This window comes from Paenibacillus sp. TC-CSREp1 (assembly GCF_050171015.1).
GTDB classification, from domain to species: domain Bacteria; phylum Bacillota; class Bacilli; order Paenibacillales; family Paenibacillaceae; genus Paenibacillus; species Paenibacillus silvae.
On record NZ_JBNOKM010000014.1, the window covers coordinates 1 to 57,671 of the forward strand.

Consider the following 57,671-nt stretch of genomic DNA (forward strand, 5'->3'; position numbering starts at 1 on the left):
TTCGAAGCTTTTTTGTAAGTTGCTTGCCGCACCGTGTAAACTGTGTTTTCTTGGCCGGAATTAGAATATACCATGTATAGAATATGAATGCAAGTGTTATTTTTAAAATTAATCGATTACCTGACGCTGGAGAGCAATATATGATCTCATTATATCTCTTTACTAAAGAATAACGTGACAAACATAAAACCTCCCCGTCTCTGAGGAGGCCTACAACCATTTCAACACTCGTTAGTTGCTAACCGAGCACTTCCTGTATATATAACTGTCTCTGCTGCATAAGATTAATGATCGTTCCCTCCACAGATACCATAGGACGAGTCGGATGGTCACGATCGGAGAAAATAATCTCCCCAATCTGATTATTACTCAGTTTCACTCGAATGCCATTATGAATCTGGGTGGAACGCTGTACAAAAGTATTCACAATTGAAGGGTCCAGTTTACCGAAAGCCTCGCTTTGAATCTGATCCAGTACCAGATACGGGGACTGTGCCTTACGATAGATTCGTTCCAGTGTCATTGCATGGAAAATGTCCGCGATAGCTACAATTTTCGCATAGATATGAATCTGTGTGCCGGTAAGGTGCAGCGGATAACCTGATCCATCTACCTTTTCATGATGCTGTAATGCTGCCAGTCTGGCTCCCTCGTTAATTGCTTTAGCTTGTTTGAGTATCTGATAACCATACTTGGTGTGCTGTCTGATCTCTTCCTGCTCCTCCACAGTCAGAGAAGAGGGTTTATGCAGAATCTGCGGATCAACTTTGTTATTGCCGATATCATGAAACAATCCTGCAAAGGCAACCTGCATCCAATCTTTCGAAGGAAGGTCTACCCATTGAGCCAGCTGATAAGAAGTAATGGCACTCAAAACAGCATGATGGTAGATATAATCATGTTCTTTCATCACACGAGGGCTGAAGGTAAGCACATTATACTGCTTGAGGTGTAAAAAGAGCGTCTCCAGCTGTGTTCTTAGCTCATAAACAGGCAGTTCGGCAGCCAGGGAAGAGAGGAAAGCTTTTTTGGTCAAGGTAACCATCTTCTCGTATTCATCCTGCAGTGTACTCACGGGTGCTGAGACAAGTGTGCCATTGCGTTCCCCACTCTTCTCTGCAACAGCTGCTGTCCCCGATGCTCCAGCCACCCCTTTTGAAGAACTGTTGCTGCCAGCCGCTACCTTCTCCTGTTCAATATCAATTTGATGAATCATAAAGGCTCTGAGCACTTCCACATCTTTGGGTAAAATGATTTTCCCCTTTTGCAGCAGCACATTGCCGCGTAATGTCTGCACATCACTTCCCAGTTTCAACCCCGGTTTCACTTCGGACAGGGTAATTAATCCCATACTGATTCCCCTCACTCATCGTTCTTCTTAAAGATGATGACAATACAAGACCATAGTCCCGGTTTCTCATGTTATTTCCCATTATATTACTCAGGAAACAGGCTGTACATCCTAGATTTTGGAGCCTGCCTTCATTTCGTTTCTCCATACTAAAAAGGCTCCCCAAAGGGAGCCCTTCCATATCTTGTTTTCAATCTTCTTCACAATTTAGGACAAGATAATTATATTATTCTTCTGAACCTGAATCCTCACCTTGAACATCGGCCTCTGCTTCGGACGTCAACCCTTCTTCCAGCCCTGACTCTGAATCAGAGGATACTCCAGCTTCCGCTGCTTCAACGTTATCTTCATCTGGTTCTTCTTCATTTTTATCAATTCGGCTAACGGTGGCAACAGCATCTTCCTCACGGATATGAATCAGCTTCACACCCTGTGTATAACGACCCATCGTCGAGATGCCGTCCATGCTCATACGAATCAACGTACCGCTGGACGTAATGATCATGAGATCCTCTTCCGTTTTAACCATTTTGAGGCTAACCACAGCACCGTTTTTCTCGGTAACATTGATCGTTTTGATCCCTTTACCGCCACGAGTCTGCATCCGATAGTCACTGACTGGTGTACGTTTACCGTATCCTTTGGCCGTAACGATCAATACATCCAGTTCAGCATCGACAACATCCATTCCGATAACTGCATCTTGATCATCTAGCGTGATACCTTTAACCCCGGTAGCACTACGTCCCATGGAACGAACATTGCCTTCCGAGAAACGAATGGACATCCCGTGAGCTGTACCCATGATAATCTCCTGCTGGCCATCTGTCAGCTTCACATCGATCAGACTGTCATCATCACGCAAGGAAATACCAATCAGACCACCCTTACGGATGTTTGTGTAATCCTCAAGTGGTGTTTTCTTCACTACACCTTGACGTGTCGCAAAGAACAGATACTTGTCACTCTCGAATTCCTGAACCGGAATAACCGCATTGACGGACTCTCCCTGTTCAATCTGAATCAGATTGATAATCGGTGTTCCGCGTGCTGTACGTCCAAGTTCTGGAATCTCGTAAGCTTTCAAGCGATATACCTTACCTTTATCCGTAAAGAACATCAGGTAGTTGTGAGAATTGGTTACAAATAGATGCTCGACAAAGTCGGTATCCTTCGTATCCATCCCTACTACACCTCGCCCTCCACGTTTCTGGCTGCGGTATGTCGATGCCGGCAAACGTTTCACGTAACCCGAGTGTGTAATCGTAATGATAACCTCTTCACGTGGAATCAGGTCCTCATCCAGAATGCTTTCTTCACCCACCGTGATCTCGGTACGGCGATCGTCACCAAAACGCTCACGAATCTCTTGAAGCTCTGTACTGATAATCTCAAGCACAAGATGTTCATTAGCCAAAATTTCACGATATTCGCGAATTTTGACCATCAATTCGTTGTATTCATTCTCGATCCGTTCGCGCTCCAAGCCTGTCAGACGTTGCAGACGCATATCCAGAATGGCCTGAGCCTGATCGTGGCTGAGAGAGAAGCGCTCAATCAAACCTTCTCTAGCGGCATCTGTATTGCTGGATGAACGAATCAAAGCAATGATCTCGTCGATATGATCCAGTGCAATACGCAAGCCTTCCAGAATATGAGCACGAGCCTCTGCTTTTTTCAGTTCAAACTGGGTACGTCTGCGAATAACCTCGATCTGGTGCTGAAGGTAGTGATACAATACTTCACGCAGATTCAGAATCTTCGGTTCTTTGTTCACAATCGCCAGCATGTTAATACCGAACGTGGACTGCATCGATGTATGCTTGTACAAGTTGTTCAGCACCACGCCAGGATTGACGTCCCGACGAAGCTCGATCACAATCCGCATACCGTTACGGTCAGATTCATCACGCAGATCCGTAATTCCGTCGATTTTTTTGTCACGTACCAGCTCAGCAATTTTCTCAACAAGTCTTGCCTTGTTCACCTGATACGGAAGCTCAGTAACGACGATGCGAGCTTTATTGTTGTTCTCTTCAATATTCGTTCTGGCACGCATCGTTACCGATCCGCGTCCAGTCTGGTAAGCCTGGCGAATGCCTGAACGTCCCAGAATATAACCCGATGTAGGGAAGTCCGGTCCTTGAATATAGTCCATCAGTTCCATGGATGTAATATCCGGATTTTTGATCATCGCTTGTACGCCGTCAATAACCTCTCCCAGATTATGAGGAGGAATATTGGTAGCCATACCTACAGCGATACCGCCGACACCGTTAACAAGCAAGTTAGGAAAACGAGACGGCAGAACTACCGGTTCATTTTCTTCACCATCATAGTTCGGTTGGAAATCAATTGTATCCTTGTTGATATCCCTGAGCATTTCCATTGCGATTTTGGATAAACGCGCCTCGGTATAACGCATCGCTGCAGCCATGTCGCCATCAACTGAACCGAAGTTACCGTGTCCATCCACATGCATATAACGCAGGGAGAAATCTTGAGCCATCCGTACCATCGTCTCGTATACCGCAGAGTCACCGTGAGGGTGATACTTACCGATAACTTCGCCGACGATTCTGGCCGATTTTTTATGAGGTTTATCAGGTGTCATACCGAGTTCCGACATTGCATACAGAATGCGCCGATGAACCGGCTTCAATCCGTCACGCACATCAGGCAAGGCACGGCTCACAATGATGCTCATCGCATAATCCATAAACGATTCACGCATCTCGACGCCAATATCCCGATCTTTAATCTGCGAGTTCATTTCTTCCGCCATGCTGGACCTCCTTCTTGTCCTTTAACCAACGTTCCAAATCAATCATTTCGAAAAAAATAATATATGTGAAAAGCCTAACAAGGCTACAACCGCGCAAGAACGCTACTCTTTATTATATTACTTTCACAAAAGTTACACAATTAAACGTCTGCTGGGCAATAGCCTTTCTTCCGGGAACTTATGTGAGTCTGGGGATTAGCCCTGCCTTCCTCTCCAAAACCACATACAATGCTAGAAAAGCGGCATATGCACTGTCTAATTTAAGGCTGGAGCCGTTCCCAGCTGGCAAACAAACTACAAGTTTAGCAGCCCACAGCACAAAACGCCATATTCCTCTATTATACCACTGAAATCGTCTCTTGTCCTTTGATTTTCTGCATGCAGCCTCTCAGACGAGCCGATCAAAACAAGAAAGGACTGATGCACATTGAGTATCCAGCGCGTCTCCAGCAAATGGGTCAAAACAACTGTCCTTCAGCGCAGTCGTCATGTAAATGAATATATACCCGTGACCCGAAAATACAGCCGGCAAGCACTGGAACGGATGACCGAGCTGTTCCCGGCCAACTATATCAAACCGGACCGCGGAACGTATGGCAACGGCGTAATGCGTGTGAAGACAACACGGGTCACTCTCGCAGCTTCTGCACCTGAAGAAACGGCAAACGAGACAAACGATGCTGAACTGTCTGAAGAATCCGAAGCTACAGAAACTACAGAAACTACAGAAACTACAGAAGCTAAACATTCCACCACTGCTGAACCATCCGAACCAAGCAAGCTTGAGCTTCTCACCTATCATCTCCAGCATGGAACAGAGGAGCAGGTCTTTCATTCTCTTGATGAACTGGAACAAGCAATAAACAAACGCATCCAGCAGCGTGACTATATCATTCAGCAGGGCATTCCTTTGATGAAACATGAAGATTTGCCTTTTGATCTGCGTGTATTAACTCAGAAAAACCTGCAGCATAACTGGGAAACGACAGGTATTCTGGGCCGAATCGCTGCACCAGGGAAAATCATCACAAACATTCACGGGGGAGGCAGGCTCGCCACGTTTGAAGAATTGGTACTCCCTCAGCTCAAAAAGGATCAATTTCAAAAGCTGCAGCATGAATTGTATCGGCTCGGGATTCATACCGCAGTTCAGCTGCAGAGCACCTTTCCAAGACTTAAGGAGATCGGCATTGATATTGCACTTGATGATCAAGGCCGCCCCTGGATTCTGGAGGTCAATACGCTGCCTGGCATCTACGCTTTTGGTCTGTTGCCTGACAAAGAGGCCTATCGCAAGATCAAACGTTATGCGATTGCTTATGGACGTCTGCCCGCTTCCAAGAAGAGTAAAACAAAAAAGAAAACTTCCAAAGTTTCAAAAGCGCAGGCTTCTGCCCTTAAACGACGGACTGCCAGATAAATAAGCGCATACCACTCATAATATAAAAAAGGCGCCCTCACAGGCGCCTCTTCGCAAATCCATTAAATATCGAGGTTTTTCACGTATTTTGCATTTTCCTGAATGAAATCACGACGAGGTTCAACGTTATCCCCCATCAATGTATCAAACATGGCATCTGCCAGCATCGCATCGCTGATGGATACTTGCAGCATCGTGCGGCTTTCCGGGTCCATCGTTGTTTCCCACAGCTGTCCGGCATTCATCTCGCCCAGACCTTTGTAACGCTGGATGTTGTACTTGGCGTTCTCTCCCAGGGAAGCGATAATCTCGTCACGCTCTTTCTCCGAGCCCGCATAACGAATCACCTTGTTGCGCTCAATCTTGAAAAGCGGCGGCTGTGCGATATATACATATCCAGCCTCAATGATTTTGCGCATGTACCGATACAGGAAGGTCAGCAGCAGTGTTCGGATGTGAGCACCATCGACGTCGGCATCGGTCATCAGAATGATTTTGTGATAACGTGCTTTGGAGATATCGAAATCATCTCCGATCCCTGTTCCCATGGCAGTGATAATTGCACGAATCTCAGCGTTGCCGAGAATACGATCCAGACGTGCCTTTTCCACGTTCAGAATCTTACCACGCAGTGGCAAAATAGCCTGGAAGTGACGGTCACGCCCCTGTTTGGCGGAACCGCCGGCAGAGTCTCCTTCGACGATGTACAACTCGCTGATGGACGCATCCTTGGATGAACAGTCCGCCAGTTTACCTGGCAGGGAGCTGACTTCCAGCGCACCTTTACGGCGTGTCAACTCACGAGCTTTACGCGCCGCTTCACGGGCGCGAGCTGCCTGCAAGCCTTTTTCCAAAATGCGACGGGATACGGAAGGATTCTCTTCCAGAAACTCCTGCAGCTTCTCTGCGAACAAAGATTCTACAATACCACGCACTTCACTGTTTCCGAGCTTGGTTTTGGTCTGTCCTTCGAATTGCGGTTCCGGAATTTTGACCGAGATAATGGCCGTCAGACCTTCCCGTACATCGTCACCAGACAAGTTGCCGGTGCTATCTTTAATTACACCCGACTTGCGGGCATAGTCATTAATAATCCGTGTGAGCGCACTCTTGAAGCCGGATTCATGCGTTCCACCCTCATGGGTGTTGATGTTGTTGGCAAAAGAATAAATATTCTCGGTGTAGTTGTCATTGTACTGCAGGGCAACTTCTACCTGAATGTTATCCCGCGCACCTTCAACGTAGATTGGATTCTCGTGCAGCACCTCGCGCTTCTGATTCAGGAAGGATACATATTCGATGATCCCGCCTTCGTACATGAAGGAATTGGTTGCACCTGTACGCTCATCTGTCAGAGTCAGGCCAATGCCTTTGTTCAGAAAAGCCAGCTCGCGGACACGTGTCAGCAGTGTGTCGTAATCGTATACAGTCGTTTCCGTAAAGATCTCCGGGTCAGGATGGAATGTTACCGTTGTTCCCGTCTCATCTGTCGTACCGATGACTTTAAGATCATACTGCGGAACACCACGGCGATATTCCTGCTGATGGATATGGCCATCACGCTTAACGGTAACTACCACTTTTTCGGACAGCGCGTTAACAACAGATACACCTACACCGTGCAAACCACCGGATACCTTGTACCCGCCGCCGCCAAATTTACCGCCCGCATGGAGAACAGTCATAACAACTTCGAGAGCTGGACGTTTCATTTTGGCATGTTCGCCAACCGGAATTCCCCGTCCATTATCCACAACGGTTACGCTGTTATCTTCGTGGATGTTGATCTCGATATGATCACAGTAACCCGCCAGCGCTTCATCGATACTGTTGTCCACTACTTCCCAGACCAGATGATGCAGACCTTTGGCACTGGTGGAACCGATGTACATCCCCGGACGTTTACGTACGGCTTCCAGTCCTTCAAGGACCTGAATTTCATTCGCATCATATGACGGTTGATTCATAGACATGCCTTTCACCTACTTCTATAGATTCAATATCTTGAATATGCGTTAACTTAAAAATATAAGCAGCACCGAAGTTCTCTCTTGCAATAAAACTAGAGATCAGGAAAATGGTGAGCACGCTTCTTGAGCGTAGCGGAGGAAATCGGTGAATAATACACGATATTTTTCGTCACTACAATGGACTTTGCTTCCTCTTCGCCGATATGCTCGACGGTTTTTTCCTGTTCGGCATGTGTAACGTACTGCTTCGATATTTTTGAAGATTTTTCGATGGATATATCAAAAATAGCTACCAGTTCGGAAGAACGGATGATTTTTTCTCCGCCCAGATGAATGTACATAAGCCCTCACTCCTTAGCGTTCCACCTGTCCGGCATGAACGTGATAAATACTGGCATCTTTAAGCTTGTCAACGTTCAGGCTCTCAATTCCCGTAGCGGTAATAAAGGTCTGTACCTTGCTTTGGAATGTTTCGATCAGTTGGGTTTGGCGAAAAGGATCGAGTTCGGATAACACATCATCCAGCAGAAGCACCGGATATTCTCCGATCTCTTCATGAATCAGTTCAATTTCCGCAAGCTTAAGAGACAACGCTGTAGTGCGCTGCTGCCCTTGAGAGCCATACGTTTGTACTTCCCGTTCGTTAATGAAAAAGGACAGGTCATCCCGATGCGGCCCACTTAGCGTTGTGCCTCGGCGAATCTCCTGCTCTTTCATTTGTGATAATTTTATCATAAATTGATCCATTAAGACAGCTTCATCTTCCTCAGCCGCTTCGCTGAAGGAGGGAAGGTAGGCCAGGCGCAGGACTTCACCGCCACCGGTAATGCCCTGATGTATCGTTTCAGCCCACTTTTGCAGTTTCTTTATGAATTGTTTCCTTTTTTTGACGATTTTAACACCATGCTCTGCCAGCTGCTCGTTCCAGATCTCCAGCATCGTCTGGGCAGATGCCCCTTGGCCCCACAGCTGCTTGAGCAGATTGTTCCGCTGCACCAGCACCTTTTGATACTGCTGCAGGTGGTACAGATAACCTGGAGCCACTTGCCCGATCTCCATGTCAAGGAACCGGCGGCGTACCCCCGGTGTGCCTTTGACGATCTCCAGATCCTCGGGAGCAAACATCACCACATTGAGTGACCCGACAAAATCACTTAATTTTCGCTGCTCCAGCCCGTTGATTTTTGCTTTTTTGCCTTGCTGCGACAAGGAAAGCTCCAGTTTGACTGCTCCGTATTTTTTGTCGACCTCAGCTGTAAGTCGTGAACGGTCCTCGCCAAATCGGATCAGTTCCTTATCTCGGGAGGTGCGATGGCTCTTGGTGAGTGCAAGCACAAAAATAGCCTCGGCCAGATTGGTCTTGCCTTGAGCATTTTGTCCAATCAACAGGTTGACGGGACCAAATGAATCCAGCTTCAGATGTTCATAATTGCGGAATTGCTGCAACTCTATGCTGTTCACAAACACGCGGTAACCTCCCTTTTTTCCCGTCCGTCAGGAGGCAGCCGGATTGCACCCTGGTTCTTCTATTCGGCAACCACTTCAAATGTGCCTTCTCCGTCCACCTCTACGATATCCCCAGGGTATAACTTCCGTCCACGACGTTCCTCAGGCTCTTTATTCACACGTACAAGCCCTTCCTGCAGTATCGCTTTGGCCATGCCTCCAGTGGGGATGCAATCTGCAAGTTTTAGAAATTGGTCAAGCTTGATGTATTCCGTACGGATGGATACTTGTTTCATCATGATCTTCCTTTCGTTAATTGGTCGTCCGGTAAGGCAGGATGACGTACAGGCTGTGACTGTCGTCCAGCGGTTTAAGGATGATCGGGCTCATGACACCGGTGAAGGCAATCATCAGCTGTTCACTTTCCACAACTTTCAGCACATCAAGCATATATTTGGAGTTAAACGAGATTTTGAGCGGATCACCCGTAAATTCAGCAGGCTCAATCTCTTCTCTTACTTTACCAAGCTCAGAGGAGCTGGAGGATATTTCAATCGTGCCGGAGTCCATCGTCTGCATGCGAACAATGTTTGTTTTTTCCTCACGCGACAGCAAATAAGCCCGGTCAATCGATTCACTTAATTTTTTTGTATCCAAAACAAGTTCTGTTTTGTAGGACGTTGGAATAATTCTAGAAGTATCCGGATATGTTCCGTCCAAAATGCGGGAATAGAACAATACGCGGTCAATTTTAAACAATACCTGATTGTCTGCAACAACGATATCCACAAGCGTATTCTGATCTGGCACAATTTTGCTCAGCTCGTTCAGCGTTTTACCCGAGATAACCACATTGTTGAAACGGATGCCCTCTGCATTATCCAGCATTGCCGAGCGTGTAGCAAGACGGTGACGGTCAGTTGCCACAAATTTCAACTCGTTATCCGCCAGGCTCCATAGTACCCCTGTCAGAATTGGTGTCGTTTCATGGGTAGAAATAGAGAATACCGTCTGCTTGATCATATTTTTCAGCAGATCGCCAGGAATGGATACCGTTTGATTCTCTTCAATGCTTGGCAGCACCGGGAACTCCTCCGGGTCCAGACCAACGAGCTGAATTTCGGTAGCGCCTGCGGAGATAAAGGTGTTGAAATTTTCTTTGACCTCCATATGGACTTCCTGCGAAGGCAGCTTTTTGATGATCTCAACGAAAAACTTGGCTGGCAGCACAACACTTCCTGGTTGCTCCACCTGAACCACACTTTTGTCTCCCTCTTCAAGCGGGATAAATGACTGAATGGATATATCCGTGTCACTTGCTGTCAACGTCACACCTTGGTGATTCACGTCGAATTTGATACCGCTCAGAATGGGGATCGTCGTACGACTGGAGATTGCTTTGGATACTTGCTGAATGGACTCGTTAAGATAGCTTTTCATTATGCTGATTTTCATGATTTCACTCCTAGCGGATTTTTTGGGTTGAGCCTGTTCTGGTTTGGTCTTGAAAAGGTGTTTATCGATAGGCCGAAGGCCGTGCTTTGCGACGGCTTTTTGGAGAAGATATCTTTAGATCTTTATAGTAATAATAGTAATAGGGGCACTGAATATGTGGATAAGTAGGGTTAAACCCATAAAATTAAGCCTATCCACATGTGTACACGTTGTGCATAGGCTTGGGACTTGTTCAGGTTGGATTCTTAATTTTTTCGGTTAAGTTGTTGATAACTTTATAGAGATCCTGATCGTTCTTGATCGCTTGAGAGATCTTTTCATGGGCGTGAATGACGGTGGTATGATCTCGTCCTCCGAAAGCTTCCCCGATTTTGGGCAGAGAAAAGTCAGTCAGTTCTCGAGAAAGATACATTGCAATCTGTCTCGGGAAAGCAACAGCTTTTGTCCGTTTCCGTGCTTTGAAGTCTTCAAGCTTGAGGCTGTAATACTCGCCGACCTTTTGTTGGATGTCTTGAATTGTGATCATTTTTGGACGGCTGGAAGGAATGATATCCTTCAAGGCTTCAGCGGCCAGATGGGAGCTTACGTCCTGATTGGTCAGTGAAGAGTATGCAACGACACGAATGAGCGCCCCTTCAAGCTCTCGAATGTTCGTATCGATCTGGTTCGCGATATACATCATCGCTTCATTCGGAATATCGAGATTCTCCGCACGCGCCTTTTTACGCAAAATGGCAATCCGTGTCTCCAGATCCGGAGGCTGGATATCCGTAATCAAACCCCACTCAAACCGGGAGCGCAGCCGCTCCTCCAGGGTTGGAATTTCCTTCGGTGGTCTGTCGCTGGAGATGATGATCTGCTTCCGTTCCTCATGCAGCGCATTAAACGTATGGAAAAATTCCTCTTGCGTTGATTCTTTTCCGGCCAGGAACTGAATATCATCAATAAGCAGAATATCTACGCTCCGGTATTTGTTGCGGAAGCTTTCCCCGCGATTGTCCCGGATCGAGTTAATGAATTCGTTCGTAAATTTCTCAGATGACAAATAAACCACCTTGCTGCTCGGATCATGCTCCAAAATATAATGTCCTATTGCGTGCATCAAGTGGGTCTTGCCAAGTCCAACTCCTCCATATAGGAAAAGAGGATTGTACGCTTTCGCGGGCGCCTCAGCGACCGCCAGCGATGCGGCATGGGCAAAACGGTTGCCCGGCCCGATGACAAAGGTATCAAACGTATATTTTGGATTCAGCATGCTGAGCACCGCTTCTTCCTGAACGACCGTTGGCGTAGGCGCAGGCAGCTGAGGGTCTGGCTCTACAGGTTTGTTCTCTTCGATGACAAATTTCACATCGACCTGTTTGCCAAGCAGCTCATAGACCGTCGAACCGACCAGTTTGGTATAACGGCTCTCCAGCCATTCGACGGCAAACGTGGTTGGGGCGGAGATCACGATCGTCTGATCATTCAGCTTGGTTGCTTTCGTTGCTTTGAACCAGGTGTCGAAGCTGGGTTTGCTGAGTTTGTTTTGTATAATTGATAAAATTTGCTGCCATAAATCAGAAGTATGGCTGTCCACAGACTGTCACTCCTTTTACATGTTCCAAGTGTGGCTTAAGCCATGATGCAGTGTCGAAATACGAGATATATTGCCGGAATTTATCCCCAAACCCCCGCAGGTCAAAAACAAAAAAAGAATGAACAACGGAAAATTGTTCACAACTTTATCCACAGGCTGTTGATAATATTATAGGTCAGATCACATATTCACATCCAAAAGTAATACAATCATAGCAAAAGAAGCCCCGCATTTCAACGTATCGCGAGATTTTATCCACAAATTCAATAACTTGTGTATAATTTTTAGTCACAACACAATATATTGTTTATAAATTGTTTAAGTTTCGACAGAATGACCCAATAGGACAAATTATTTTATACACAGGATATCCGTCGAAAGATGCGGGTTTGTGTGCAAAAGTGATCTGTGAATGTGAATAACCTCGTTGTGGATAAATTGAAGACTGTGATGAACTGGGCATATGTAAAATGAGCGAATGCATGGGATGTGCCTTTCACCATCATGAGGTGCCTACGAGTAGAAGTATGATGATTTCCATGGTTGTTTTTGTTCAAATAGCATCTATATTGATTGGTCGAGGGTCGGGTAAAGAGGACGTATTTTGAAAAAAGAGGTAGGCGGGCCTGGTGCCGGACACAGGTGTCTGCATTCGAGTGAGGTAGGGAAATGATCAAAAAGAGGAAGGCCCCGCAGCCGATTTTGGGCTGCGGGGCCTTCCTCTTTTTAGATATGAGGCATAGACATTTTGCGCTGGAAAGCTGCGATATCTGTATACTCCTCTTCCAGCTTGCGTGAAATACGAATATAGATCGGCAGCAGCTCCCGATAGATGGAGGCATGCTCTTTGATCGGTGTATGCCGGTGAGTTGTACCTACCATAGAGGAGACGGCGTGCAGGGACTTGATTCGACCTGTAGCGTAAAGGCCGAGCACGACAGCGCCGAGACAGGAGCTTTCGAAGCTCTCGGGCACAACGACCTCTTGATTAAAGATGTCGGACATCATCTGCCGCCATAACGGAGAGCGTGCGAACCCACCGGTAGCCTGTATCGAGGTTGGCTGTCCAATCTGCTCCTCCATTGCCAGCAGGACGGTATAGAGATTGAAAATTACGCCTTCTAGCACAGAACGAATCATATGCTGCTTCTGATGGTGAAGTGTCAGCCCAAAGAACGAGCCGCGGGCATCCGGGTTCCAGAGCGGGGCGCGTTCGCCAGAAAGGTACGGATGAAAGAGCAGTCCTTCGGAGCCTGGCGCGACACGCTCTGCAATTTTGGTCAGAACGTCATAGGAATCTATGCCAAGACGCTTGGCCGTTTCCACTTCGGATGCAGCGAACTCATCCCGTACCCAGCGGAACAGCATGCCACCGTTATTCACAGGTCCGCCTACAACCCACATATTTTCGGTCAGGGCGTAACAGAAGGTCCGGCCCTTTGGATCGGTTACAGGGCGATCAACGACGGTGCGAATCGCTCCGCTGGTACCAATTGTTGCAGCGACAACACCTGGTTCAATCGCGTTGACACCAAGGTTAGACAAAACCCCGTCACTTGCGCCGATGACAAAGGGCGTAGAGGGGGAGAGGGCCATTTTTTCAGCCGATTCGGGATGGATTCCCTCTATTGTATAGGTGGTTGGTACAAGCTTTGACAGATGATTGGCTGTAATGCCTGCAAGATCAAGAGCTTCCTTGTCCCAGTCCAGCTGCTCCAGATTAAGCAGCCCGGTGCAGGAGGCAATAGAATGATCGACAACATATTGCCCGAACAGGCGGAAGAACAAATACTCTTTAATAGAAATAAATTTTGCCGTGCGCTGGAATAATTCAGGCTCATCATGGCGCAGCCACATCAATTTGGTCAGGGGTGACATCGGATGAATGGGTGTGCCTGTACGCAGATAGATCTGATGGCCAACGCCATTCTCCTGCAGTTTAGTCGCCCAGGCTGCGCTGCGGTTATCTGCCCAGGTAATGCAGCGTGTCAGCGGCTGATGCTGCTGATCCATGGCAATGACGCTGTGCATGGCCGAGCTGCAGGATACAAAGAGAACCTGATCAGCCGAAATCTGGCTCTCGCTCATTACGCCGCGTACCGAGCGAATAGCTGCCTGCACGATCTCTTCGGGGTCCTGTTCGGCTACATCCGGTGCAGGGGTGTAGAGCGGATATTCCTGAGTGGAGGTCGTGATCACCTCGCCTTGCTCTGTGAATAACACGGATTTGGTACTGGTAGTGCCGATATCCATTCCAATCATATAGTTGGTCATAGAGAGATCCCTCTTTCTTTAAAGAACTGAGAACCTATTGTTGAAGATAAGACTGCAATTAAACAGATTTACACGTATATTTTAATTTTACACCACTGTGCTCAGCAGCAAAATAAAGAGCAGTCCAACAACGGAGAGTAGTGTTTCCATAACGGTCCACGTTTTGAGTGTTTGAGCAACGCTCATATTAAAGAATTCCTTGATCATCCAGAAGCCTGCATCATTGACATGGGACAGGACGAGAGAGCCTGCGCCCGTAGCAAGCACAACCAGCTCAATATTGGCTCCAGGTGTCAGCGTAAGCACGGGGGCTACAATACCTGCCGCTGTAGTCATAGCAACCGTAGCTGAACCGGTAGCAACGCGAATGAGGGCAGCTACAAGCCAGGCGAACAGAATGACATTGATGTTGGCATGTGTGGCGAATTCGGCAATGGCATTGCCCACGCCGCTATTGATCAGCACCTGCTTGAATGCGCCGCCGCCGCCGATGATGAGAATAATCGTTGCAGTGGGTGCCAGGCATTCGCTGGTGAAACGGGATATATCATGTTTGCTGAATCCGCGCGCAAAGCCGAGTGAAAAGAGGGCAAAGACAACAGCGATTAGCAAGGCAATAATTTCATTACCAATAAATTCACTGAAAACGGTAAAGCCGCTTGTTGCTTCAGGATCAACGATATTTGCGACAGAGCCGATGAGCATGAGAATGACGGGAAGCAAAATAGTGAACAGGGTAATTCCAAATCCGGGCAGATTGCTGTTCTTCTTGGCTGAGAACTGCTCAGCGAGCTCCGCTGGCGGTTCGGTATGAATTCTTTTACCGATAAATTTACCGAATACAGGTCCAGCAATAATCGCTGTAGGAATACCGACCAGCAGGGAGTAGAGAATCGTTTTCCCCAGATCAGCGTTATAGGCTTCGATTGCAATCATAGGGGCTGGATGCGGCGGAACAAGCCCGTGTACTGTTGAGAGACCAGCCAGAATAGGAATTCCGATCTGAAGCAGGGACATGTTCGTTTTGCGGGCCACGGTGAAAATGATCGGAATCATGAGAATGACGCCTACTTCAAAGAAGACGGGAATACCTACAATAAAACCAACAATCATCATCGCCCAGTGCACTCGTTTTACACCGAAACGGTCCACCAGGGTCGTAGCAATCTGCTCGGCTCCGCCGGATTCGGCCATCATCTTGCCGAGCATGGTGCCAAGTCCAATGACGATGGCAATCGTGCCTAATGTACCGCCAAGGCCTCCTGTAATGGAGGATATGACATCAGCTGGTTTCATTCCCGTTAATAAACCAAGCATCAATGCAGATAATAGAAGGGTAATGAACGGGTTCCATTTATATTTGGAGATCAACAGGATCAGGAAGATGATGGCGATCAACGTCCAGACCAGCAGTGTCGCATTATGGGATAGTCCGAAAATAGTGCTCATGATGAGATTACTCCTTTGTCTGAGTTATAAACAAACGCTTACAAATCGTCGTAACGACACATAACAGCTGTCTGCTTGCAGCAGTACGATTAAAAATCATGTAGAGATTATCATGCCCTAAAAAGTGAAAAAATCGCATTTTGTATACTTGTCGACAAGTTACTTGCAATCATTCACAGCGGATTGATTGCGAGTTCTTCTTATCAAAGCTGCTGGCTGAGAAGCTCCATTAAAATTCAAAGCTTTCGTGCAACGTTTGACCCGAGTCTTTGAAATAGGTGCGAACCCCGGCCTGAATCAGAAGTTTGTCGCCCGATTCAAGCGCTGCTGCAAGTGATCGATGCTTCTCGACTACAGCGCTTACTTTGCCCTCGCCTTGAGCAAATACCCGGCGTGTTGTCAGAAGCATGACCGTCATCACGACATATCTGATGCTGTTCCACAAATGCGAAATGCGGGTATGCCCAGCCGCTTCAATAATGGTCTCATGAAACGTAAGATCCTGATAGGCAAATTCGACAGCATCATGGTGTTTGCCGGCAAGCTGCATTTTGTCGATAATGTTGCGCAGCTTCGTGATTAATGATGGCGGTACATCGGCAGCCAGTCTCTGCTGCACAAAGCTTTCAATGAGAAAGCGAACATCGTACAGCTCCTCGACATCCTTCATATTCAAGCCCAGGATCACAACACCCATCCGTTCAAGGCGAATCAGACCTTCATTAGACAACGTTCTCAGCGCTTCGCGAACAGGCGACCGGCTGCTGTCGAAATCAGCAGCAATTCGATTTTCCGACAAAATTTCTCCAGGCCGAAGGGTTCCGCTAATAATTCTCAGCCTTAATTCGCATGCTATGGCCTCACCGCGAGATGCTCCTTGAAGCCAGGAAGATGGAAACTGCATATGGCTAACGCTCCTAAAATTAAGTAATCCGTACAGTTATTTATCATAACATACGGTGAGGCCGCCGCCGAAAAAAGCAATAAGTATACTTGTATACAAGATGTTTTTTTATCCTACACCTTTCTTGAAAACTTGTAAACCTCACCTTTAAAGCGGATACAAACCGAAACCAATTTAGCAGAGTTAAAACTAAATATTCTTTATCCACATGTGAATAACTTTAAACAGGGAGAAAAATAATGAGTGCTTCGCGAGAGGTGTGGATAACCTGAAAGGGGCTTAACACGGCGGTTTTCGGTTCTTGTTGGGGATAACTTTTGGTCTTGGTTTAGTCCAATGGATAGTTGGCAGAAGGGCTGGCTGGAAGAACACGAATCTCAAATGCTGGAAAGCGTATGAAAAAGAGGGAGCAGGGTGGTGCATTTCAGTTGACTTTTCCAATTGGACGTGGTTAAATATATAAAGGTGTTTTCTGTGAAGATGAAAATGATTCATCACATAAGTATTTCCTTGTAAGGAGGTGCAATACATTGAGACCTACATTCAAACCGAACGTTAGCAAACGTAAAAAAGTTCATGGTTTCCGGAAAAGAATGAGCACGAAAAACGGCCGTAAAGTTTTGGCTGCACGTCGCCTGAAAGGCCGTAAAGTCCTGAGTGCTTAATGCATGTGAAGACCACCGAGGTGGTCTTTTTTTTCTTAAATGAGAGTTTTACACCTGGATTTTGTTTCCCTTTGGTTGGAAACTTACCTTAATATATATTTGTCGCCTGGGCGGTTTACCGTCGTTCAAGAAAGCCTATACTAAATCAGTAATGAGGCCTCCGTCAATAACGTGGATGGGGGACAGCAAGGAGAAGCGCCGTGTATAAAAGATTGCGTCTGCGAAACCGGGCGGACTTTAGCCGCGTATATCGCTATGGAAAATCGTTTGCCAATCATCAGTTTGTGGTGTATGGATGTCGCCGTAAAGATACGGAGCAATTCCGGGTGGGCGTATCATGCAGCAAAAAAATCGGAAACGCTGTCGTGCGTAACCGGATGCGGCGCATGATCAAGGAAATTGTACGTCATCATGAGCAAGAGATTGTTACGCAGATGGACCTTATATTCATCGTCCGCAAAGGTGCACTTGATATGCCTTACAAGGAGATGGAAAAAAGTCTGCTCCATGTGCTGCGTAAAGCCTCTCTGCTGAAGTCGTGCAAGCGGTAAGCTTCGGTTTATTTGTCCTCCTAATTATGGTATGATTTACGGTGGAATGGAATGGTTAAGAGAGGGGTTATGAAGTGTCGCGATTGAAGACATCTAAGGGGAAGTGGATTCTCCTCATTGCAGTCATTGCAATGGTCACTGTACTCGCCGGTTGTACTCCGCAAGGTGCAGGGGTTACAACGGAAGATTTGAAGAATAGTGATTCATTCTGGCAAGCCAATGTAGTGTACTGGTTCTCACTGGCGCTGGATACATTCGCCAACTGGTTTAACGGTGAATATGGATTTGCCGTACTTGTAATGGTGCTAATTGTAAGGACATTGATACTGCCATTAACGTTGAAGCAGGTTCGCAGCTCCAAAGCGATGCAGGCTATTCAGCCGCAGCTGAAGGAGATTCAAGCCAAGTATAAAGATACACCTGAGAAAGTTCAGCAAGAAACGATGAAATTGTTTCAGGAGAACAAAGTCAATCCGATGGCGGGTTGTTTGCCACTTCTGATTCAGATGCCGATTTACATCGCACTTTATAACTCCATTTACGGAAACTCCAGTCTGAGAACCCACGACTTCCTGTGGCTTCAGCTTGGAGCGCCGGATCACCTGTTTATTTTGCCAGTGCTGGCTGCCATCACAACATTCATCCAAACGTGGATGATGATGCGCATGAATCCTACACAGCAAATTGGACCGATGCAGTTCATGCTGTGGGTGTATCCGATCCTGATTTTCGTGATGTCGTATCAGTTCCCGTCAGCGTTGCCGCTTTACTGGTTCTACAGTAATATCTACACCATCGTGCAAAACTATTTCCTTTACCGGAATAATGATAAAGTTGTGGCCGAGGTCAACGTGAAGCAGAACAGCTCTTCCAAAAGCGGAGCTAAACGCAAAAACGGCGGCAGAGCCACTGTCTCTGGGAAAGGGTCGAAAGGGGCCAAAAAATCGAAATGACCACAGTCATTACGTCAGGAAAAACCGTTGAAGATGCTGTAAACCAAGGATTGGCTGAGCTTGGCGTGAGCCGGGACAAGGTCGAGATACAAGTGTTAGAGCAGCCGTCAAAAGGATTCCTGGGTTTGTTCGGGGTAAAGGCTGCCAAGGTTGAAGTCAAACTGCTGCCTGTGCCCGAAGCTGTTTCGGAGCAGCCGATCAAACCAGCCACACCTGAACCCGAGATAGATGCATTACTTGAGGGTGTAGCAGTCCATAATCCCTATGAAGAAGCGGCTGCATTTTTGAAAGAGGTTGCGGCAGGTATGGGGCTGGATGTGGAAGTGCATATCAAAAAACAGCGTGATGGTCATATCTTTAATATATCCGGGGAAGACCTGGGTATGATTATCGGTAGACGTGGACAGACGCTGGATGCTCTTCAATATCTGACCAATATTGTAGCCAACCGTTACTCGGAAAGCTTCGTGCGCATCGTGCTCGATGCGGAAAACTTCCGCCAACGCCGGCGCAAAACGCTTGAGGATCTGGCTGAGCGATTAGCTGGACAAGCCATTCGAACTGGCAAGGAAGTTGTGCTTGAGCCGATGCCTCCGCTTGAACGGAAAGTAATTCATGCCAAACTGCAAAATCACCCGCAGATTAAGACATTAAGTAAGGGCGAGGAGCCTAATCGGCGTGTGGTTATTACGTTGAAATAACACGCAATTGAAGACGCAATGGCTTCCTGCCCGGTGCAGAAGCCATTGCTTTTTTCGTACCGAAGCATATGAGATAGGTAGTATACCAATGGAGTCGAATATATGTTGGCATTCTCCGGAATGGGCTGGATGACAACTTCAATATAGAGAGTAGGGAGAGATCACAATGATTAGCGATACGATTACTGCCATATCTACAGCGGTCGGTGAAGCGGGTATTGCTGTTATTCGCGTCAGCGGTCCGGATGCGGTGGCAGAGACGGAAAAGATTTTTCGCAGCAAAATTCCTTTGACCCAAGCAGAAAGCCATACGGTTCATTACGGACATATTATAGAGCCCGCAAGCGGGGAGAAAATCGAAGAGGTGCTGGTAACCGTGATGCGTGCGCCTCGTTCATTTACCACAGAGGATGTTGTCGAGATTAGTGCGCATGGTGGAGTCGTATCGGTTAAACGCGTGATGGACCTGCTCCTCCAGCTTAATATCCGACTCGCTGAACCAGGTGAATTTACGAAACGTGCATTCCTTAATGGACGGATCGACTTGTCTCAGGCAGAAGGGGTTATGGACCTTATTCGCTCGAAATCGGATCGAGCCTTCTCGGTAGCATTGAAGCAGGTTGAAGGCAAGCTGTCCTCCAAGCTGCGCGATCTGAGACATACATTGGTTGAGACGCTTGCACATATCGAAGTAAATATCGATTATCCAGAGCATGATGTGGAGTCATTAACGTCCGAATTTATTAAAGAAAAATCCAGCCAGGTTATGGGTGAGATTGATAAATTGCTCACCACGGCTGAGCAGGGCAAAATATTGCGTGAAGGCATTACTACAGCGATCGTTGGACGTCCTAACGTGGGTAAATCTTCATTAATGAATACACTGGCACAGGATAATCGGGCAATTGTCACGGATATTCCTGGCACGACACGCGATGTCATTGAAGAATTCATTACAATCAACAATATCCCGTTAAAGCTTCTTGATACAGCTGGTATTCGGGAGACGATGGACGTTGTTGAGAAGATTGGGGTGGAGCGTTCCCGTTCCGCGGTTAATGATGCAGATTTGATTTTGATGGTTGTTAATGCGGCAGAGCCCCTTCATCAGGATGAGATTGAACTGCTGGAACAAATCCGCGGTAGACAATCAATTATCATTATGAATAAAATGGACTTAACGCCACAGATTGACCGTGACGTGCTGCTCCGTTATATTCCTGAGGAGCGGCTTGTTCCGATGTCGGTGAAGGATGATCTGGGTGTCGATCGATTGGAGGATGCCATCTCTACGTTGTTCTTCAGTGGCAAGCTGGAATCTGCAGATTTGACCTATGTCAGCAATGTTCGTCACATTGCGCTGCTCAAAAAGGCAAAGCAATCGCTGGTGGATGCTTATGAGGCTGCAGATCAGTTTGTTCCTATTGATATGATCCAGATTGATGTTCGTCTGGCGTGGGAGCAGCTTGGAGAGATCGTGGGAGATACGGCACATGATGCCTTGATTGATCAGATTTTCTCCCAGTTCTGTCTAGGAAAGTAAATCATTATACCACCTATTCATTGAAAGGGTCGTGTATGATGGGAAGGTACAATCTCTGCCCGTTGTCAAAGGATGGAATGATGTTGTTGCCAGGAAGTGTTGGTTTCATATAGATAGCAGTGAAATAAGGAGGTAATTACACATGGCTTTTGATGGCGGCAGTTATGATGTCATTGTCGTTGGAGCAGGACATGCCGGGGTAGAATCAGCTCTTGCAGCAGCCCGCATGGGTTCCAAAACGCTGATGATTACGATCAACCTCGACATGGTGGCCTTCATGCCTTGTAACCCATCCATTGGGGGACCGGCTAAAGGACACGTCGTACGTGAGATTGATGCACTTGGTGGAGAAATGGGACGGAATATCGACAAAACCTTCATTCAGATGCGGATGCTGAATACGGGGAAAGGTCCTGCTGTTCATGCGCTGCGTGCACAAGCTGATAAATTTTCTTACCAGCATACGATGAAGGAAACGATGGAGAAAGAACCTAATCTGACCATGCGTCAGGGGATGGTGGACCGTCTGATCGTGGAAGATGGTCAGTGTGTCGGAGTGGTTACTCAAACAGGTACAGAATATCGCGCCAAAGCGGTAGTGCTGACTACAGGCACATATCTGCGCGGGAAAGTGATTATGGGAGAACTGATGTATGAGAGCGGACCAAACAATCAGCAGCCCTCCCTTAAATTGTCAGAGCATCTGCGTGAGCTGGGCTTCGAGCTTGTCCGTTTCAAAACAGGTACACCACCACGTGTGCATAAGGATACGATTGATTTTAGCAAAACCGAAATCCAGCCGGGTGATGATCAGCCGAAGTTCTTTTCCTATGAGACAAAATCTTCGGACAACGAGCAGCTGCCTTGCTGGCTGACATATACATCTGTAGAGACACATCAGATTATTAATGATAACTTGCATCGTGCTCCGATGTTCTCTGGTGTAATTGAAGGAACAGGGCCACGTTACTGCCCATCCATTGAGGATAAAATCGTACGTTTCAGCGATAAGCCCAAGCATCAGATTTTCCTTGAGCCAGAAGGTAAAAATACGTCCGAGTATTACGTTCAGGGCTTGTCTACAAGTCTGCCAGAGGATGTACAGCTCGCCGTTCTTCGTTCTATACCTGGTATGGAAAAAGTAGAAATGATGCGTAACGGTTACGCGATTGAATATGATGCGATGGTGCCAACCCAATTGTGGCCATCACTAGAAACGAAACGCCTTCCAGGTCTGTTCACTGCGGGTCAGATTAATGGTACATCCGGTTATGAAGAAGCAGCGGGGCAAGGAATTATGGCAGGTATTAATGCGGCACGGAAAGTGCAGGGCAAAGAAGCGATTGTGCTTGACCGCTCTCAAGGTTACATTGGCGTTCTCATTGATGATCTCGTTACCAAAGGAACAAATGAGCCGTACCGCTTGTTGACCTCTCGTGCCGAGTATCGTTTGCTGCTCCGTCATGACAATGCGGATATGCGTCTCACAGAAATCGGTCATGATATTGGATTGATTACGGAAGAGCGTTATGCAGCTTTCCTGGACAAAAAAGCGAAAGTGGAGCAGGAGATTAATCGTTTGAAAGAGGCCAAGGTCCGCCCTGTTGACGTCAATGCGAAGCTGGAAGAGATCGGTTCAACACCGATTCAGGATGGCAGCACACTGCTGAATCTGATGCGTCGTCCAGAGATTGGTTACGACTGGATTGAGCAAATTTCCCCTTCCGAGGTGGAACTGACGGCTGACATGAAGGAGCAGGTTGAGATTCAAATTAAATATGCCGGTTATATTGAGAAGCAATTGATCCACGTGGAACGTTTGCTGAAAATGGAGAAAAAGAAAATTCCAGAAACGATCGTATATGATGAGATTCATGGTCTGGCGATGGAAGCCAAGCAGAAGCTTGCGAAGATCCGTCCAATCTCCATTGGTCAGGCATCTCGTATTGCGGGCGTTACGCCTGCGGACATCTCCATCCTGCTTGTATATCTGGAGCATTATAACCGCGTTACCGCAGCAAGGGGACAATAATGGACGATATTCAACAGCAGCTGCAGCGGCGCTTGAAAAAGCATGGCTTGGAAATCGGAGAACTCCAGTTGGAACAGTTTGAATTATATTATAAAGAGCTTGTTGCCTGGAACGAAAAAATGAACCTGACTGGTATCACCGATCGTGAGCAGGTATACACAAAACATTTCTATGATTCAGTATCGCTGGCATTTTATACGGACATGACGAAGGTAAACAAGCTGGCTGATATTGGCTCGGGAGCAGGATTCCCCGGACTGCCGCTGAAAATATGTTTTCCTCATCTCCAGCTTACGATCATTGATTCATTAAATAAACGTATCGGCTTCTTGCAGCATGTGGTGGATACACTTGGTCTTGAACAAGTAGAGTTGATTCATGGCCGTGCCGAAGAGCTGGGCCGCAAGGAAGGGTACCGGGACAGCTATGATCTGGTTACGGCACGCGCCGTAGCCAAGCTGGCGGTACTGAATGAATTTTGTCTTCCTTTTGTGCGCAAGAGCGGTATGTTTGCCGCGATGAAGGGTGGAGACCCGCGCGATGAAATGAAGGAAGCAGAATTCAGCTTTAATCAGCTGAAAGGCCGGGTAAAGGCTGTGCATCCGTTTCAGTTGCCTGTAGAGGAATCGGAGCGTCATATCATTTTGATTCAGAAGTTTGATAAGACGCCGCATAAGTATCCTCGTAAACCAGGAACACCACTTAAAACGCCGCTGGTGTAAGCAAGTTTGAACACGATGTATTATAACTAGATGATGTTAAAAATAGAAGATGGTAAAGCAGGGAGGATGTTTCACGTGAAACATCCTCTTTTGTTTTATTTTTATCATAAAAGTAAGTATCAATTTTCCCATAATGATCAAAGTAAAGCAGGAAAATTTGCTGGCTTTAAAGAATAGGTAAACATAGGATTATGGAGAAAAAGATGATAGAATAGAAGTATCCGATCCTGCATGATCAGTGATCATAGAGTAGTTCATATAGATATATTGATAAGCAATTCATATTAGTAAGAGTAAGTGATAATAATGGCATAACTTATTTCAGGAAGTTGAATGTGAGTCCTCGCTTATGGAATAAGAAGCACCTGCTGTGCATGCGGGAGCTATTACGAAACTAGGTGGTAATCTACGGAATGAAAGAACAATTCTCGAAGTTGTTTGGTTTGGCGGATCGCAATAACGGAGATGAAGTTAAACAGGTCCCTGTTAATGAAATTGTGAGCAGTCCATATCAACCCCGTACTATTTTTGATGATGATAAAATTGATGAGCTGTTGCAAACGATCAAAACTCATGGCGTCATTCAACCGATTGTTGTGCGTGTTCGAAATGGCTCTTATGAGATCATCGCCGGAGAACGGCGCTGGCGTGCTGTTCGTAAGCTGGGCTTAGAGCATATCCCGGCTATTGTGCGTGAGTTTAATGATTCTCAGGCCGCATCCATTGCTTTGATCGAGAACTTGCAGCGTGAAGGTCTGACCTCCATTGAGGAAGCGGTTGCCTATCAGAAATTGATTGATCTGCATCATCTGACACAGGAGAGTCTGGCGCAACGTCTTGGTAAGAGCCAGTCTACGATCGCCAACAAAATTCGATTGCTGCAGCTTCCAGAAGGTGTAAAAACAGCCTTGATGGAGCGCAAAATTTCGGAACGACATGCTAGGGCGCTATTGTCCCTTGATACCGAAGAACTGCAGCTGAAATTACTGGGCGAGATTATCGACAAGGAATTGAATGTGAAGCAGACGGAGGCACGAGTTGCTTTTTACAAGGAAGCTTCCAAGATCAAAAAGTCCAAACGTATATCCTTTACCAAGGATGTAAGGCTGGCGCTCAATACGATTCGTCAATCGATTGACATGGTGACTGGTTCAGGTATGGATATCAAAACTAAAGAAGCTGATCATGAGGATCATTACGAGATCGTTATTCATATTCCAAAACGCAAATAATTGAAGCTTCTAAGGCGGCAATGGGCCGCTTTTTCTGTCTAAACAGTCAGATGGTGTATAACGTGAAGAGGAACAATCGTTTTGCTAAAACGGTAGTTGTTATTCGTGCGCACGATGGCCACCTGCTTATTGTTAACTGTAACTCACAACCTACTAGAAAAGACTCCTATTTTATTTGAGGTGAAGGTATTGTCTAAGATTATGGCCGTAGCAAATCAAAAGGGCGGTGTGGGGAAAACAACGACATCGGTTAACTTGGGTGCAGGACTTGCTTCACTAGGGAAGAAGGTACTGCTTGTGGACATAGACCCCCAAGGGAATACAACGAGCGGAGTCGGAATTAATAAAGCAGACGTGGCGAATTGTATATATGACGTTCTTATTAATGATGTGCCTACTCAGGAAGCGATCGCGGAGACACAAATTGATGGACTTCATATCATACCTGCAACGATCCAACTTGCCGGAGCCGAGATCGAACTGGTATCCACCATATCGCGAGAAGTTCGTTTGAAAAAGGCACTTGCACAAGTGAAAAGCAATTATGATTATATTTTGATTGATTGTCCGCCGTCGCTCGGTATGTTAACAATTAACTCCTTAACCGCCTCTGATTCAGTGATTATTCCTATTCAGTGTGAATACTATGCGTTGGAAGGACTGAGCCAGCTGCTTAACACGGTTCGCCTGGTGCAGAAACATCTGAATACCTCCCTTCAGATTGAGGGTGTGTTGTTGACGATGTTTGATGCTCGGACGAATCTCGGTATTCAGGTTATAGAAGAAGTGAAGAAGTATTTTCAGCAAAAAGTGTATCAGACGATTATTCCACGTAATGTACGGCTTAGTGAAGCACCGTCACACGGGCAGTCTATTATTACGTATGATCCCCGATCCCGGGGAGCAGAAGTGTATTTAGAGCTCGCAAAGGAAGTGATTTCTTATGAGTAAGCGGCTTGGAAAAGGTCTGGATGCCCTCATTCCTTCGCTTTCAATTAATGACGACGATAAAGTCGTAGAAATCCCGATTAGCCAACTGCGGGCTAACCCTTATCAGCCGCGTAAAGCATTTGATGAGGAAGCCATTCATGAACTGGCCGAATCCATTCGGCAGCATGGTGTGATTCAACCGATCATCGTTCGGCCTGTGCTTCGAGGATATGAGATTATAGCAGGCGAGCGCAGGTTCAGAGCATCACAGTATTGTGGCAATGCAACTGTTCCGGCTGTTGTTCGTACTTTTAATGATCAGCAGGTTATGGAGATTGCCCTGATTGAGAACCTGCAGCGAGAAAATCTGAATGCAATGGAAATAGCGGTAGCCTATCAAGGGCTGATGGATCAATTCTCGTTAACTCAAGAAGAGCTTTCTGTGAAGGTAGGCAAATCACGTTCTCATATTGCTAACTTTTTGCGTTTGCTGTCTTTACCGGAGGAAGTAAAGGAGCATGTTTCACGTGGAACATTATCGATGGGCCATGCACGTGCCATTGTAGGTGTAAAGGATGAAAGCCTGGTTAAGCAACTGGCGAAACAGTCAATTGACCAGCAGTGGAGTGTGCGTGAGCTTGAAGAGGCTGTACAGCAGCTGGATCGTTCTAAAACAGGTGAAGCAAAGAACAAGAACAAATTAAAAAAGAAAGATCCCTTTATTGATACCTTGGAAGAATCACTGCGTGAACGATTTAAAACGACGGTGAAAATAAAACATGGTCAAAAAGATAAAGGTAAAATAGAGCTCAACTACTACAGCAAGCAGGATCTCGAGCGGTTATTGGAATTGTTGCAATAACCGCTCGGGTGGTTCGTTACAACATGCAGAGCTACTCATGTCATGACATATCGACTCTGTGTTCTGGAGAAGCGATATGTCATTCTTTGTTTGCGTGAATTCAGCATGGCACCCTTATGAGCAGAGGTGGTTAGAAAATGGAGAAGATGATATATCTCGATCATGCAGCAACTTCTTGGCCCAAGCCACCTGCTGTGGGTGAGGCGATGATGCACGCGCTGGAGTTCGCCGGGGCGAACCCGGGAAGAGGGAGCCATCGCATGGCTGTGCAGGCCAGCAGAGTATTGTTTGAAACAAGGAAAGAAATCGCGAGACTGTTTGCTGTCAACAATCCGAATGATATTGCATTTGGCTCCAATACAACAGAGGCGCTTAATCTTGCCATTCAAGGTTCTCTTCGGCAAGGTGATCATGTGATTGCCACTATGGCAGAACATAATTCGGTTAGACGGCCGTTGGAGTTTTTGCGCATGCAAGGTAAAATAGAGGTTGATTATGTACCTGTTGACGCGTCAGGTGTAATGGATCTGAAAAAGATGGAACGTATGTTTCGGAAAAACACTCGTCTGGTGGTTTGTACACATAGCTCCAATCTTCTAGGCAGCATTTTGCCTGTTGGTGAGATTGCAGAGCTATGTCATAAACATCATTCTGTATTACTTGTTGATGCTGCTCAAAGTGCTGGAATACTTCCTATAGATGTGGGGCAGCTTGGCATTGATATGCTCGCTTTCCCCGGACATAAAGGACTGCTGGGACCGCAGGGGACAGGTGGTTTATACATTTCTCCTGAGCTGGATATACAGCCTTTGCTGCATGGGGGAACAGGTAGTCAGTCTGAAGCGCTGGAGCAGCCTAAAGTGCGTCCTGATCGATATGAGGCAGGTACTCCGAATACGGTAGGCGTTGCTGGATTAGGAGCAGGAGTGAAGCATGTACTCGCTATGACACCTGCAATGATTGTTCAGCATGAATGGGAGCTGACACAGCATATTATGGAAGGACTTGCTTCTATTAAAGGTATTCGGATGTTAGGCCCTGATATTGGACAACCGCGAACAGGATTAGTATCCTTTATAGTGGAAGGATATGATGCTGCTCAACTGGCATTCCGACTGGATCGGAACTATGGTATAGCGGTACGCTCAGGCTTCCACTGTACACCACTGGCACATGAATCTGCGGGTACAACGGGAACTGGAGCTGTTCGAGCCAGTGTGGGATACAATTCTACTCAGGATGAGGCGGATCAGCTGATTCGGGCGGTAATAGAGCTCACCAAGGGGAACTAAAAGGCAAAAAAATAGGAATGTTGATATATTTTATTTGGAAAAATATGATTAATTCCTTGGTTATCAGGTTGATCTATAATAAAAGCGAAGGCAAGCGGACAGACGTGAATCTGATCAAAAACATAGAGGGGTAGTTGCACTTACATGGCTGAATTAAATGAGCTGATTCTGGAACAGCTGTTATGGATTATTGGCGGATTGGCATTACTTACGTTGATTCTATTAATTGTAAGTATTGCTCAAGGGGCAAGGTTACGGAAATTCAAACGTAAATATGAAGCCATGATGGCTGGCAGTGGTGTGGAGGACTTGGAGTCCCTGCTGATTAATCTGAAAATCCAGATGGACAGCATCGAGGATGAACACAAGCTGCAGACGAATCAGCTGCAGGAAGCATTGCAGAAGCTGGCCCGCATACAGGGCAAGGTCGGCGTGAAAAGGTATAACGCGTACGGAGAGCGTGGCAGCGACCTGAGCTTCTCTATAGCCATGATTAATGACAGTCAGGATGGTATGATTCTCACGGGATTATTCAATCGTGACGGTTCATATGTATATGCAAAACCTCTAAAAGGGGGAGAGTCATCGTATACACTATCCCCAGAGGAGAAGGAAGCAATTATTCTGGCACAGCAAGCAGAGTAGACCGGGTATGCCATTCCCGAATGGCTGAATAGAGACTGCTGGATATAATTTCAGACATGCGCATAACGAGACTAAGCCGTGTATTCTGAAGCACAAAGTATTCCATAAAACCGCCGACGTTAACGATACCTGTCAGATGGATATCGCCGACCGGCGGTAATTCTTTATTTACTCCTGCGCCAGGCTTGAGAGGGCCGTCTACGACCTGAATACAACCTACACTGGAGGATTGACCCAGACAAGCATCAATGCCGATCACATATGGATTGTGATGGGTTTGATAAATCTTGTGGAGTGTATCCTGTAAATTAACCGCATGTACGGGTTCATCAAGCGTGCCATACAGATGAAACAGAGGGCTGTCCCATTTGGCGAGTGATGTGCCCACCAAGGGGCCAAGGCAGTCGCCGGTAGAGCGGTCTGTGCCGATACAGACGATGACTACATTTTGCAGAGAATGAGCTTTGTAGAGATGAAACATCAAACGATGTACAATAGCAGAATGCACGCCTGGATCGGTGTGGGGTATTTTCAAACTGGTCATATCTTGTGACGAAAAGGAACGAGAAGCAGGGTTCATAGGATCTATCCTTTCCCTTGGAATAGTAGTAACAGTATATGGAAAGGTAGAGTGTTTTATACTTCGCAAGGACAAGCTTTTTGCTTTTGGGCCGAGAACTGCCCGCAGCTTGAAAGGAGCAGAACATGGACGAATGGATCGATGATTGGATGCTGATTGCTTTTGACTCGACACAGCAGGCGCTGCGTGCAGAGATGCTGCTGGAGTTTGCCGAGATTGAGATTGACTTGTTTCCGACCCCTAAAGAGATTACCGCAGGTTGCGCTCTGTGTATTCAATTTCCCAAAGAGGACCTGTCACGGGTACAGAAGATTATTCGGGACGAGTTTGTGGAGATTCGCGGTCTCTATTTCAAGACGGAAGACAGCTATGATAACATACCGATGTAGAGGAGGGATCAGATGAGGTTACCTATTTACTTAGCTGCGAGCCCTGAAGAGAATTCTACCAATCAAGTTGTAAATAACGCCATTCGCTGGACGGATAAAGTGTGGGACAAAATTTCGGATGCGGATATGTGGCTTAACATCATGTTCAGCTCGATCCGTATCCTGATTATTTTTATTATTACGCGTATCGTGATTAAAGTGGTGTACCGGATTATTGATCGTTCCATGGCTCGTAAACAGGAAGGCAAAATTCGTGTGAATCCCCGCAGATTCGTAACCATTGGGGAGCTGTTAAAAAATGCGACCTCGATTACGTGTAATTTCATTATGATTCTGTTACTGTTATCAGAGATTAATGTTCAGGTTGGCCCGCTCCTGGCCAGTGCAGGTGTACTTGGGCTTGCCATTGGTTTCGGTGCTCAGGGTCTGGTGAAGGACGTTATCACCGGATTTTTCATTATATTAGAGGATCAATTTGCTGTAGGGGATGTTATCCAGACGGGATCGTATAAGGGTACGGTAGAGGTTATTGGACTAAGAACAACCAAACTTGTAAGCTGGCAGGGGGAAGTTCACATTATTCCGAACGGTACGATTGCAAGTGTGACCAATTATTCCATGTCCAACTCCTTGGCAGTGGTGGATATCCCGATGAAGGCTGATTTAACGCTGGATGAGTCTGTGCATCTGGTGAAGCAGTCGCTGGCTGGGATCGAGGAGCGTAATCTGAATATCGTGAAGGTTCCTGATGTGTTAGGTATACAGTCCATGTCAACGTCGGAATATGTTATCCGCATTGTATCTGAATGCATGCCCAATTCGAGAGCTTCGGTGGAACGGCAGATTCAGGGTGATGTGAAGAAAATTTTGGAGTATCATGAAAGAAGCAAGCAGGCAGCATTGGAGCAGGCTGCAGCGCTCGATAATGATGAGGGAGATGGTGCAGGTGGAGCGTAAAAGTTTCCAGCTTGGAGATATTGTAGAGATGAAAAAGCAGCACCCCTGTGGCAGCAATGAGATGGAGATCATTCGCATGGGCATGGATATACGGATCAAATGTGTGGGCTGCAAACACAGCGTGCTGATTCCCAGAGCCAAGTTTGAGAAAAATATGAAAAAGGTGCTTCGCGCTGCAGAAGAAAACGCGGAGTCTTGAGGTATGATTCGCAAGCGAATCATATTTTTAAATTCAAATTAGCAATATCTGCACACGTCATAAGTGGAAGTTGTAGACCCGGAAATAACGTTTACATACAGGTGTGGTGCAGGTATTGCTTTCCTCCTGCAAGCATGATATAATCAATTTTGCTGCGGAAAGGTACCCAAGAGGCCCAAGGGGGCTGACTCGAAATCAGCTAGGCGTGTCACAGCGTGCGTGGGTTCGAATCCCACCCTTTCCGCCACTTCACGTTTTTGTTTATCGAAACCGTAATGTAGTACATAAGCTCCACGAAATGGAGTTTTGAATTGAAAATGCAGAGGGCTTTCCATTCGGAAAGTCCTTTTTTTGAATCTTTTTGATGGAAGAAAAATAAAGAGCCCCGAAGGGCTCTCTATCCGGCGGTACATGTTTAGTCAGATCACAATCGGTCGTAACGACAGAAACGCTGGCTGTACTGCTTGCTGCAATACGCGTGCTTCAGACGAGGTCTTACACACCCATATGCTTCTTATATTACGTGATTCATCTCCAACAGCGAAAAATCGGCTTCGTTGTCCAACGGAACCACACCTCTCTTGTGTACCGCCTGATTGTATTATGTGCATATTGAGTTTTTATATACGTGAACATTACAAAATATTTTAGTGCACCCGAGCCTTGGTCAGCTTTTTCCACTTGCGGTTATGGTTGCTGGTTTCCGGGAAAGCTTCGCCTTTCTTCAACGTAACTCGCTTGGGATTGTTAATTTCCGTATGAAAACTTTTCTCTCCGACTTCCGTGTACTCTCCATCGTTCGGTGCTTTATCTCCCGGTTCAAATTCGGTTCGTTCACCCATATCAAGCAGCCTCCTCTACAGAATGAGATCATTGTTGCTTCTATAGTGTGTTCAAGTCATTACTTGATCATGTTGGTGATTATGTACCAATCTGTACAGGGAACGTTTGCTTGCATTTCGTCTGTGGATTTGTTATATTAATATAGTTCGAGTTTGTGCTCGTTCCTTGCTCTCAACCTGGATTGAGGGCCAGAGTCCATAAGGAGGTGAAAATTATGCGCAAATATGAAGTGATGTACATTATTCGTCCTGACGTTGAGCAAGAAGTTGTTCAAGCTACAGTCGATAAATTCCAAGGCATCATCTCCAACGGCGGTGGTGAGGTTACTGCTCACGACGTTATGGGTAAACGCCGTCTTGCGTATGAGATCAAGAAATTCCGTGATGGTGTTTATGTTCTGGTACACTTCACTGCTGAACCAGCAGTAGTTACTGAGCTTGAGCGTCTCATGAAAATTTCCGACGAAGTAATTCGTTATCTCATTACTAACGACGTTAAGTCTGCTTAAGACAGTAACTCGTGATTATCGCACCAATACGCTCAGAAGGAGGGGATTACATTGTTGAACCGTGTCATTCTGATCGGCCGGTTAACCCGGGACCCTGAGTTGCGTTATACTCCAGCAGGAGTAGCCGTGACACAATTTACTTTGGCCGTAGACAGACCGTTTACAAGTCAAGGGGGAGAGCGGGAAGCAGATTTTATTCCGGTCGTAACCTGGAGACAGCTTGCTGAGACCTGTGCAAACTATTTGCGTAAAGGTCGTCTGGCTGCAGTCGAAGGACGCATTCAAGTACGGAACTACGAAAATAACGAAGGTAAACGTGTATACGTAACCGAAGTCATTGCCGATAATGTTCGTTTCTTGGAGTCAGCTAACCGTGAAGGCGGTGGCGGCGGGGGACAACCTATGCGTGAAGAGCCTTCTTATGGAGGCGGCAGCGGACGTGCCAGCAACAATAATGCTGCGCGTAGCAACAATCAGGATCCTTTTTCCGATGACGGAAAACCGATTGATATATCGGATGATGATTTGCCATTTTAACGTGAGCCGATACTCATTACGAGATATGGGTTACATGATAGGAAAGGACTGAAAAGCATGGGCTTCAAGCAAAGAGAAGGCGGAGACGATAAAAGACCGGCACGTCGTGGTGGTCGTAACAAACGTCGTAAAGTGTGCTTCTTCACAGCGAACAAAATCACTCACATCGACTATAAAGATACGGACTTGCTTCGTAAATTTATCAGCGAACGTGGAAAAATTTTGCCACGCCGTGTAACAGGTACTAGCGCTAAATATCAACGCATGCTGACGATTGCAATCAAACGCTCCCGTCAAATCGCATTGCTGCCATACACAACTGAGTAGTCACTACTCAGTTTGCATACAAGAGCAGTCGGCTTATAGCCGGCTGCTTTTTTGTTGTGTGCATAAACATATACAGGAGAGAGAACACCTATGAAAAATGGAGAAAATGAAAACGTATAATCATGTATTTTTGCAAAAGAAGCTTTCAAAGGCGAGATGAATTATAATAGAGTTTAACTTGTATGGATGGGAACAAAGACCTTCGCTATATAGCCTGTGACTGGAGATTGAGTCAAAATAACATCGGGAGAGTATATGAATTCAATACAACGTAAGGAAAGAATACGAAGAAGGAAAAGCTTGAGAAACTGGATCATCGCAACGCTGTTTATATCTATTGTATTTGTATGGTTACAGCAAAAAGGAGACTTTGGTGAGTTATGGCCGGATCAGACGATACCCGAACCAATACCTATTACGGGATTACATCCAGTGGTGGCGGAGAACGAGGGTGTACTGGTTCGTATGGCTGCCAGACGTGGCATAAATGTTGTAATTACCCATGGATACAGAAGTGTGGCAGAACAGGATGCACTTTTTGCTCAGGGACGATCAGCATCAGGAAATATCGTTACCAATGCAAGAGGAGGGGAGTCATATCATAACTATGGACTTGCCATCGATTTTGCCTTGAGAACCCCCGAAGGAGACATCGTGTGGGACATGGAGCGTGATGATAACGGCAATGGCAAGGCAGACTGGATGGAAGTTGTAGATTTGGCCAAAGATATGGGTTTTACGTGGGGAGGGGACTGGACAGACTTCCCGGACTATCCTCATTTGCAGATGGACTTTGGTTTAAGCATTCGTGATTTGAAGCGCGGCAAAAGGCCTCCAGCTGAACCATAATAGATATATTATATATGCATCATTATGAATAATTATTATAAAAGTCCTGCTTATCGTAGGACTTTTTTCTTTCTTTTGTAAAATAAATGTTCAAAAGTGACAATTAACTCTTTACAGCAACAAATAAATAAAACTATACTAGAATAACTAGATTTTTACGTTTTTCTTGCAAATGTTGCATAGACACAATAATTCAGCGCTTTTCGGTTCCTTAAATATATTCTTCTCTTAATCGACAAAATCCTCCTATATATGACATGAAATTTACATCGTTTTTCTTTTTGGTGTGAAAATATCATGGAAATTACAATTTGACGTTATAGATATGTTATATATGGCCCGTGAAAATCTTGTAATACTTACCCCCCTTTTAATGAAGAAATGGTCCCACATAAACGATTAATCCTTATTAAACCCCGACGTATATACCTTTTAGTTAAAACTAATACCCAGAACTGTAGTAAAGAAAACATTTATTCCAAAAAACACAAAATAATGATTGACGTTAACTAAAATTACACGTATGATTACAGTAATTATTTGTAATTATAATTCCGCTAGGAATTATCAACATTAATTGACCAATGGTTTAAATTGAAACTTATGATCTTGATTCTGTTTAGGATAAGGTATTTTGTATACACTTTTGTTCATTTTATTGAAGAACATGGAAATATACAGTAGATGCATTCATTTACTCACGAATACAGTCTGCGGAATTTACGGGGTTAGGGTGATTGATTTGAATAATGAGCTATTGGAAGTCAGAGATCTTACAACATCATTCAGAATTGAAGATAACTATTATGCAGCAGTTGACCACGTTAACCTGAAAGTTAAGAAAAATGAAGTGCTCGCTATTGTAGGGGAATCCGGCTCGGGAAAAAGTGCTTTTGCATTCTCGCTGATGGGGCTGCATAACAAAGCTAAAATTGAAGGTCAAATTCTCTACAAAGGACAAGATATCGCTAATCTCCCTCCTAATCAGTTGAATAAACTGCGCGGGAAAGAAATGGCGATGATCTTTCAGGACCCATTATCCGCATTAAATCCTCTCATGATCATAGGTGAACAGATTGAAGAGATTCTTACGCTTCATCAACCTAAGCTGTCTTCGAAAGAAAAGAAAGATAAGGTTATTCACTTATTGAACCAAGTAGGGATTCCTCGTCCCGAACAAATATACAAGCAGTATCCCCATGAATTATCTGGTGGCATGAGACAGCGTATTGTCATCGCAATTGCGATTGCGAACAAACCGGAGCTGTTGATTGCTGATGAACCAACAACAGCGCTTGACGTTACGATTCAGCTGCAAATTCTTGAATTGATTCGCGAGCTCAAGAATGAGATTAATGCAGGCATTATACTTATCACCCATGATCTTGGTGTTGTAGCCGAGATGGCAGATCGGGTTGCTGTAATGTATGCAGGTGAGATCGTTGAAATTGCGGATATCGTAACACTTATGACCAACGCGAAGCATCCGTATACACGATCATTGCTGAACTCTATTCCTACAATTACCGAAGAGAAATCCAGGCTGCATGTCATTCAAGGTATTGTGCCTTCTCTCAAAAATCTCCCTCGACAAGGCTGCCGCTTCAAGGCGCGTATTCCTTGGATCAGCGAATCAGCTCACGAAGACAACCCGAAAATGCATGAAATTGCACCAGGTCACTTCGTAAGGTGTACCTGCTATCAGCATTTTCATTTCCCTGATCAAGCAGAGGAGGAATAACATAATGGCACTACTCGAAGTAGAAGGACTCAAAATACACTTTCCGATTCGCGGAGGATTACTTAAACGGGAGATTGGTAGCGTTAAGGCCGTTGACGATGTCAGTTTTTCCATCGAAGAGGGCCAGACCTACGGGCTTGTAGGCGAATCAGGCTCAGGCAAAACTACAACAGGCAGGGCTGTAATTGGTCTGAACCATGTAACGGCTGGCAAAATTTTATTTAATGGTAAGGACTTAACCAGAGAACGACGCAAAGATCGTCAGCTTCAGCGGGATGTGCAGATGATATTTCAGGATCCGTACTCTTCGCTTAACCCGAAGAAAAGAGTTCTAGACATCATTGCCGAGCCTCTCCGTAACTATGAGCGTCTGACGGCAGCTGAAGAGAAGAGACAGGTCGCTAATTTGCTGGAAAAGGTCGGGCTCAGCCCCGAATCCATTCACAAATACCCGCATGAGTTCTCAGGAGGACAGCGTCAACGGATTGGCATTGCTCGTGCTATCGCACTCAAGCCAAAACTAATTATTGCTGACGAGCCTGTATCGGCTCTTGATGTATCTGTACAGGCCCAGGTGCTTAATTTCATGCAGGAGATTCAGAAGGAACTAAATCTGACGTATCTGTTCATCAGTCATGATCTGGGCATTATACGCCATATGTGCAACCAGATTGGAATTATGTATAAAGGTCGATATGTGGAACAAGGGACAACAGATGATATTTTTGAAAATCCCCAGCATATTTACACCAAACGTCTTATCGCAGCCATTCCGGATATGGACCCGACCAAACGTGAGGAAATGAATGCTTTCCGACAACAGATCAAATCCGAGTATGAAAACTCATACCGCAATTTCTTCGATGAGGAAGGGCTTGCTTATTCGCTCCAATCCATTTCCGATACTCACCGGGTAGCTCTACCTCAGAAAGGTTGAAGGCCATATGTGGAAAACTATAGTTCGTCGAATATTTATTATGATTCCTCAAATATTTTTGCTTAGTATTCTTGTCTTCCTGATGGCCAAAGCCATGCCAGGGGATGCATTGACGGGCTTGCTCGACCCGAGCGTTGACCCGAAAGCGCTGGATGAACAGCGTGAACGACTGGGGCTGAACAACCCTTGGTATGTGCAGTATTGGGATTGGATCAGTCACGCTGCAATAGGCGATTTCGGACAATCCTTCCGTTTCAAAATGCCAGTAACCGACCTCATTGGTCAACGGATTGCCAACACGTTCTGGCTTGCTTTGGCAACGCTCATTCTCACGTATCTTATTGCGATCCCGCTCGGCATTATCAGCGGACGTTACAACGATACATGGTCTGACCGTTTGATTACAGGTTACACGTACCTGGGCTTTGCAGCACCGTTGTTTATCTTCGCTCTGGTTATGGTCTGGATCTTCGGCTTCCGTTTTGGCTGGTTCCCGACTGGAGGAAGTGTGGCACCGGGTCTCACACCAGGCACTTTCGAATATGTCATAAGCAAAATACACCATTTGCTTCTGCCCGCGCTATCCATGGCGTTAATCTCTACCGTATCAACGGTACAATATTTGCGCAGTGAGATCATTGATATCAAACACAAGGAATTCGTGCTTACGGCAAGAGCCAAGGGTGCTTCGGAATCCCGAATCTACAACAGACATATTTTGCGAAACTCCCTGCTGCCGATTGCTGCATTTTTCGGTTACGAGATCACGGGACTGATTGGCGGGACCATCTTTATCGAAAGTATATTCAGCTATCCGGGTATGGGGCAGTTGTTCCTGAATTCCATCTCATTACGGGATTTCAGTGTTGTTACAGCACTTGTATTGTTATATGGGGTTGCTACAATTCTAGGATCGTTGCTGTCTGATATTATTCTGGGGTTGGTCGATCCGCGTATTCGCATTAAGTAAGAACTTGAAGATTTCGGGGTGAAAACAGATGAGCAGTGCCAATGATGTTGTTATAACTTCACAGAAAACGGACAAAAGCCCCTCAAGCTGGAGGATATTATGGCGAGAGTTGGTTAGGGATAAAGTAGCCTTGGTTTCGCTCATTTTTCTAGGATTGGTTGTCGTCCTTGTATATGGAACTTCCATGATCCTGGATCAGGATGAGATTGTTAAAGTAGATCTATTTGCACTCTATGAGCCACCGTCAGCACAGTACTGGCTTGGAACAGATTATGGTGGCCGGGATGTATTTGGTCAACTTGTAATTGGGACAAGAAACTCTTTAACTATCGGGATTCTGGTTACGTTGATGACCGGATTCATCGGGATTCTGGTTGGTGTGCTTTCGGGATATTTCGGTGGCATGATTGATAATATGTTTATGCGTGTGGTGGACTTTTTCATGATTCTGCCGTTCCTGATGATGGTTATTGCTTTTGTAACGGCTGTACCAAAGTATAATATCGTTTCATTCTCACTAATTATGACCGCCTTCCTATGGATGGGGATTGCTAGGCTGATTCGATCCAAAGCACTTCAAGAGGGCGAGCTGGAGTATATTAAAGCCTCCAAAACATTGGGATCATCTCACTTTAAAATTATTGTATCTCAGCTTCTTCCCAACCTGAGTTCAATCATTATCGTTACGATGACGTTGAACCTGGCGTCCAATATTGGTCTTGAATCCGGGCTGTCTTTCCTGGGATTTGGTTTTCCAGAAAGCACACCCAGTCTGGGAACACTCGTAAGTTATGCACGTAATCCGCAAACGCTGGAATACAGATGGTGGATATGGCTACCTGCATCACTACTAATTCTGGTATTGATGTTGAGTATAAATAATGTCGGACAGGCGTTGAAGCGTGCGACGGATGCAAGACAAAGAAGAGGTTAAAAAAAGGGAGGAAAGGTTCATGAAAAAGGGATTATTTTCACGAGCACTATTTTTCACGATGATGCTGGTCTTTGTATTGGCGCTTGCGGCGTGCTCCGAAAAAGAGGCAGCAACACCTGCACCGGGTACAAAAACAGAAGAAGGAAAGACGGAGGAAAAACCTGCAAATGAAGAGGGTGTATACTCCATTGAAGATTTCAGCAATGTTAAAACAAATGAAGGTACAGCGATTGAAGGCGGATCACTGACTTTTGGTCTCGTATCCGATACAGCTTTTGAAGGTACATTGAACTTTAACTTCTATTCCGGTAACCCTGATGCACAGGTTTTGCAATGGTTTGATGAAGGTTTGCTAACTTGGGACAAAAACTATGTCTACACTAATGATGGTGCAGCAACATATGAGACTTCTGAGGATGGCAAAACCTTTACACTCACGATTCGTGACAATGTAAACTGGCATGATGGCAAGCCGGTAACGGCTGAAGACCTACAGTTTGCTTATGAAGTCATCGGTAGTAAGGGCTATGATGGTCCACGTTATGATTCTAAGTTTACAAGCGTTGTAGGTATGGATGAATTCCATGCTGGAAAAGCAAAAACAATCTCTGGTATTAAAGTGCTGAGCGACAAAAAAATCAGCATAACGTATAAAGAAGCAACACCATCCCTGCTGACAGGCGGCTTGTGGACATATCCACTCGCTAAACACATCTTCGGTAATATGGATGTTGCGAAAATGTCTTCTTCCAAAGAAGTACGTGAAAAGCCAATTGGCTTTGGTCCATTCAAAGTTGAGACCATCACCCCTGGTGAGTCTGTAACTTTCGTTAAGAACGAAGATTACTGGCGTGGAACTCCAAAACTGGACAAAGTGACATTGAAAGTAATCAACCCGACAACGGTTGTTCAAGAGCTGAAGTCTGGTGGTGTAGATCTGGTAGATGCTTTCCCGACAGATCAGTATAAAGATAATGCCAATATGTCCAATGTCGAATTCCTGGGTGCGGTGGATCGTGCATATACGTACATCGGCTTCAAACTGGGAACATGGGATGCGGAGAATGGTAAAGTTGTAACCAATCCAGACGCTAAAATGGCAGATAAAAATCTGCGTAAAGCGATGTGGTTGGCTGTAGATAATGACCAAGTAGGTAAACGTTTCTATAATGGTCTTCGCTGGAACGCAACAACACTAATTCCACCTTCTCACCCTGAATTCCATGATTCCAGCAATCCAGGTGTGAAATATGATCCGGAAGCTGCAAAAAAATTGCTTGACGAAGCAGGCTACAAAATGGACGGAGAATTCCGTACAAAACCTGATGGATCACCACTGGAAATCAACTTTATTTCCATGACTGGTGGCGACACGGCTGAGCCACTCGCACGTTACTATGTTCAATCTTGGGCAGCGATCGGTTTGAAAGTAAATCTGGAAATGATCGAGTTTAACAACTTCTATGATCGTGTAGGTAACACTGGTAAAGACGATCCGAATGTCGATGTGTATCAAGCGGCTTGGGGTGTTGGTATTGACGTAGACCCAGCGGGTCTCTATGGGCGTGATGCACTGTATAACTTCTCACGTTTCTCTAGCGAAGAAAATGATAAATTGCTGGCACGTGGTGTCTCTGCCGAAGCATTCGATGTAGAGAAACGTAAAGAAATCTATAATGAATGGCAACAATACATGGTGGATGAAGTTCCAGTATTCCCTACGTTGTATCGTGCCGTTGTAGCTCCAGTAAACAAACGTGTAATGAATTATGCGATTGGTGATGGAACAGGTATTTACCTGAATGACCTGGCTGTAAACGCAGATAAACCAGTCGTAGCTGAGTAATTGTAACTGTTGAAAAACATGGATTCCGACACTCTGGCATGGGGTGTTTGGGGTCCATGTTTTTTTTGTAACCAAAAAATAAAAAAAATTTAACTTTTTTTCAAAAAAGTGCAGACAAAATGCCTCTTTGCTTCGTCTATATAAGTAAGAGGTGATAATACGATGAAAAAATGGTGGAAACGGGCAGGAATGCTGTTCAGTTTACTCATTATTATATATTTGGGCGTAAAACCGGACATGCTGGTGGGCAAGCCTGGCATCAAGGCAGAATCTGCTGTCCTGATGGACATGAATTCAGAACAGATTCTGATGAACTACAACGGCTCCGAGGAGATTGCACCAGCTGGTGTCAGCAAGCTCATGACGGAGCTGCTTATTATGGAATCGGTGGCAAATGGAGATATTCGCTGGGATGATCCGGTGAATGTCAGCCGATACGCCAGTTCGGTTGGTGGTAATCAGCTTGCGCTGAAACAGGGAGATCGCTTCACCGTTCAGGAGCTGTTTCAGGTCGTTACCGTCTATTCTGCCAATGACGCAGCTGTTGCACTGGCAGAGCATATTAGCGGCTCAGAGCATCAGTTTGTACAGCGCATGAATCAGAGGGCCGCAGAGATCGGATTATCAGGAGATACTCACTTTACCAACTCCACCGGTTTAAGTGAAGCTATGCTGGGTCCCAATCGTCCGCAGGATGTACAGGGACAAACGTTAATGACTGCCATAGATGCTTGTAAGCTGGCAAAATATTTGCTTAATCATCATCCCGAGATTCTTAAAGTCTCCAGTCAAATGCAAGTATCCATGCATCAGAAAGGCATCTATATGAGCAATACCAACTGGATGTTATCTTCAATCGGCGGAGTGTATGCCTATGATGGTAATGATGGTTTGAAGACCGGTTACGATAAGGATAGTGGATATCATTTCGTAGGAACGGCTGAGCGGGATGGCAAGCGGCTAATATCAGTTGTTTTTGGAACTGATACACGGGAAGCGCGGTTTGTTGAGACGCGTAAGCTGCTAAATTACGGTTTCTCAAGTACAAAAGTCAACTAACGATGTTAGATGTTAAGGGAAGGAAACATTGTTATCAAATAGTTAAACATGGTAAAATTAGGTGTGATTTATTCCATGACAGTTATTGTATTTCAATTTTAAGGGGGTAATTATTTGAGCAAGATCAGTAAAAAAGTATATGCACTTACGCTGTCGATGGCGATGTCCATTGCTTTGATTCAGCCTGCGGTGCAGGCGGCAGAGGCTGTTAAGCCTACGGCAGCTGTCTCGGAATCTATCGTTTCCAAGGCAACACAGACTCTTCAACAACTGGGATACATAGATGGCACCACAGATGGAATGAAAGATAGTGCAGCACCTATTACTCGTGCAGAAGCAGCAATCATACTGCAGCGAGTACTTGAACTGGATGCGCCAACATCGCTTACAGGATTTGCAGATGTACAATCGAATGATGTGGCTGCTCCAGCTATTTATGCACTGAAGCAAGGTGGTCTAATTCAAGGTAAGGTGAAGGGATACGCACCGGACGCTCCGCTAACACGTGCACAGATGGCATCTTTGTTCACCAGGGCTTTTGAGCTGAAGGACAACGGTATACAGGTCGTCTACAGCGATGCAGATCAGATTCCGGCTGTGCATGCGACAGATGCCATTCGGATGAAGCAGCATTTTATTATCGAGGGTAGCACATTTAACGCCAAACAGGCTGTAACGCATGGCGAATTTGCGAATGCTCTGTATCTTGCGCTCGGACTTGATGTGAAGAAAGAAGGGCTCACACCTCTGGAGGACTTCTTCAAACAGCCAGCTCAGGCAGGTTTCCAAATGTCGCCTGATGGAAAAAATCTGGCTTACATGGAACCGTGGAACAATCGGATGAATATTGTCGTTAAAGGGAACGGACAGGATAAGCCTGTACGGATTACTAGTGAAACGGACCGCAGTATTGCCGGGTTTGCATGGGCAACCAATGAGAAGCTTCTTTATTTCAAAGATGCGGCTGGAGATGAGAACTATCACCTTTATGTGACGGATATTACTGGAAAAGAAAGCAAGGATCTGACGCCATATTCAAACACAAGAGCGGTGCTGATCGATTCTTTGGAGAATATACCTGATGAGATTTTGGTGGGTATGAACAAGCGTGATCCGAGAATTTTCGATGTATACCGGATTAATATTAATACAGGAGAAGCAGTGCTCGCTGCCGAGAATCCGGGCGATATTTCAGACTGGATGACGGATAATGAAGGCAAAATTCGTGTAGCCATATCGAGTGATGGCAATGTATCTTCCCTGATGTATCGTGAAACCGAGAACCAGCCGTTCCAGCCTCTGCTCACAACGAAGCTGGGAGATACCTTTGCTCCGTTCATGTTCACAAGCGACAATAAAAACCTGTATGCGGTATCCAATATCGATCAGGACAAGATGGCTATCGTGGAATATAGCCCGGCAACAAAAAAGGTGACCAAAACTCTTTATGAAAATAAAGATGTGGATGTGAGCAATATTATTCCTTCCAAGGAAAAAGGCAAGATTCTTGCAGCAGTATATGAGACGGACAAAATGAATTACGAGTTCTTTGATGATGGGTTCAAGTCATTAATGCAGGATATCAAGGCCAAGGTTCCAGGCAAAGAGGTTAGCATTTTAAACACCAGCAATGATGGACAGGTATTGTTCATCTCCTATAGTGACAAGGCGATGGGCACGTATTATTTTTATGATTCAAAGACAGGCAAGCTGGATAAACTGGCAGACACAGCTCCATGGATTAATGAATCGAAAATGGCAGATATGAAGCCTGTTACGTATAAATCTCGTGACGGTCTGGATCTCCATGGGTATCTCACGCTTCCACCGGGAGCACAGGCTTCTGAGCTTCCGCTCGTCGTTATCCCGCATGGAGGGCCTTGGGCTCGGGATTCATGGGGGTATAGTCCGCAGGTGCAGTTTCTGGCAAGTCGCGGGTATGCGGTGCTTCAGGTGAATTTCCGTGGCTCTACCGGATATGGCAAGAAGTTTTTGGAGGCAGGCAACAAACAGTGGGGTAAAGCGATGCAGGATGACCTCACGGATGGTGTAAACTGGCTGGTCAAAGAAGGCACGGTTGATCCGAAGCGAGTTGCGATCTACGGTGGATCGTACGGAGGTTACGCAGCACTGGCAGGCTTGGCATTTACCCCTGACGTCTATGCTGCCGGGATCAGTTATGTAGGTCCATCCAATATCTTTACACTGCTTGACTCGCTACCACCTTATTGGGAGTCGGGACGAAATTTGTTTTATGAGCGCGTAGGTGATCCGGTGAAAGATAAAGAGCTGCTCACAGCGATCTCGCCGCTATTCCATGTGGATCAGATGAAGGCGCCGCTATTTGTCGCTCAAGGTGCGAATGATCCGCGTGTCAAACAGGCTGAGTCCGATCAGATTGTGGAAGCGTTGCGCAAACGCGGGGTTGATGTGCCTTATATGTTAAAAACAAATGAAGGGCATGGCTTTGCTAATGTGGAGAATCAGCTTGATCTGTACCGTGCTATGGAGAAATTTCTGAACCGCCATCTAATGCAGTAGCCGGTAAAGGAAAGGTTTTATAAGTAAGTAAGTATGTATGACCCGGGTTTACTTCCCAATACAAAAGGTGAAACAAGGGTGAGGCTGTACTCTGATTCGATGTGAATCGGGGTGCAGCTTTTTTGTAAATATATCTCGCAACGATATTCATCAATTGACATAAGGATAAGGTTTATTTTAAAATGACCAGTGAGTCATTATTGTTTATTCCAGTTTATATATAAGTATTATTCGGTTGGTACGAAGGCAGAACAAAAGATTCAGAACGGGAGGTAACCAGGGATGCAAAAAGAGATGAAATGGCCATTGATTCTGTTTGCAGTGGGTGTATTTATGGCGGCACTCGATAACGGAATTATTACTTCGTCGCTGACTACGCTGAATGCTTCGTTTGGCGTATCGCCTACATGGGGAGCTTGGACGATTACACTTTACACACTAGGGCTTGCGATCAGCGTACCGATTGCAGGCAAGCTGTCGGATCGATTCGGGCGTAAGAAGCTGTTTCTGATTGAGGTTGCTTTATTCGGTATCGGATCACTTCTTGTCGCATTGAGCACTTCGTTTACCTTTTTCCTGATTGCCCGGGTTATTCAGGCACTCGGCGGCGGCGGGATATTCATCATTGCCAGCTCCTATGTGCTTAGCAAATTTCCGGCTCAGCGGCAAGGGACTGCACTTGGACTTCTCGGAGGTATGAACGGTATTGCAGCGATCCTCGGGCCGAACATCGGTGCATTTATTCTTGATGTAACCGGGAATTGGCACTGGTTGTTTCTCATTAATGTACCAATTGCGATATTGCTGTTCCTTGCTGGACTCAAATATATTCAGGAGGAGCAGGAGCTGAGCCGTGCAGCTGTCGATTGGATCGGTATTGCAGTCTTGAGCCTGGGCGTGTTGAGTCTGATGTACAGCTTCAGCAATCTGAATGGCGTGAACATGCTTCAAAGCATGGCTTCGCCAATGTTCTATGGCTTCTTTTTGGCTGGAGTGGCTGTATTGGTTGTTTTTTATTATATGGAAAAAAGGCTGGAGGGATCAGACCGTGAACCGGTCGTTTCCACACAACTGCTTGGCATTGCGTCCTTTCGCTGGACGCTGCTTATTGCTTTTTTCTCGGGAGCCATTCTGGCCTCGGTTATTTTCATTCCAGGTTTTGTAGAGCAATATCTGGGCGTATCCAGCACGGCCTCCGGGTACTGGTTTACCCCTCTTGCTCTGGCCTCGGGAATTGGAGCTGGAGGCGGCGGCTACCTTGTGGACCGCAAAGGCCCAATCTGGACGTTATCCGCAGCAGGATTACTCTCTGCGATCGGTTTTCTGTTGTTTCCGGTGTGGGTAGAGCATATATGGCAGTTTGTTATAGCGAGCACCCTTGTTGGCATTGGTTTCGGTATGATGCTGGGTGCGCCGGTCAATGTGCTTGTTACGGAGCAGGCGGGCGAAAACAACAAAGGCATCGCAGTGGCGACAAGCTCCCTGTTTCGCCAGATGGCCATGGCGATTGCGCCAACGATTTTTGCCGGATTTCTGGCACGTTCGTTCTCCAATCTCGGCTCCAATATTCAGGCTGGTCTTGCATCAAGAGGCATCGAGGTTCCACCAGCCATGCTGGAGCAGTATGCTTCAGGCGGCTCATCGGGAAATGACGTTTCCAGCCTGATGACGGGATTATCCAGGATTCCAGATGCCAACATACGGGAAGCACTGCTTCAGGCAGTTCATCAAACGACTGGCCAGGGGTACAACGGGCTATTCTGGTCTGCAGTTATTTTTAGCGTGCTTACCTCGGTTGTAGCTCTTGTTACCGGACGTCTTCGTCAGAAAGAGAAGCAGCAAGTGAAGAATGAGCCTTCGCACTCCGTGTAAATGAAGAGAAAGCTATGAAGCATAAAGAAGAACAGTTGAACCTTTTGTAACCGAAAAGGGGAGCGCTGTTCTTTTTAATTTAACCCGATTGTAACTTTTCATTGTGCAGGAATGATTACAATAGAACGAGCATCAGCGGTGCTCCGGGACGAAAGATAGAAAAGTTCGGAGAACTGCGTGTCACCAGACGTATTGAACGTTTAATGTGTAGTAATGATTTTCAATTTTGAGAGTGAAGAAGGAATCAATGAATGAAAAGCAGAACTAAAGAAAAGAAGAAGAAAAGTCGCAAAGGCCTATATATAACACTGATTTCACTTGTGGTTTTGCTCATTGGCGGTTATGTATTTCGTCAGCAGCTCGCTGTAGCCGCATTTGATCTGTTCCTCGCGGACACAGTAGAAGCACAACTGACTCATTCTTACGTGCCACAGGAGGGCAATAATACGCCTGATCCAACAGTCTATCGCAAAGAACCATTCTCTGTATTACTTCTGGGCTCGGATAAACGTGACTATGAGAAGTCCCGTGGACGTTCAGACGCAGTCATCTACGCCGTTGTACGGCCTAAGGAGTCTCGAGTGCTGCTGGTATCCATTCCGCGTGACACTTATGTTCAGATTGTTGGAAGGGATGCCGACAAGGACGGGACGGATGATTACGACAAAATCGCGCATGCTTATGCCTTCGGTGGGGAGAATATGTCCATCAATACGGTGGAAAAGTTCCTTGATGCCGATGTAGGTTACTATGCAACGATCAATTTTCAGGGAATCAAAAAGGTCGTCGATGCGCTCGGAGGTATTTCGCTGCCCATTGATCAGGATATCGTGAACAAAGATCCAAATCATGAGCAGTTCACAATTAAAGGCGGCAAACCGATCTATGACGGACAGGAAGCCCTTTATTATGTGAGATACCGTGAAGACAGTGACTTTAACCGTACGAATCGGCAGCAAATTTTCCTGAACGCCTTTGCAAACAAAATGCTGAATCTAAGTCAGATTGCTAAGATTCCTGAGCTGTTCCAGATCATGGGGGATAATTTCCAGACGGACATGCAGCCAACCTTTATTATTGATCTGGCGAAGCAGGTGCTGACCCAGGATAAACCGCAGGTTTCCAGCTTCACGATTTTGAGCGAAGGCATGCGTAAAAACGGCATTTATTACGGTCGTGCTGATGAGAAAGATGTTCAATATGCCAAAGAGCTGATTAAAAACTGGATGGATCAATCGACCCCAGCCGGTGAAGTCATGATTCCCGACAGGCAGAAGATTGAATAATGAATTCCATACAGAGGGTGTAATCTTGCACAGCAATCAGCAGTACGTTTAATGAGCGGGCTGCTGTTTTTTTTCTTTGTGTGGGGCGTTTCAATATGTTAGATTTCCATCCTTTTGGAACATCTATCGTTCTATAACGTATAATATAAGTTGAGCGAGCCAGTTGAACGAGAAATACACAAGGAGGATACGCAGGGGTATGAACATCGCATTTTTTTTGCTACCCAAACAAGAGGTTACATGTGTGACGTCGGACTCTACGCTGCGGCAAACGCTGGAACGGATGGAATATCATCGATTCACAGCAGTGCCTATTTTAAATAAGGAAGGCAAGTATATTGGTACGGTTACGGAAGGTGATCTTCTGTGGTATATGAAAAATGCCGAGGGAAAGATAACCTTTGAAAACGCTTCAAAGTTTTTGCTCAAAGACGTTCCGCTAAGGCTTGATATAAAGCCGGTGTCCATTGACGCAAATATGGAGGATCTGATTAACCTGGCCAAAGTACAGAACTTTGTGCCGGTCGTGGATGATATGGAGCGTTTTATCGGGATTGTGAGACGCAGTCAGATTATCGAATATTGTGAAGGTATTGTGGCCAAGGAGTCCGTTAAGGCTAAATAAGTTGGATTCTTTTCAAAAATAATGTGCCCTTAGGGATAATCAAAGCGATTATTACTAATATATATGAATAAGATGTACGGGGCTCCGCATCGTACCTGACATTGAGTTTTGGAGAATTTCTCCGCTTTTTGGGGTAATTTTGCGGGCCCCCTTTTTATGCTATAATCGAGAATAAAGCTTTTTCGGGGAGAGTGACTTTCGCCAAATGCCTAAAGAACTGGATGTAGCCAAAAGGGCTAAAGTGATTGAATGGCTAAAAACCGAAGTACTTGATCAGGTATCCCGATTATTCAAAGCATTGTGGGAAGGCAGCACGATTCGAATCGGAGATAGTCTTGCCAGCTTGATGATGAGCAGCTACATATTGGGCCGAAGGCTCGGTATTCCGTTCAAAGATCTGGATGCACTGCTTGTTGAGAAGTTGAAAAAGCATAAACAGGAAGGTCACCAGCTTGAAGACTGGTATCAGGATATTTCCGCGCTCGAAGATCATATGCGTAAGAGGTGAATTTGTTGAAATTTAGCTTTAAAACAGCTGTCTGGAGTGCAGCAATGTTGCTTTTGCTGCTATCGCTGCTTACTCCGTTATCGGTGCTCTCCATTTTCTTCATGATCATTCCAGGAGTTATTTTGTATGCTTCATTATCTGTAAAATCGTTTATATGGCATCTCCTGCCCGTTGCTGTTGTATTGGTAGTGGTGCATCCGATTTATCTGTTATTTATGGTCGTCTTTATACTTCCGGCAATCGCCATGGGCAATGCGTATAAGAAGCAAAAGTCAGCGCTGTTCACTTTAATGGCTGGTGGCGGTACGATGCTGGCAGAGTATCTGCTGTTGTTATTGATCGGCAGTCTCATATTCCAGTTCGACCTGTCTACGTACATTAAAGATGTGGTACAGCTCACGATTGAACCGCTTACGAATTCATCCAGTCAGATGATTAACGGATTTGTGTGGACACCTGAGATGACAGAAGATGTGGCCAAGCAAACACAGTTAATGATTCCATTTGCATTAGTGGTGACCTCGATGGTCATGGCCTTTATTACACATGTTATTGCGCGTCCTATTCTTAGCGTGATGGGCATGAATGTGCCCAAGCTTCCACCCGCAAGAGAGTGGCGTATGCCACGTTCGTTGATCTGGTATTACTTCCTGGCACTGATTATCGAGGTAATCTCCAGACAAAGTGATGGAACGTACTGGAAGATGATAGCGATGAATATGTCACCGCTCATCAACCTTGGCTTTATGATTCAGGCGATCGGCTTTTTCTTCTTCCTTTCACATCTGAAAAGATGGAACCCGGTTATTCCGTATCTTCTGGGAGCAGCGGTCTTCTTTATTGGTCCGCTTCGCATTGTCGGAATTATCGATCTGGCGTTCCCGCTCCGTGAGGCAATATCGAAATCAAAACGATAGGGTGATGAGTCATGCCTAAATTTCTAAAGAAACGCTGGCACGGCTATTATACCGTATGGGCGTTCATACTGCTGCTGCTGCTTGTGATGTTCGTTACGATCTATAACTGGACGCTTGGTTTGATTAGTCTGATACTGGCTTCGGTGCTGGGAATCGTCATGATTAAGGCAGAAATGGCATTCCGCCGGGAACTGAACGATTATATTAATGGCCTGACCATTCGTATTAAACGAATGGAGGGCGAGGCCGTTAGCATGCTTCCGTTCGGAATTGTGCTGTACAGCGAGGATCGTACGGTAGAGTGGCATAACCGCTTTGTTGCAGAGATGTTTCATGAGAAAACATTGGTGGGCAGCTCTATGCCTAATCTGTTTCCGAATCTCCCTCAACCGAAGGAGAAAAAGGAAGCATCAAAAGAGCCTTCATCCAAGGAGTTTCATGATGAATTCCAGCTGGATGATCGCTATTACGGTGTAATTCATAACCCGCAGGAGCGGTACGTGTATGTGTATGAGATTACAGAACTGGCTATCCTTCGGGATAAATATGAGAATGAACGTATTGCGCTGGGTATTCTTATTCTGGACAATCTGGACGAGGCTGCTCAGGGCATGGATGATCAGCAGCGTACAGCTCTCATTGCCAGAGTCACCAGCGAGATAACAGCTTGGGCGAAGCAGTATGAAGTGTATCTTCGCCGTCTTTCATCAGATCGTTATCTGATGATGCTCAATCATAAATCTCTGCAAGAGCTGGAGCAGAGCAGGTTTGTCATTCTGGATGAGGTTCGGGAGATGACAGCTGATCTGAAGGTGCCGATGACGCTCAGCGTTGGACTTGCATTTGGCTCGGACAGCATCAGTGAGCTGGGAGAGCTTGCGCAGTCCAGTCTGGATATGGCTCTTGGGCGAGGTGGCGATCAGGCCGCTGTGAAGGCGGGACAGCGTTTATCTTTTTACGGTGGAAAGTCAAATGCAGTGGAGAAACGTACCCGGGTCAGAGCGAGGGTAATTGCTCATGCGCTGCGTGACCTGATGCAGGAGAGTGACCGCGTGCTGATCATGGGGCACAAAATGCCGGATATGGACGCCATTGGCGCATCCATCGGGGTGTGGAAGGCTGCAAGTCTGTATAACGTTGAGGCCCGTATCGTGCTGGATGGCGTGAATCCATCCATTGAACGGCTGATGGAGCAGGTAAACAAGGATGAGAAGCTGTCCAAAGCACTTGTCTCACCGGAGCAGGCTACCCAGCTGATGACGGAGCACACGCTATTAGTGGTTGTAGATACCCATAAGGCCTCCATGACGATGGAGCCCAAACTGGTTCAGGCTGCAACGCGTGTGGTCGTGGTGGATCATCATCGCCGGGGTGAAGAGTTTATTAATGATGCGGTACTGATCTATCTGGAGCCATATGCTTCATCTGCGGCGGAACTTGTAACCGAGCTTCTTCAGTATATTCATGAGAAGGTGCAGTTTACTCCACTTGAAGCAACAGCCCTTCTGGCCGGTATAACGCTTGATACAAAGCATTTTGCACTGCACACAGGTTCCCGGACTTTTGAAGCCGCGGGTTTCCTTCGTCGCAGCGGTGCAGACACAATTATGGTGCAGAAGCTGATGAAAGAGGATCTGTCAGAATATATTGCTAAGGCAGAAATCATAAAGCATGCTAAAATGGTATATGGGAATATTGCACTTGCGGTCACTAGACCTGGCAACAAAATTTCACAGATGATGATCGCCCAGGTGGCGGACACATTGCTTAATATGAAGGACGTAGTCGCCTCATTTGTTATAAGTGAGCGTCCGGATGGACTGATTGGCATCAGTGCGAGGTCACTGGGCCGTATGAACGTTCAAGTGGTTATGGAACGGCTTGGCGGCGGCGGCCATTTGACCAATGCGGCTGTGCAGCTAGAAGGAACGCTGGGAGAAGCGGAGAAACGGCTGATGAACGTCCTGGCTGAAATCGAAAAGGAAGAGGGGTTGTTCGAATGAAAGTCATTTTTATAAAAGATATGAAGGGTCAAGGCAAGAAAGGGCAAGTGAAGGAAGTATCTGAAGGATACGCACAGAATTTCCTGCTACCACGGGGAATTGTACGTCTGGCTACTGAAGGTAACATGAAAACACTGGATAACCAGAATGCTGCGGAAGAAAGACGCAAACAGGAAGAAAAAGCCGAAGCAGAGGTTCTGGCGAAGAAGCTGGAAGCAGAAGTGACAGAGCTAAAAGCAAAAGCTGGTGAGGGTGGTCGTCTGTTCGGCGCAATTACGAGCAAACAGATCGCAGAAGCTTTATCCAAAAAAGGCCTAAAAGTGGATAAACGTAAAATTGAGCTGGAAGAGCCGATTCGTACGCTTGGTGTAACACAAGTGACCGTTAAGGTTCATCCTGAAGTGAAGGCAACCTTAAAGGTTCAGGTAACGGAGGAGTAAAATGGGCGGCGAAATGTTATTCGACCGGATTCCCCCGCAGAACCTGGAGGCCGAACAGGCTGTGCTGGGTGCAATCCTGCTTCAGGGCGAAGCTCTGATTACAGCGATGGAACGGGTGCAAACCGAGGATTTCTACGACAAGCCCCATCAATTGATCTATGAAGCGATGATTCAGCTGGGTGAGGAAAATCAACCGATTGACCTTGTTACGCTGACTTCACGTCTGAAGGATAAAGGCGAGCTGGAGGACATTGGCGGTGTCAGTTACCTGGCCAAGCTCGCTCACGGTGTGCCTACGGCGGCCAACGTGGATTATTATGCGCAGATTATCGAGGAGAAATCGATGCTGCGTCGTTTGATTCGTACTGCAACACAGATTGTGAGTGAAGGGTACACAGGCGGAGAAGATGTAGCAGCTATGCTTGGTGAGGCGGAGCGCCGCATTCTTGAAATTTCCAACAGACGTTCCAGCAGTGGTTTTATTGCTATTCAGGACGTGCTGATGGAAGTTTTCGATAAAGTTGAAACGCTGCATCAGAACCGTGGAACGACAACCGGGATTCCATCAGGCTTCATCGATCTGGACAAGATGACAGCAGGATTTCAGCGCAGTGACTTGATTATTGTCGCGGCGCGTCCATCCGTAGGTAAAACAGCCTTTGCTTTGAATATCGCTCAGAATGTAGGCATTCGGGCGCAAGAAACGGTAGCTATCTTCAGTCTGGAGATGTCAGCTGCACAGCTCGTACAACGGATGATCTGTGCGGAAGCCAATCTGGACGCAGGAGTTCTTCGTACAGGGGAATTCAAGGGTGATGAAGACTGGCAGAAGCTGACGATGGGGATCGCTGCTCTCAACGAAGCCAACATTTTCATCGATGATACGCCAGGTATTACGGTAGCCGATATTCGTGCCAAATGCCGACGTCTCAAGAAAGAAAAGGGCCTTGGCATGATCTTGATCGACTACCTGCAACTGATCAGTGGACGCGGCAAAGCCGGGGAGAACCGTCAGCAAGAGGTATCCGAGATTTCACGTACACTGAAGCAGATTGGCCGGGAGCTGGAAGTTCCCGTTATCGCGCTGTCCCAGCTCAGCCGGGGTGTAGAGCAGCGTCAGGATAAACGTCCAATGATGAGTGACTTGCGGGAATCGGGTTCGATCGAGCAAGATGCTGATATCGTAGCCTTCCTGTACCGGGATGACTATTACAACCAGGAAACCGAGAAAAAAAATATTATCGAGATCATTATTGCCAAACAGCGTAACGGTCCGGTAGGCACGGTGGAACTGGTCTTCCTGAAAAACTTTAACAAATTCGTCAATTACGAGCGGGCACATAATGACGCCTTCGCGATGTAAAGGATAGACTGTGATTACGCTAAACAGGGGTACACAGGCTATCCGGTACAACCCAGTAATAGGAGAATATCAAGGTTGAATATCAGGATTTATACCAAATATAGCGTGAATGAATAGCAAATGTAAAAGTACCGGTGAATACAGTCAAGGTGAACAAGACTGTATTCATCGGTTTTTTACTGTGAAATACGGTCATAATTCCGAACATTAAGCAAGTGCCATATATAATTGTTCGCCATTTCATTTGACTTTGAAAAAGCGGACTGTTACACTAATACTGCTGCGTTAAAGCAGTGCAAACCTTCCCTTCAATGTAAAGGAAGGACATTTTTACTGTCCGTTAGCACGCTTCTCAGTCGGTTTATTGCGTAACATGCCTGCCGGGATAGAGGACGGACAGACCAATACAAAGGTGCGCAAGGCACCCACGGAGGTATGTTAACTATGTCAACGGTAGTTGTAGTGGGAACGCAATGGGGAGACGAAGGAAAAGGTAAAATCACGGATTATTTGGCTGAAAGCGCTGATGTGGTCGCTCGTTATCAAGGTGGTAACAATGCAGGCCATACAATCCTGATCGACAACAAAAAATATAAACTGACGATGATTCCATCGGGTATCTTTTACACAGACAAAGCATGTGTGATCGGTAACGGTATGGTTATCAACCCGAAGGCACTTATTGAAGAAATTAATTATATTCATGATAATGGCTTTACAACCAAAAACCTGTCCATCAGTGAACGCGCACATATCATCCTGCCATACCACATGGTTCTGGATGCACTGGAGGAGGAGAGCAAAGGCCCGAACAAAATTGGAACAACAGGTAAAGGGATCGGCCCTTGTTACATGGACAAATCCGCTCGGATTGGTATTCGTATGGTTGACCTGATGGATGCAGAAGAATTCGAACTGAAGCTGCGTCATCTGGTAAAAGAAAAAAATCGTGTTATCGAGCAAGTGTACAACGGTACGCCGGTAGATGTTGAAGAAATTCTGAAGGATTACCTCGGCTATGCAGAGATTCTTCGTCCTTACGTACGGGATACATCTGTGGTACTGAACGATTCCATTGATGAGAACAAAAAGGTATTGTTTGAAGGCGCACAAGGTGTAATGCTGGACCTTGACCAAGGTACTTATCCTTATGTGACTTCATCCAACCCGTCTGCAGGCGGCGTATGTATCGGTTCTGGCGTTGGTCCGGCGCGTATTCAGCAAGTTATCGGGGTAGCCAAAGCATATACAACACGTGTAGGTGACGGCCCATTCCCGACAGAATTGCATGATGCGATCGGAGACCAGATTCGTGAGACAGGTCATGAGTACGGAACAGTAACTGGACGTCCACGCCGTGTAGGCTGGTTTGACAGTGTTGTTGTTCGCCATGCTCGTCGTGTGAGCGGCATTACAGGTCTGTCCCTGAACTCGCTGGACGTTATGACAGGTCTGGATACAGTGAAAATCTGCACAGGCTACAAATTCCGCGGTGAGGTCATCACTCACTATCCGGCAAGCCTGAAAATGCTGGCAGAATGTGAAGCGGTATACGAAGAAATGCCAGGATGGAGCGAGGACATTACGGGAGCGAAGAAGCTGGAGGATCTGCCAGCGAATACGCAGAACTATGTGAAACGTGTAGCCGAGTTGACAGGTATTCCAATCGCAATTTTCTCTGTAGGTCGCAATCGTGAGCAAACGAATCAGGTTCTGCCAATCTATGTTTAAATCAACATGCTGTTGAGATCATCACCTTCAGCTGCTGCTAGAAATAGCGGTGGCTGGAGGTTTTTTTGTGTCTCTATCGGATATAATCCCAAGATTTTCGTCAATACTGGCTAACAGTATATCAATCGTATATCCCACAATCCACCTGGATCAAGGGAAGTATCGTTGGAGGGAGAGAAACAGATATGAAGTTGCTGTTATGGTTTGTCAAAATTGTACTTATCGTGATGCTGGTCAGTTCCCTGACCCTGCTGACGACAGGACTAATTGTGCAATCGTATGCCAAGTCATTGCTTGCCAGTTTTAATATACAGTGGGAAGGGCAGCCCACGGGTCTTCTGGGGATGTTTCAGGGGGCAACAGGTAGTAAATCCAATTCATCCACCGAGGGAGAGAAGACGGGGAATACACCTGCGGATCAGCCCGCTGGAGCGGAGGAGGAACAGGCCCCGGAGAATTCGATCTCAGTCATGGGCAACGCTAACGGGACGAAGAACGACTCTGCAGGTGTGGATGCAGGCAAGGAATCAACCCCGGAGAGTTCAAGTGAGGGTGCAGGTCAAACAGACAGCAATTCAGGTGCGACAGCGGGCGAGGATGATGATATTGTTGTGTCACCCGATGATATTACAGGCGCTAAAAACAAGCTGCCCGCGGCAGAAAAGGAGCGTATCTTCACTTTGCTTATGAACAAGCTGCCGCAGAAGGAAATGCAGCAGATCTCGGGTGCAATGGAGGGTGGGCTGACAGAGCAGGAGCTGCGGGAGATTGAGCAGGTGATCTCCAAGTACCTGACAAGTGAAGAGTACGACAGCCTGATGGAAGTGCTGCAAGCGGAATAAAGGCAGAGGGAGAGATAAGTAGTTAAACAGCAAGAGGCGTATACCCTGTGCAAAAGCTAGTCTGACCAAGGAATAGGCAAAGGATCGTACATCTATTGGATAGACTTGCCCAAATCTTTTTTCTATAATTGAATTATTATGTTTAGGATGAATTATTATGTTCAGGAGGATAAGATATGAAGCTGAACAGCAAAGCGCACGATATATAACAACCGTCACAATGTGCCTGGCAGATCGCTTGTCTTCGGATTCGTGGCCCTCCATTCATGCCTTCTTCAGATCAAATGGTACGCTTGTACCTCAAGGAAAGCATGAATACCGAATACAGGAGGACTAATGAACATGAATTCATCGGATACGAAGAAAATTACAGCGAATACATCTGCTGAGAAGCTTGCAGAGATAACGGAACGATTCGAATCAGGATTAACGGAAGCGAGCCAGCCCTTTTTAGGCTGGGATTTCGGTTATATTACAGGAAGTGGACGGCTGCAGAGCGGCGTATTGCCTTGGTCCTATGGCACGATCGCGCGCAGGCATATACAGAATGCGAAACGACTGCTGGATATGGGCACAGGTGGTGGAGAGCTGTTATGCAATTTAGCCCCTCTGCCAGCATATGCCTGTGCAACGGAAGGTTATCTGCCAAACATAGCGGTTGCTCAAGAACGATTGCAGCATTTAGGTGTGAAGGTGTTTCCTGTAACAGACGATGCACAGCTGCCTTTTGCAGATGGAGAGTTTGACCTTGTTATTAACCGGCATGAATCTTATGATCCACGGGAAGTGCAGCGCGTATTAGCTCAAGGCGGTGTCTTTCTGACACAGCAAGTAGGCTGGTCGGATTGCCGGGAGATCAATGATCGGTTAGGTGTTCCTATGCCGACGGAATATGCGGGCTGGGAACTGGATTTCGCAGTGCAGCAGTTATTGGATTGCGGATTTCATATCCGGCAACAGATGGAGGCAGCACCTGTGCAGCGCATTTATGATATCGGGGCATTGGTGTATTATCTGAAAACCATTCCGTGGCAGGTGCCTGACTTTACGGCGGAGCGATTCCGCGAGCCTTTATGGAGGATTCATATGGAAATCGAGCAGCATGGATTCTGGGATATGAAGCAGAAGAGGTTCATTATAGAGGCCGTCAAGCTGTAGGCGATTAAGAGATTATCATTGAACTATAGCCGTATTAAGATCCCTCATCAGAGTGTCTCTGGTGGGGGATTCTTTGTGTTTACATGAAAAATCTCAAACTGATTACATAGGTCTTAGAACCTAGTCCTACATTGAGACAAAAAGTACATAGTAGAGCCGAGGTTGAGGCATAATGGGTGATGGAACAAACGATCAAATAGATGGGTATTTCAGGAAAAGCAGACGTGGCGCGGCTTTATGATGTGAGGATAGGAGTTGAAATGATTGTAAAACCTGTGTTAAAGTATACGGGTGTGATAAAAGGTTAAAATTTTGACACTTTTATAAGCACAGCTAAAGTCCTGTTTTTACAGAATCGTATAATCAACTCATATTATTGGACTCGCTTGCAAATGACTAACTTGCAGGTGATGTCTGATCAGAAAACGAACAAAGAAGTGCTGAAAAGGAGAGAATCATGAAAGGTTTCAGAGGCATACGCCAACCGGGCAAAAACCGGGTACACGAACAATCCGGGGAACACCGGACGGCCGAAGACAAAAACAACATGAGCATGTCCAACTTCAGTTCAAATAAGAAAAGAATGCTGGCGCCGCGTAAATGGATCATTACAACAGCTTGTGGTATTCTGATTGCCGCATCCGTTGGATTCGGTGCCAAACAATACGTGGCTTCCAATACTGTGCCATATTACAAGGTCTTGGTTAAAGGTCAGGAGATTGGTGCAATCGCGAGTGAAGCACAGCTGCAGCAGCTGTTTGCCCAGAAAACCGAGGAATATCAGGGTAAATATCCGGATGCGCAGATGGTGCTGAATACAGACGGGATTACAACGGAGTCGGTACGGGCCTACAAACCGGAAGTCAACAGCGAGGAAACCTTGGATAAGCTGGGGCAAATGTTAACTGCTTATGCTAAAGGTGTAGAGCTCAAGGTCAACGGTGAAGT

General features: G+C 46.1%; 52 protein-coding genes and 1 tRNA gene (1 of these 53 running past the window's edge). 40 read left to right on the forward strand and 13 right to left on the reverse strand.

Annotated elements, in window-relative coordinates; genetic code table 11:
• Positions 1–238: 238 nt before the first annotated feature.
• Positions 239–1,351, reverse strand: a complete 1,113-nt coding sequence (locus tag ACQSGY_RS20965; RefSeq protein WP_427180466.1) for an HD-GYP domain-containing protein — start codon at positions 1,349–1,351, stop codon at positions 239–241.
• A 226-nt stretch (positions 1,352–1,577) separates the two neighbouring features.
• Positions 1,578–4,136 carry a DNA gyrase subunit A gene (gene gyrA, locus ACQSGY_RS20970; RefSeq protein WP_427180467.1) on the reverse strand — a complete coding sequence of 853 codons (2,559 nt, stop codon included), beginning with the start codon at positions 4,134–4,136 and terminating at the stop codon, positions 1,578–1,580.
• A gap of 427 nt (positions 4,137–4,563) precedes the next feature.
• Here gyrA and ACQSGY_RS20975 point away from each other — a divergent pair, with 427 nt between their 5' ends.
• Positions 4,564–5,556, forward strand: a complete 993-nt coding sequence (locus tag ACQSGY_RS20975; protein WP_427180469.1) for a YheC/YheD family protein — start codon at positions 4,564–4,566, stop codon at positions 5,554–5,556.
• Positions 5,557–5,618: 62 nt separating this feature from the next.
• On the opposite strand, the gene gyrB is transcribed toward ACQSGY_RS20975, so the two are convergent.
• From gyrB to ACQSGY_RS21020, 9 genes are all read right to left on the reverse strand, one after another.
• Positions 5,619–7,529, reverse strand: a complete 1,911-nt coding sequence (gyrB, locus tag ACQSGY_RS20980; RefSeq protein ID WP_111272520.1) for a DNA topoisomerase (ATP-hydrolyzing) subunit B — start codon at positions 7,527–7,529, stop codon at positions 5,619–5,621.
• 89 nt (positions 7,530–7,618) lie between these two features.
• The gene (remB, locus tag ACQSGY_RS20985) at positions 7,619–7,867 is read right to left on the reverse strand and encodes an extracellular matrix regulator RemB (protein WP_090923610.1); all 249 of its coding nucleotides are present in this window, start codon (positions 7,865–7,867) and stop codon (positions 7,619–7,621) included.
• Between the two features lie 13 nt (positions 7,868–7,880).
• Entirely contained in the window at positions 7,881–8,993 is a 1,113-nt protein-coding gene (gene recF, locus ACQSGY_RS20990; RefSeq protein WP_188594033.1) for a DNA replication/repair protein RecF, read from the reverse strand.
• A gap of 59 nt (positions 8,994–9,052) precedes the next feature.
• The gene (gene yaaA / locus ACQSGY_RS20995; RefSeq protein WP_282446313.1) at positions 9,053–9,268 is read right to left on the reverse strand and encodes a S4 domain-containing protein YaaA; all 216 of its coding nucleotides are present in this window, start codon (positions 9,266–9,268) and stop codon (positions 9,053–9,055) included.
• 16 nt (positions 9,269–9,284) lie between these two features.
• Positions 9,285–10,427, reverse strand: coding sequence for a DNA polymerase III subunit beta (gene dnaN, locus ACQSGY_RS21000; RefSeq protein ID WP_111272517.1), 1,143 nt, complete (start codon positions 10,425–10,427; stop codon positions 9,285–9,287).
• Positions 10,428–10,659: 232 nt separating this feature from the next.
• On the reverse strand, positions 10,660–12,006 hold the full coding sequence (gene dnaA, locus ACQSGY_RS21005) for a chromosomal replication initiator protein DnaA (protein ID WP_111272516.1): 1,347 nt from the start codon (positions 12,004–12,006) through the stop codon (positions 10,660–10,662).
• Positions 12,007–12,732: 726 nt separating this feature from the next.
• Complete coding sequence (gntK, locus tag ACQSGY_RS21010; protein WP_289376238.1) at positions 12,733–14,280, reverse strand: gluconokinase; 1,548 nt, start codon at positions 14,278–14,280, stop codon at positions 12,733–12,735.
• 87 nt (positions 14,281–14,367) lie between these two features.
• Positions 14,368–15,729 (reverse strand): gluconate:H+ symporter, encoded by a 1,362-nt coding sequence (locus ACQSGY_RS21015; protein WP_216515465.1) that lies wholly within the window; start codon positions 15,727–15,729, stop codon positions 14,368–14,370.
• 229 nt (positions 15,730–15,958) lie between these two features.
• On the reverse strand, positions 15,959–16,633 hold the full coding sequence (locus ACQSGY_RS21020; protein WP_216515464.1) for a GntR family transcriptional regulator: 675 nt from the start codon (positions 16,631–16,633) through the stop codon (positions 15,959–15,961).
• Positions 16,634–17,163: 530 nt separating this feature from the next.
• Between ACQSGY_RS21020 and rpmH the strand changes: the two genes are divergently transcribed.
• The 12 genes from rpmH (at position 17,164) to ACQSGY_RS21080 (ending at position 28,761) form a co-directional block, all read left to right on the forward strand.
• Positions 17,164–17,298, forward strand: a complete 135-nt coding sequence (gene rpmH, locus ACQSGY_RS21025; protein ID WP_019914530.1) for a 50S ribosomal protein L34 — start codon at positions 17,164–17,166, stop codon at positions 17,296–17,298.
• Between the two features lie 200 nt (positions 17,299–17,498).
• Positions 17,499–17,849 (forward strand): ribonuclease P protein component, encoded by a 351-nt coding sequence (gene rnpA, locus ACQSGY_RS21030; protein ID WP_111269861.1) that lies wholly within the window; start codon positions 17,499–17,501, stop codon positions 17,847–17,849.
• 74 nt (positions 17,850–17,923) lie between these two features.
• Positions 17,924–18,802: a YidC/Oxa1 family membrane protein insertase gene (locus tag ACQSGY_RS21035; RefSeq protein ID WP_111269860.1), complete on the forward strand. Its 879-nt coding sequence runs from the start codon at positions 17,924–17,926 to the stop codon at positions 18,800–18,802.
• On the forward strand, positions 18,799–19,503 hold the full coding sequence (gene jag / locus ACQSGY_RS21040) for an RNA-binding cell elongation regulator Jag/EloR (RefSeq protein ID WP_427180473.1): 705 nt from the start codon (positions 18,799–18,801) through the stop codon (positions 19,501–19,503). The genes ACQSGY_RS21035 and jag overlap by 4 nt, the downstream gene beginning before the upstream one ends.
• Before the next feature lie 166 nt (positions 19,504–19,669).
• Entirely contained in the window at positions 19,670–21,046 is a 1,377-nt protein-coding gene (mnmE, locus tag ACQSGY_RS21045) for a tRNA uridine-5-carboxymethylaminomethyl(34) synthesis GTPase MnmE (RefSeq protein ID WP_184191363.1), read from the forward strand.
• 142 nt (positions 21,047–21,188) lie between these two features.
• Positions 21,189–23,078 (forward strand): tRNA uridine-5-carboxymethylaminomethyl(34) synthesis enzyme MnmG, encoded by a 1,890-nt coding sequence (mnmG, locus tag ACQSGY_RS21050; RefSeq protein ID WP_427180475.1) that lies wholly within the window; start codon positions 21,189–21,191, stop codon positions 23,076–23,078.
• Positions 23,078–23,800, forward strand: a complete 723-nt coding sequence (gene rsmG / locus ACQSGY_RS21055) for a 16S rRNA (guanine(527)-N(7))-methyltransferase RsmG (RefSeq protein ID WP_427180477.1) — start codon at positions 23,078–23,080, stop codon at positions 23,798–23,800. Before mnmG ends, rsmG begins: the two co-directional genes overlap by 1 nt.
• A 413-nt stretch (positions 23,801–24,213) precedes the next feature.
• Positions 24,214–25,032 carry a nucleoid occlusion protein gene (gene noc, locus ACQSGY_RS21060; RefSeq protein WP_111269855.1) on the forward strand — a complete coding sequence of 273 codons (819 nt, stop codon included), beginning with the start codon at positions 24,214–24,216 and terminating at the stop codon, positions 25,030–25,032.
• Between the two features lie 189 nt (positions 25,033–25,221).
• Positions 25,222–25,983 carry a ParA family protein gene (locus ACQSGY_RS21065; protein ID WP_111269854.1) on the forward strand — a complete coding sequence of 254 codons (762 nt, stop codon included), beginning with the start codon at positions 25,222–25,224 and terminating at the stop codon, positions 25,981–25,983.
• Positions 25,976–26,824, forward strand: coding sequence for a ParB/RepB/Spo0J family partition protein (locus ACQSGY_RS21070; RefSeq protein WP_427180478.1), 849 nt, complete (start codon positions 25,976–25,978; stop codon positions 26,822–26,824). The genes ACQSGY_RS21065 and ACQSGY_RS21070 overlap by 8 nt, the downstream gene beginning before the upstream one ends.
• A gap of 137 nt (positions 26,825–26,961) precedes the next feature.
• A complete protein-coding gene (locus ACQSGY_RS21075; RefSeq protein WP_427180480.1) occupies positions 26,962–28,116 on the forward strand; it encodes an aminotransferase class V-fold PLP-dependent enzyme in 1,155 nt (384 codons plus the stop codon).
• A gap of 144 nt (positions 28,117–28,260) precedes the next feature.
• Positions 28,261–28,761, forward strand: a complete 501-nt coding sequence (locus tag ACQSGY_RS21080) for a DUF4446 family protein (protein ID WP_111269851.1) — start codon at positions 28,261–28,263, stop codon at positions 28,759–28,761.
• Here ACQSGY_RS21080 and yyaC read toward each other — a convergent pair.
• The gene (gene yyaC / locus ACQSGY_RS21085) at positions 28,736–29,341 is read right to left on the reverse strand and encodes a spore protease YyaC (RefSeq protein ID WP_188594025.1); all 606 of its coding nucleotides are present in this window, start codon (positions 29,339–29,341) and stop codon (positions 28,736–28,738) included. The two genes, ACQSGY_RS21080 and yyaC, sit on opposite strands and share 26 nt — an antisense overlap.
• Positions 29,342–29,466: 125 nt before the next feature.
• On the opposite strand from yyaC, the gene ACQSGY_RS21090 reads away from it, so the two are divergent.
• The 4 genes from ACQSGY_RS21090 to ACQSGY_RS21105 all read left to right on the forward strand — a co-directional run bounded on the left by ACQSGY_RS21090 (position 29,467) and on the right by ACQSGY_RS21105 (position 31,133).
• Entirely contained in the window at positions 29,467–29,730 is a 264-nt protein-coding gene (locus ACQSGY_RS21090) for a DUF3343 domain-containing protein (RefSeq protein ID WP_184191356.1), read from the forward strand.
• Positions 29,731–29,742: 12 nt separating this feature from the next.
• Positions 29,743–30,687, forward strand: a complete 945-nt coding sequence (locus tag ACQSGY_RS21095; RefSeq protein WP_216515456.1) for a mechanosensitive ion channel family protein — start codon at positions 29,743–29,745, stop codon at positions 30,685–30,687.
• The gene (locus ACQSGY_RS21100; RefSeq protein ID WP_427180483.1) at positions 30,677–30,886 is read left to right on the forward strand and encodes a DUF951 domain-containing protein; all 210 of its coding nucleotides are present in this window, start codon (positions 30,677–30,679) and stop codon (positions 30,884–30,886) included. The genes ACQSGY_RS21095 and ACQSGY_RS21100 overlap by 11 nt, the downstream gene beginning before the upstream one ends.
• Positions 30,887–31,042: 156 nt before the next feature.
• Positions 31,043–31,133, forward strand: a tRNA-Ser gene (locus ACQSGY_RS21105).
• Positions 31,134–31,533: 400 nt separating this feature from the next.
• On the opposite strand, the gene ACQSGY_RS21110 is transcribed toward ACQSGY_RS21105, so the two are convergent.
• Positions 31,534–31,728: a YjzC family protein gene (locus tag ACQSGY_RS21110; RefSeq protein ID WP_145405184.1), complete on the reverse strand. Its 195-nt coding sequence runs from the start codon at positions 31,726–31,728 to the stop codon at positions 31,534–31,536.
• A gap of 215 nt (positions 31,729–31,943) precedes the next feature.
• On the opposite strand from ACQSGY_RS21110, the gene rpsF reads away from it, so the two are divergent.
• The 23 genes from rpsF to ACQSGY_RS21225 all read left to right on the forward strand — a co-directional run.
• Positions 31,944–32,237, forward strand: coding sequence for a 30S ribosomal protein S6 (gene rpsF, locus ACQSGY_RS21115; RefSeq protein ID WP_024629534.1), 294 nt, complete (start codon positions 31,944–31,946; stop codon positions 32,235–32,237).
• 51 nt (positions 32,238–32,288) lie between these two features.
• Positions 32,289–32,774 carry a single-stranded DNA-binding protein gene (ssb, locus tag ACQSGY_RS21120; RefSeq protein ID WP_427180485.1) on the forward strand — a complete coding sequence of 162 codons (486 nt, stop codon included), beginning with the start codon at positions 32,289–32,291 and terminating at the stop codon, positions 32,772–32,774.
• Between the two features lie 57 nt (positions 32,775–32,831).
• The gene (gene rpsR / locus ACQSGY_RS21125) at positions 32,832–33,101 is read left to right on the forward strand and encodes a 30S ribosomal protein S18 (protein WP_090923587.1); all 270 of its coding nucleotides are present in this window, start codon (positions 32,832–32,834) and stop codon (positions 33,099–33,101) included.
• A gap of 255 nt (positions 33,102–33,356) precedes the next feature.
• Positions 33,357–33,950: a M15 family metallopeptidase gene (locus ACQSGY_RS21130; RefSeq protein ID WP_427180487.1), complete on the forward strand. Its 594-nt coding sequence runs from the start codon at positions 33,357–33,359 to the stop codon at positions 33,948–33,950.
• Positions 33,951–34,692: 742 nt separating this feature from the next.
• On the forward strand, positions 34,693–35,691 hold the full coding sequence (locus tag ACQSGY_RS21135; protein ID WP_216515454.1) for an ABC transporter ATP-binding protein: 999 nt from the start codon (positions 34,693–34,695) through the stop codon (positions 35,689–35,691).
• A gap of 4 nt (positions 35,692–35,695) precedes the next feature.
• On the forward strand, positions 35,696–36,628 hold the full coding sequence (locus ACQSGY_RS21140) for an ABC transporter ATP-binding protein (RefSeq protein WP_253299127.1): 933 nt from the start codon (positions 35,696–35,698) through the stop codon (positions 36,626–36,628).
• A gap of 7 nt (positions 36,629–36,635) precedes the next feature.
• Positions 36,636–37,598: an oligopeptide ABC transporter permease gene (gene opp4B / locus ACQSGY_RS21145; RefSeq protein ID WP_427180489.1), complete on the forward strand. Its 963-nt coding sequence runs from the start codon at positions 36,636–36,638 to the stop codon at positions 37,596–37,598.
• Positions 37,599–37,626: 28 nt separating this feature from the next.
• Positions 37,627–38,532 (forward strand): ABC transporter permease, encoded by a 906-nt coding sequence (locus ACQSGY_RS21150; protein WP_188594019.1) that lies wholly within the window; start codon positions 37,627–37,629, stop codon positions 38,530–38,532.
• Between the two features lie 19 nt (positions 38,533–38,551).
• A complete protein-coding gene (locus tag ACQSGY_RS21155; protein WP_188594018.1) occupies positions 38,552–40,378 on the forward strand; it encodes an oligopeptide ABC transporter substrate-binding protein in 1,827 nt (608 codons plus the stop codon).
• A 162-nt stretch (positions 40,379–40,540) separates the two neighbouring features.
• Entirely contained in the window at positions 40,541–41,437 is an 897-nt protein-coding gene (locus ACQSGY_RS21160; protein ID WP_188594017.1) for a D-alanyl-D-alanine carboxypeptidase family protein, read from the forward strand.
• Positions 41,438–41,551: 114 nt separating this feature from the next.
• Positions 41,552–43,978, forward strand: a complete 2,427-nt coding sequence (locus ACQSGY_RS21165) for an alpha/beta fold hydrolase (protein WP_427180491.1) — start codon at positions 41,552–41,554, stop codon at positions 43,976–43,978.
• Between the two features lie 282 nt (positions 43,979–44,260).
• Positions 44,261–45,850 carry an MFS transporter gene (locus ACQSGY_RS21170; protein WP_427180493.1) on the forward strand — a complete coding sequence of 530 codons (1,590 nt, stop codon included), beginning with the start codon at positions 44,261–44,263 and terminating at the stop codon, positions 45,848–45,850.
• Between the two features lie 251 nt (positions 45,851–46,101).
• On the forward strand, positions 46,102–47,136 hold the full coding sequence (locus ACQSGY_RS21175) for an LCP family protein (RefSeq protein ID WP_111269837.1): 1,035 nt from the start codon (positions 46,102–46,104) through the stop codon (positions 47,134–47,136).
• Between the two features lie 199 nt (positions 47,137–47,335).
• Positions 47,336–47,761, forward strand: a complete 426-nt coding sequence (locus tag ACQSGY_RS21180) for a CBS domain-containing protein (RefSeq protein ID WP_111269836.1) — start codon at positions 47,336–47,338, stop codon at positions 47,759–47,761.
• A gap of 205 nt (positions 47,762–47,966) precedes the next feature.
• Positions 47,967–48,269: a MazG-like family protein gene (locus tag ACQSGY_RS21185; protein ID WP_090923575.1), complete on the forward strand. Its 303-nt coding sequence runs from the start codon at positions 47,967–47,969 to the stop codon at positions 48,267–48,269.
• Complete coding sequence (locus tag ACQSGY_RS21190) at positions 48,266–49,186, forward strand: DUF2232 domain-containing protein (RefSeq protein ID WP_427180495.1); 921 nt, start codon at positions 48,266–48,268, stop codon at positions 49,184–49,186. The genes ACQSGY_RS21185 and ACQSGY_RS21190 overlap by 4 nt, the downstream gene beginning before the upstream one ends.
• Positions 49,187–49,197: 11 nt before the next feature.
• Entirely contained in the window at positions 49,198–51,189 is a 1,992-nt protein-coding gene (locus ACQSGY_RS21195; protein ID WP_184191159.1) for a DHH family phosphoesterase, read from the forward strand.
• Entirely contained in the window at positions 51,186–51,629 is a 444-nt protein-coding gene (rplI, locus tag ACQSGY_RS21200) for a 50S ribosomal protein L9 (RefSeq protein WP_110896928.1), read from the forward strand. Before ACQSGY_RS21195 ends, rplI begins: the two co-directional genes overlap by 4 nt.
• 1 nt (position 51,630) lies before the next feature.
• A complete protein-coding gene (dnaB, locus tag ACQSGY_RS21205) occupies positions 51,631–52,992 on the forward strand; it encodes a replicative DNA helicase (RefSeq protein ID WP_111269834.1) in 1,362 nt (453 codons plus the stop codon).
• Between the two features lie 444 nt (positions 52,993–53,436).
• A complete protein-coding gene (locus ACQSGY_RS21210) occupies positions 53,437–54,723 on the forward strand; it encodes an adenylosuccinate synthase (RefSeq protein ID WP_145405165.1) in 1,287 nt (428 codons plus the stop codon).
• Between the two features lie 185 nt (positions 54,724–54,908).
• On the forward strand, positions 54,909–55,565 hold the full coding sequence (locus ACQSGY_RS21215) for a hypothetical protein (protein ID WP_145405163.1): 657 nt from the start codon (positions 54,909–54,911) through the stop codon (positions 55,563–55,565).
• Between the two features lie 342 nt (positions 55,566–55,907).
• Positions 55,908–56,723 (forward strand): class I SAM-dependent methyltransferase, encoded by an 816-nt coding sequence (locus ACQSGY_RS21220; RefSeq protein ID WP_427180497.1) that lies wholly within the window; start codon positions 55,908–55,910, stop codon positions 56,721–56,723.
• A gap of 457 nt (positions 56,724–57,180) precedes the next feature.
• Positions 57,181–57,671 carry the 5' end (the start) of a peptidoglycan DD-metalloendopeptidase family protein gene (locus ACQSGY_RS21225; protein ID WP_289376263.1) on the forward strand. Its footprint extends 1,042 nt past the window's final position, so only the first 491 of its 1,533 coding nucleotides appear in the window; it begins with the start codon at positions 57,181–57,183; the stop codon falls past the right edge of the window.

Bases quoted from the DNA above. Each gene is read 5' to 3' on its own strand.
- ACQSGY_RS20965 (WP_427180466.1), bottom strand. From the start codon at position 1,351: ATGGGATTAATTACCCTGTCCGAAGTGAAACCGGGGTTGAAACTGGGA.
- gyrA (WP_427180467.1), bottom strand. From the start codon at position 4,136: ATGGCGGAAGAAATGAACTCGCAGATTAAAGATCGGGATATTGGCGTC.
- gyrB (WP_111272520.1), bottom strand. From the start codon at position 7,529: ATGTCTATGAATCAACCGTCATATGATGCGAATGAAATTCAGGTCCTT.
- remB (WP_090923610.1), bottom strand. From the start codon at position 7,867: ATGTACATTCATCTGGGCGGAGAAAAAATCATCCGTTCTTCCGAACTG.
- yaaA (WP_282446313.1), bottom strand. From the start codon at position 9,268: ATGAAACAAGTATCCATCCGTACGGAATACATCAAGCTTGACCAATTT.
- dnaN (WP_111272517.1), bottom strand. From the start codon at position 10,427: ATGAAAATCAGCATAATGAAAAGCTATCTTAACGAGTCCATTCAGCAA.
- gntK (WP_289376238.1), bottom strand. From the start codon at position 14,280: ATGACCAACTATATGATTGGAATGGATATCGGCACTACCAGTACCAAA.
- ACQSGY_RS21015 (WP_216515465.1), bottom strand. From the start codon at position 15,729: ATGAGCACTATTTTCGGACTATCCCATAATGCGACACTGCTGGTCTGG.
- ACQSGY_RS21020 (WP_216515464.1), bottom strand. From the start codon at position 16,633: ATGCAGTTTCCATCTTCCTGGCTTCAAGGAGCATCTCGCGGTGAGGCC.
- jag (WP_427180473.1), top strand. From the start codon at position 18,799: ATGACCACAGTCATTACGTCAGGAAAAACCGTTGAAGATGCTGTAAAC.
- mnmE (WP_184191363.1), top strand. From the start codon at position 19,670: ATGATTAGCGATACGATTACTGCCATATCTACAGCGGTCGGTGAAGCG.
- mnmG (WP_427180475.1), top strand. From the start codon at position 21,189: ATGGCTTTTGATGGCGGCAGTTATGATGTCATTGTCGTTGGAGCAGGA.
- rsmG (WP_427180477.1), top strand. From the start codon at position 23,078: ATGGACGATATTCAACAGCAGCTGCAGCGGCGCTTGAAAAAGCATGGC.
- noc (WP_111269855.1), top strand. From the start codon at position 24,214: ATGAAAGAACAATTCTCGAAGTTGTTTGGTTTGGCGGATCGCAATAAC.
- ACQSGY_RS21070 (WP_427180478.1), top strand. From the start codon at position 25,976: ATGAGTAAGCGGCTTGGAAAAGGTCTGGATGCCCTCATTCCTTCGCTT.
- ACQSGY_RS21075 (WP_427180480.1), top strand. From the start codon at position 26,962: ATGGAGAAGATGATATATCTCGATCATGCAGCAACTTCTTGGCCCAAG.
- ACQSGY_RS21080 (WP_111269851.1), top strand. From the start codon at position 28,261: ATGGCTGAATTAAATGAGCTGATTCTGGAACAGCTGTTATGGATTATT.
- yyaC (WP_188594025.1), bottom strand. From the start codon at position 29,341: ATGAACCCTGCTTCTCGTTCCTTTTCGTCACAAGATATGACCAGTTTG.
- ACQSGY_RS21090 (WP_184191356.1), top strand. From the start codon at position 29,467: ATGGACGAATGGATCGATGATTGGATGCTGATTGCTTTTGACTCGACA.
- ACQSGY_RS21095 (WP_216515456.1), top strand. From the start codon at position 29,743: ATGAGGTTACCTATTTACTTAGCTGCGAGCCCTGAAGAGAATTCTACC.
- ACQSGY_RS21110 (WP_145405184.1), bottom strand. From the start codon at position 31,728: ATGGGTGAACGAACCGAATTTGAACCGGGAGATAAAGCACCGAACGAT.
- rpsF (WP_024629534.1), top strand. From the start codon at position 31,944: ATGCGCAAATATGAAGTGATGTACATTATTCGTCCTGACGTTGAGCAA.
- rpsR (WP_090923587.1), top strand. From the start codon at position 32,832: ATGGGCTTCAAGCAAAGAGAAGGCGGAGACGATAAAAGACCGGCACGT.
- ACQSGY_RS21130 (WP_427180487.1), top strand. From the start codon at position 33,357: ATGAATTCAATACAACGTAAGGAAAGAATACGAAGAAGGAAAAGCTTG.
- ACQSGY_RS21140 (WP_253299127.1), top strand. From the start codon at position 35,696: ATGGCACTACTCGAAGTAGAAGGACTCAAAATACACTTTCCGATTCGC.
- opp4B (WP_427180489.1), top strand. From the start codon at position 36,636: ATGTGGAAAACTATAGTTCGTCGAATATTTATTATGATTCCTCAAATA.
- ACQSGY_RS21150 (WP_188594019.1), top strand. From the start codon at position 37,627: ATGAGCAGTGCCAATGATGTTGTTATAACTTCACAGAAAACGGACAAA.
- ACQSGY_RS21155 (WP_188594018.1), top strand. From the start codon at position 38,552: ATGAAAAAGGGATTATTTTCACGAGCACTATTTTTCACGATGATGCTG.
- ACQSGY_RS21160 (WP_188594017.1), top strand. From the start codon at position 40,541: ATGAAAAAATGGTGGAAACGGGCAGGAATGCTGTTCAGTTTACTCATT.
- ACQSGY_RS21170 (WP_427180493.1), top strand. From the start codon at position 44,261: ATGCAAAAAGAGATGAAATGGCCATTGATTCTGTTTGCAGTGGGTGTA.
- ACQSGY_RS21175 (WP_111269837.1), top strand. From the start codon at position 46,102: ATGAAAAGCAGAACTAAAGAAAAGAAGAAGAAAAGTCGCAAAGGCCTA.
- ACQSGY_RS21180 (WP_111269836.1), top strand. From the start codon at position 47,336: ATGAACATCGCATTTTTTTTGCTACCCAAACAAGAGGTTACATGTGTG.
- ACQSGY_RS21185 (WP_090923575.1), top strand. From the start codon at position 47,967: ATGCCTAAAGAACTGGATGTAGCCAAAAGGGCTAAAGTGATTGAATGG.
- ACQSGY_RS21195 (WP_184191159.1), top strand. From the start codon at position 49,198: ATGCCTAAATTTCTAAAGAAACGCTGGCACGGCTATTATACCGTATGG.
- rplI (WP_110896928.1), top strand. From the start codon at position 51,186: ATGAAAGTCATTTTTATAAAAGATATGAAGGGTCAAGGCAAGAAAGGG.
- dnaB (WP_111269834.1), top strand. From the start codon at position 51,631: ATGGGCGGCGAAATGTTATTCGACCGGATTCCCCCGCAGAACCTGGAG.
- ACQSGY_RS21210 (WP_145405165.1), top strand. From the start codon at position 53,437: ATGTCAACGGTAGTTGTAGTGGGAACGCAATGGGGAGACGAAGGAAAA.
- ACQSGY_RS21215 (WP_145405163.1), top strand. From the start codon at position 54,909: ATGAAGTTGCTGTTATGGTTTGTCAAAATTGTACTTATCGTGATGCTG.
- ACQSGY_RS21220 (WP_427180497.1), top strand. From the start codon at position 55,908: ATGAATTCATCGGATACGAAGAAAATTACAGCGAATACATCTGCTGAG.